Here is a 57,671-nt window from a genome sequence, read left to right on the forward strand (position 1 = left end):
ATAGCCACCGACCGGCCAGGCTTACTCGCTCATGTAAGTCGTATTTTCACCCGCCTGGGCATACTATTGCACGGTGCAAAAATTGCTACCGCAGGCGAGCGAGTTGAGGATACCTTCTATGTCTCAAGTCACAGCAGTAATCATTTGACACTTCGAGAAAAAGAGCGATTGAAGGAACTGCTGATGAAAGAGTTAGCTTAATCATATTAACGCATTGAGCAATCATCTGAAGAACGGGGCTGTTGCCTTGGGTCTGGCTGTTCCAGGGCAACTCGTGCTGAAGTACTGAACAGGTGATTCCGATTAAGCGTCAGCATACCCTCAGAGGATGGACTTGAAGAAGATGTGCTTGAAGAAGATATGGAAGACATGTTAGATAAAGTGAAGGACGAAGAGGTGCTGGTGGAGGTCAAGGGGCTTAGCACTCGCAGCAAACTCTCATGCTGTGCTTTGAGATTATTCAGATTTTCCATCACTTGCCTAAGGCTGCTTCTGATTTTTTTATTCTCACGTTTTAACTCATCCATTTCTTTATCAAGTTTTCTTTTTTCCGCAGGTTTGGGAGCGAATAACTTTGAGTATTCCTCTCCTAAAGAGTCTTTGAAGCCCTGAAGAATAGACCAGGTAGAAGTGGGTGCCAATTCCGCCTCATTTAGCGTGGGAAGTGTATGGGATGATGACTCCGATTCTGGTAAAAGCGACGGCTTACATCTTTCCAGCATGCTCTTGAAATACACAACTCTCCAGCGCTGGCTTACCAGACGCTTAACCTGGTAGTATTTTTCGCCCTTATCATTAAAATACGTATCCTTCACCTCACCTTTCTTCACTGACTCTCTGGGTTCATAGGAAATGCCCTTTTCAGCTTTTATAAATTGATTAATGAGAATTATAGCAATTCGATCATTGACCATTTCTCCTGGCTTAACCTGCGTATTTGCGTTGGCCAATAAAGTGCTTGCGTCATCTTCAGTATAGTTTTTTCTCAAAGCTGCAAAAAATTTACCCATTTTATCTGAAAGATCTTTTTTAATATAAATATCTAATGTTTCAACTGGCTCTGATGTGAAGGGCATATGACATCCAATGGTGAATAATTTTGCATAATCGGGTAAATATACCACAGGATGGAGTTATTTTGATCATATTATTCAAAAAATTTATGTTTCGCCTTTTTATACCAATCGATGGAATCGCTTCTGATTAAGCGCATTCTTAGTTTGATCTGGTTAATTGATTTAGACAGTTTAACTGTCATAATAGTTCTAATCCATAAGCATCACTTAGCTTGTCACAAGGATAATATGAATCATCAGGGATTGAGTAAATGGCAATTGACTGCCATCATTATTGGAAATGTACTAGAGTGGTATGATTTTGTAGTTTTCTCTTTTATGCTGGTTTTTATATCCAGGCTATTTTTCCCTTCTCAGGATCCGCTAAGCGCCCTTCTTTCTACCACAGCGACATTTGGCATCAGCTTTTGCCTGCGCCCGCTCGGAGGCGTTATTTTTGGATTATTTGCTGATCGCTACGGCTCGAAATCAGCGATGCTGGTGATTATCGGTTTAATGGCTTTCGCGACATTTCTAATCGTCTGTACCCCCACTTATCGAGATATTGGCATTTACGCGACTTATATCTTAATTATTGCCCGTATGCTGCAAGGTCTGGCAACCAGTGGCGAGTTTGGAACAGCAATCAATCTTCTTATCCGGATGGCTCCAGAAAAAGAGCGTTACTTTTATTCCTCCTGGCAGATGTTTGGTCAACTGCTGGCGCTGGCAATGGGAACAGTTGTCGGCTTATTGATGACTGTATATTTCACAACAGAAACTATCGAAAACTGGGCCTGGCGTTTACCCTTTTTGCTTGGCTTACTGATTATGCCAGTAGGAATATTATTAAGAAAAACGTTCAAACATTCTGCGAGCTCCCTTATCGAAAAGAATGCTTTAAATCCAAAATTTTGTGATCTGGCGCCTTTCAATGTCATCAGCGGAATGGGGTTGGTTGCCGGAGCGTCAGTTCCTCTTTATCTGATTATTAATTACATGCCCACATATGCCCATTTATATCTGCATTTTTCTCTGAATGAAGCTTATTTTTGTTGTTTTATCGGACTATGCGCAGGTTTAATCAGTGTCTTTTTTGGAGGTAAGCTGGCTGATCGCATCAACCCTGTGAAACTGGCGATCTTGTCCTTGTCAGGTCAATTGATACTGGCATTTCCTCTTTATAGTTATCTGATGCTTGCTCATCAGACCGCATTATTTGCGCTGATTCAAATCATCATGACTGCTCTCATGGGATTTTACCTGGCGAGTTTTGCACCAATGATTGCTGATTTATTTCCTGAATTTATACAAACAACAGGGATTTCTGTCAGCTATAACTTCAGCGTAATGCTATTTGGCGGTTTCGCCCCTTTTATTGTTACCTGGCTGATTCAAAGCACCGGCAGTCCGCTTGCCATGCTTGCTTATTTAATGACTGGTCTCTCATTGGCTCTCATTGTTTGTTTATCAAAAGTAATGATTAAATCTCAAATGCTGGCTTTAAGCGATTCAGGCTAAATCCTTGGGCGCATATTTCTTAGGTACGTCATCCTGAGCGTAGCGAAGGATCTCAAACTGCTTAGAGCTGAGCCAGATTCAGGAGATCCTTCACTACGTTCAGGAGGACGTTGAGATGATTTTATTGAATTAAAATCAAACTCATCCACAACCTGGGGAGTTACATTTTTCAAATTATTTTTTAAACAGTTTGCCCTTTTTATCATCTCATGATAAAAACTCTTTTTTCCGATTTATCTATTCATTTATGCGCCCTGTTTTTTTTCGTAAATCCGCAAACATCATTCTTTTGATGGGAGGACCTGCAACTGGAAAAACCACTGTGGCAAAACACTTTCCGGAGTTTCCTCATATTTCGACTGGCGATCTGTTCAGAAGACACTTACAGAATGATCATGCCAAGGGAGTGGAGTTAAAATGTCTTATGAACAAGGGCGGATTACTCCCCGATCAGATAGTATTTAAAGCACTTTTAGCACAGCCCTGTCTTTGGAAAAGCAATACAGTATTCCTCGATGGATTCCCGAGAAATCCCAGACAATTGGACTATTTCCTTAAATACTTTGGACAGCCCACCGCCCTGATTTATTTAAATGCCAAAGAAAGTACCATGGTAAAAAATCTGATGGAGCGCGGACGTCCTGATGATAATGAAGAGGCGATACAGGAAAGAATTGATTATTTTAAATCTACAACGCAACCCATGATTAATTCTTTGTTAAAGACGCGAATGAATTCCCTGATATTAGATGGAGATGCAGATCCTTTCGACTTAGTCCTGGAAAACATGAGAACATTTTTGATACAAAAAAAGCTTCACCCCGAGAAAGTTGGGCCTCAATTCGCTGTAGACAGTTTCTCGATTTAACGGAGAGTCGACTGTTTTCGTTTTCCTTTGAAGAACTGGCTGAGCAAGTCCGAGCATTCCTGCTGTAAAATGCCTTCATCAATCTTTAAATGATGGTTTAGAAAGTCCAAAGCTGGAATATTAAGCATGGTTCCGGCAGCTCCGGCTTTGAAGTCACGGCTGGCAAAAACCAGCCTGTCAATACGCGCATGAACAGCGGCCGCTGCGCACATACAACAGGGTTCGAGAGTGACATACAGTGTAGTATGATTCAAACGGTAGTTTTTCATTATCCGGGCAGCCTGACGCAGAACAACAATCTCAGCGTGTGCACAGGGATCATTATCAGTGATTACTCGATTATGACCCGATGCCAGGAGCTGACCTTCTGCCGATACCAGAACGGCTCCCACAGGCACCTCACCCGTAGTCTGGGCAAGCCTCGCCTGTTCATAGGCTTGCCACATCCAGTAACGGTCTTTATTCCCACTCAATGGTGGCTGGCGGTTTGCCGGAGATGTCATAAGTTACTCTTGAAACCCCTGCTACTTCATTGATAATACGGTTTGAAACCTTGGCAAGAAACTCCCAGGGTAAATGCGCCCAATGTGCAGTCATAAAATCAATGGTTTCCACCGCTCTCAAACAAATTACAAAATCATAACGGCGCCCATCCCCCATCACTCCTACACTTTTGACCGGTAAAAAGACAGCAAAAGCCTGGCTGACTTTGTGATACAGATTTTCGCGATGCAATTCCTCTATAAAAATAGCATCCGCTTGTCGCAAGATGTCTGCATATTCTTTTTTTATAGCACCTAATATCCGCACACCAAGCCCAGGGCCGGGAAAGGGATGACGGAAAACCATATCATGAGGCAGTCCTAATTCAAGGCCAACTTTACGTACTTCATCTTTAAAAAGCTCACGAATGGGCTCAATAAGCTTGAGATTCAGAGTTTCAGGAAGTCCACCCACATTATGATGTGATTTGATAACAACAGAAGCCCCTTTTGTTGCAGCTGATTCAATGACGTCAGGATAAATAGTACCCTGTGCAAGCCATTTCACACCTGGAATGCGGCTTGCCTCGTCATCAAATACGTCAATAAACGTACGGCCAATAATTTTTCGTTTTTTCTCAGGACAATCAACCCCTTCCAACGCCTGTAAAAACCGCTCTTCCGCATTGACAGCGATAACTCGAATGCCCATGTGTCTGGCAAACATAGCCATCACCTGCTCGGACTCGTTTAAGCGCAGCAATCCCGTATCGACAAACACACACGTCAGCTGATCACCAATCGCTTTGTGGAGTAAAGCAGCGACTACTGAAGAATCAACTCCGCCAGAAAGGCCAAGCAATACCTCATCATTGCCCACTTTTTCGCGAATCACATCAATTGATCGCTCTATAATATTACCAGGAGTCCAATCCGAACTGGCCTGACAAATTTCCAGTACAAAACGTTTTAAAATTCTTAAGCCCTGCAACGTATGGGTGACTTCCGGATGAAATTGCAGCCCATACCAGTGCCTGGATTCGTCAGCCATACCGGCAATTGGCGCATTGCTGGTCTCACAGATCACTTCAAACCCCGGAGGAAGACGGCTCACCTTATCTCCATGACTCATCCAGACATCCAGTAAGGCATCACCATTCTCTGTTGTTCTGTCCTCAATATTACTGAGCAGTTGACTATGACCATGCAAACGTAATTCAGCATAGCCATATTCACGTAGTGAAGAGGATTGAACCTCTCCCCCCAGTTGAGCTGCCATCGTTTGCATTCCATAGCAAATGCCCAATAAAGGCAGATTACAATCATAAACCCAGGAAGGCGCAGAAGGCGTTTCTACTTCAGTAACGGTAGACGGTCCACCGGAAAGAATCAGGCCACAGGCAGATAATTTCAAAAACTCATCCTGCGACAAATCATAGGGATGAATTTCACAATACACGCCTATCTCGCGAACTCGGCGGGCGATAAGCTGGGTGTACTGTGAACCAAAATCGAGGATGAGAATAGGTTGCCGTTTAATAGAACTCATTTTTTAATTATCCACCTGGTAGTTAGGTGCTTGTTTGGTTATGCTCACATTATGCACATGAGACTCCCTCATACCCGCGTTAGTCACTTCAATAAATCGGGCATTCTCATGCAAGCTTTGAATTGTCTGACATCCGGTATACCCCATGCAGGAACGCAAACCACCCATCATCTGTTGAATAATCGTTTGAACTGGCCCTTTATAGGGAACACGGCCTTCAATACCTTCAGGGACCAGTTTCTCAGCGCCCTGACTCGCATCCTGAAAATATCTGTCACTAGAGCCCTGTGCCTGAGACATTGCACCGATTGATCCCATGCCGCGATAACTTTTATAAGTTCTGCCCTGATACAGTTCAATTTCGCCAGGAGATTCTTCGGTACCTGCAAACATCCCGCCCAGCATTACTGTATCAGCCCCGGCAGCCAGTGCCTTGCAAATGTCGCCAGAGAAGCGTATTCCCCCATCGGCAATGACCGGTACAGCGCCTTTGACTCCTTCCACCACATTGGCAATAGCGGTGATCTGCGGCACACCAACACCTGTCACAATACGGGTTGTACAAATCGATCCTGGGCCAATACCTACCTTGACCGCATCCGCTCCTGCTTCAACCAAATCCCGGCCGGCATCAGCGGTTGCTATATTACCGCCAATGACCTGAATAGAAGGAAAATTCTTTTTAATCCATCGAACTCGATTTAAAACACCTTCTGAGTGTCCGTGCGCCGTATCCACAATCACTACGTCAACGCCTGCGTCGATTAAGGCTTCAATACGTTCATCAGTGCCTTCTCCAACACCAACGGCTGCACCCACTCGCAACTGCTCGGAACTGTCTTTACAAGCGAAGGGGTTTTCTTTTGCTTTTTGGATATCTTTAACGGTAATCAATCCACGTAACTGGAATGCGTTGTTCACAACCAGAAGTTTTTCCAGACGATGTCGATGCAAAAGACTTCTGATTTCTTCACGGCTTGCGCCTTCTCTTACCGTTACTAATCGCTCTTTGGGAGTCATAACGGCAGAAACCGGTAAAGACAGATTCGTTTCAAAACGAATATCTCTGCTAGTGACAATACCTATCAGCTGGTCGTTCTCAACTACTGGCACACCTGAAAAATTATGCCGGGCCATCACTTCCAGAAGCTCATGAACGGTGACGTTGGGAGTCACAGAGACAGGATCTTTCACCATCCCGCTTTCAAACTTTTTAACTTTCCTGACTTGCTCGGCCTGAGCCTGAATTGTCATATTTTTATGGATAATTCCAATGCCGCCTTCCTGTGCCATAGCAATTGCCAGACGGGCCTCGGTCACAGTATCCATTGCAGCAGAAATCAATGGGATATTGAGCTGGATATCACGAGTCAGTTGAGTTTTGAGCAGGACTTCTTTAGGCAATACAGTGGAGTGAGCGGGAACAAGGAGCACATCATCAAAGGTGAGTGCTTTTTGTAAAACTAAAAGCGCCATGTTAACTCCTAGGTGAGTTTAACCGTACATTATATCATAACTTTAGGATAATTTACAGGTTGTACGAGCAGTTTATAAATTTTTTATTGACTTTATCTATTTTTTTCTCATAAAAATCAGAGTTTGACCAGAAGCGAGGATAGGAGAAGGACTTCTCTTGGATCGCTATGAGAAGCCGCCCCTCTTCCCTCACTGCCATTAAGCTGTCTTTCCCGAGAAGACGGGGATTCCATCTCTGAGCTAGCTATAATGCCAATTGAGGAATGGATTCCGCCTTCGCGGGAAGGACATAATTTCCTTAACTTAGCGGCAGACCTCTTCCCTAGGCCTAATGAGCGTGACAACCGAACTTAATTTGGGCCTGATAAAACTTTCGTTTCTGGCCTTCAATAACATCACCTGTGCTGATTACTTCATACCAGGCAAGAGTACCGTAAGATTTGGACGCCTGCAGAATTGCATTATTAATGGCATCATCTACTCCATCGGTTGATGTACCGGTTAATTCCATAATTTGATAGGCTGCATTTTTCATTTATTCCTCCCTGAATAAATACCATAAATATCAATGAATTTAGTGTATACGAAGATTGGCAGAATGCAAAAATTCGTCTCATTAACTAATAACACAAAGATCATGATTTTCTTCTGGCAAAACACTGAAATGCTCATAATCACTGACAAAATGATACAGATTATTGGTTACAGACAAAAAAGGCGAAGAACCAATAATGCGGCGATACAATTCCTCTGTGTCAGTAGATTTATTCCCGTGCTCCTTCAACACTTTTTCAGCGTACTCTTTGTTTATTTCTCCCCAAAGTCTGAAGATTTGCTCCTGATGTTCAAGTTTGAACCCAGTCTGGAAAAAAGGATTACTGTCTACCCGGCAATTATGAAAAAGATTGCCTACCAGAAATAATAGAAACACTCTGGTCTCCAGATAATGAAGCGGTTCAGCTCCGCAAACTGAAGGAACCAGTAATTTCATTATTAAAAAAACAGGATCAAAATTTTTAGCCACAAAATAGCTATTCCAGCTGGTATAAAGATCCTGCCATAGTTTATCGATTAAAAACTCACACACCAGTTTAGGGCGGGGATTTAATTTTAACTGTGGCAATAAAGGATGACTAAAATCACGGCCGAGTTCCTCTCCCTGAGGTAAAACCATTTTTCTTGCCACATAACGATTGCTATAGTCCTGATATTCCATGTCGGCAATTAACCCGCAGCCGCTGCAGGCATTCGCATAAGCGCCCTGATGAGCATCCTCTGCTGTCGCCTCCAGGATATTGAGCGCTACATTTTTAACCGACTCATAATACTCATGATCAAATTTTTTCGGAATTATTTTTTTGTTCCACAAGGACAAGCCGTATTTTTTAATAAATTTTTTGGCTTCATTTCTAACAAATTCTGAATCTTTATTGCCATCAAGCTGGCGCAGAAAAGCACCCGCCGTCTGAGCAGGATCCACCGAAATAACCTTGATAGTTTTAAATGCTGAAGCATCCTTTCTTTTATTAAAAAATAAATAACCCAAGGGACTTCCAGGCATCGGGGTATGTCTTTGGCGCAGAATGAACTTATACACGTCTTCGTTAAAACTGCGACTGTTAGCCATTGTGGCTGCGAACGCTTCAAAAAGACACAAAAGATTAATTTGCAGTCTGATGACGGGTACTATTTTTTCAAACTCCTGCTCTGAAATCAGTTTATCTTTCTCAATTTGTTCCAGTAAATTTGCAAAAGGTTCTATATCCAGAATAATGGCAATCAGTTTATGAACCAAGGCACTGACATCAATTGCCTCTGCCTTGATGAGTTTAAGAAATGTGGAAATATTCTCATCCTCTGGTTCAAATTGATCCATTCCAAGATGTGTGAGGATCACGGAAATAATCTCTGGATTGGTTTTTAAATCAATGTTTGCAAATAGACGATTTAATAGCTGCTGAGCACGTTTTTCCGGCATTAGAAACTCCCTGTTGTCTAATGGTATGGAAATTTACTGTGACAGCATTGATGATGGGTTGTCAATTGTTTATGGAAACACCGGGTAACTACGGGTGACTTGCTACTGGCTACCCGCTTTGGAAATCGCTTTGCTTATTGCTTTCTGGATCATAATTGCATCCCTGGATTTTGGCGGAACAAGGGCGAGCAATCGCTGCCAGTATGAAATCGCGGAGCTGTAATCCTGGTTCAGATAAGCATCCATAGCCAGCATTGACAGAGCATCAGGCTGCTCTGGATTCATTTTTAACAATTTCAGGCAAAGTGTTTTGACTGAATCGTTAAATTTCCCGTCATTCATTTGAAGCTGGCTTTGCGCATAATTAACGATGGTTTTCTCATCGTTCGGCTGAAATTGATAGGCCTTCTGGAATGCCTTATTTGCCTCAGCCCATTGACTCTGGCTCGCATAAAGCCTTCCCAAAAGATACCAGCCACGAGCACTTGCCGGGCTATTATCCAGACGAGCCTTTAGTTTCTCTATTAATTCATCCGTATTTTTAATGGTTGATAAGACCTGTTTAATCTGTTGCTGATTCCGTTCCTTGCTGACAAACTCCTGCCACTCAAACCACCCGCCCCATTGCCAATAGGCCAGACTAACCAGGATAATAATTAAGGGGCTAATTAAACCAATCGTTTTTTTGAATGGTCTTAAAGAACCGGCAATCACTAAAAGCGCCAGAAGCAATATCAGGCCGAGATAAGAAACTAACCACCATTCACTCATTTACAGTTTGCCTCAGACAAGTACGCCAAAATATAAAAAATCCAATCAGGAGAAAAACTGCCGGACCAAACCATAAGACCAGCGTAATCGATTTCACTGGCGGATTAAATAATATGAAATCACCATAGCGATCTGTCAGAAAATTAATAATTTCACTATCGCTTTTTCCGTCTTTCACCATCACATATACTTGCTGGCGTAAATCTTTTGCTAAATCAGCGTGTGAATCTGCCAGATCCTGATTTTGACAGACCAGGCAACGCAACTCTTTCAATAAATGATTAAATTGCGCTTCCTGTCTTTCTGTATCCAATGGATACATGGAATTTGCATACACCACATTCACCATGAAAATAGCCAGAATGGCCGCCAGAACGGCTTTCATCATGCTTTTTTCTCCAACTCTCTGATCCGGGGTAAAAATTCGCTTGTCCAGCTTTGTTCGTCAAGGATGCCCACATGTCTGAAGCGAATAATTCCCTGTTGGTCAATCAAAAATGTTTCAGGCGCACCATAAACACCCAGATCCATGGCCAGTTTACCCTTTATATCCTCTCCCACAGCAACGTAGGGGTTTCCCCATTCTTTTAGCCATTTACGAGCATCTTCGGGATTATCTTTATAGTTAACGCCATAAATCTTCACACCTTGTTCTGCGAGGTGCATCAGAAAAAACTGCTCCATTGTGCAGGCTTCACACCAGCTCGCCCAGACATTTAACAGAACAATCTGTCCCTTAAATAACTCAGGCGCAAATGCCGGCGCTTCTTGCTGGAGTGCTGGTAAACTGAAGGAGCCCAATGATTGCCCGAGGCGGGCAGAGGGGAGTTTTTGCGGGTCAAGCGAGAGGCCTTTCCATAAAAAAGCAGCAAGTACAACAAATAACAAGAATGGAATGCCGCGAATAAATACTTTTCTCATATTGAAATCTCGGGGTTAAGGTGAACCGTCTGCTTTTTTCTCGCCTGAAAATATCGTCTGTCGGACAAGGCTAAAATACCCCCTGCCAATATAAGAAATCCCCCACCCCAAATCCAGCGTATAAAGGGCTTAAAATAGAGCCGGACGGACCAGGCCGTATCATCGAGAGGCTCTCCCAGGGCCACATAAATATCGCGAAAGACACTTACGTCGATGGCAGATTCTGTCATTGCCATTTTTCCCACATTGTAAATACGTTTTTCCGGATAAATCGTTTTTGTTTCTTTTTTTGAACTAATTCTGAACTCTGCCTGTGCTCCGTGATAATTCGGCCCGCTTAAGGACGACTCCCGTACAAATTGAATCACATAACCTGCCAGTGAGGCTTTGCTTCCTGGCGCCATGCGCACATCATCCTGAATACCGTAAGCTGTTGAAACAGCAATACCAATCACAGTAGCAGCTACGCCCAGATGAGCGAAAATCATTCCCCAGAACGCCTGAGTGATGGCCTGAATACCCCGCTGTCTTATTCTTAAAATGATTAAGAAAATGGTGCTTAAAATAATCCAAAAGGCCAGGCATAACCCCAGCAGGCAATAGCCATTAATTTCTGGAGCGAGGAATAAAAGCAGGATAAAAGGAAACAGCAGGCTACATATAACCACCGGTAACAGTTTTTTAAATGTGCTTCGCACCGCATCCTGATGCCAGCGCAAATGAATACCTAGTCCCATAACAATTAACAGAGGAATCATCAGAGGAACAAATACGGCATTAAAGTAAGGCGCACCCACAGAGAGCTTACCTAAACCGAGACCATCAACTAATAAGGGATAAACAGTACCCATAAGTACTGTCAGCATGGCGACAGCTAAAAATACATTATTAAGTAATAAAGCACTCTCTCGGGAAAAAATACTGGGGCTTCCCTGCTTCTGGAGATATTTAGCGCGCAGAGAAAAAATAAGCAGGGAGCCGCCAATAACCACTAATAAAAACCCAAGAATAAATAATCCTCTTTGCGGATCAACAGCGAAGGCATGAACTGAAGTCAAAACGCCGGAGCGGACTAAAAAAGTACCGATAAGACTCAAAGAAAAGGCGGTAATCGCTAACAGCAAGGTCCAGGCAATAAATTGTTTTCGCTGCTCACTGACTGCCAGAGAGTGCAGTAGTGCAGTACCGACCAGCCATGGCATAAACGACGCATTTTCCACCGGATCCCAAAACCACCAGCCACCCCAGCCTAATTCCCGATAGGCCCACCAGCTTCCCAGTGTGATACCTGCGGTTAAGCAGCACCATGCAGCGAGAGTCCAGGGGCGTGTCCATTTTGCCCATATTGACTCAAACTCCCCTGCCCATAAGGCGGCGATAGCAAATGCAAACGCCACCGAGAACCCAACATACCCCATATATAGCATTGGCGGGTGGAAGAGAAATCCCGGGTCCTGCAATAGAGGATTCAGATCACGGCCTTCAGTATCTAGCAACTGAAACTGGCGTAAAAAAGGATTGGAGGTAAGCAGCAGAAAGAGTAGAAAACCAATACATAACAGGGCAAGGACAATCAGAACTCGCACTCGAAATTTTGGGTCCAGCGAATTACTGGCCAGACTAACCGCTACAGTCCAGAAACTTAAGATAAGCACCCACAAGAGCATTGAGCCTTCATGCCCGCCCCATACAGCACAGAGTTTATAAAACCAGGGCAAGGAAAGGCTGGAATTGGAAAGCACGTAGGAGACCGAAAAATCGTCATTGAGAAAGCAAATTGTCAAACAGAGATAGGCAAATGCAACGAAAGCAAACAAAGCGACTACATAGTAATTTGCACTCTTAATGAGAACAGCATTGTTCCTGATAAGCCCAACAAACGGCACTGAGGCCAAAAGAACTGCAAACAGCAGCGCTAAAATGAGACTAAACAAACCGATTTCAGCAATCATTAACTTATATTTCTCTTTGTTTTAGCCAAACTTGCCTTCACTTCAGGAGGCATGTAGTTAGCATCGTGTTTAGCCAATACTTCAGTGGCTGAAAACTGACCGTTATCGAGTAATTGTCCTTTTGTTACGATTCCCTGATTTTCCCGAAACAGATCAGGCAGGATGCCTCGATAATGGACCGTAACTTTCTGGTTGAAATCGGTCAGTTCAAACTGGACAGATAAATCCTTTTCAGAACGAATCACACTTCCCACAGCAACCATGCCACCCACACGAATCACCTGTTGATGAGGGGCCTCTCCAGATGCTATCTGGCTTGGCGTATAAAACAAACTGATATTCTGCCTTAAGGCATACATCACCAGAGCAGCCGCAACTCCCAGAATAGAAGCAATAAATACTAGCCGGGTTAATTTTTTGCGACGAGCAGGATTCATGACTGATTTCTCTTTAACCAGCGCTGCAATTTTCTTCGGGTTTGTTTTCGCTGCCACTTAATGCCCAGCAAATTCATAACCAGCAGCACGCAAACCAGGCCATAGGCAGGCCAGATGTAAATGGAGTACCCCCCCATAGAAAACCAGCTAATAAATTCGTTAATCATACATTTTCTTCCAGGAGTTTTCTCACCCAATGCTGACGCTTTTCACGTATTAACAGCTCATTACCCGCTTTGTGTAAAATAACCCAGACGCAAAAGAAGGAAAATCCTGCAAGGGTCAATAACAAGGGATACAGCATTGGCAGTGCAATTTTTGGTTTAGCAAATAAGGACAATGTCGCTCCCTGATGCAGCGTGTTCCACCAGTAAACTGAATAATGAATCACGGGCAAATCAATTGCTCCGACCAATGTTAATACAGCCACCAGCCTATCACCCTGATCTTTATTTTTGAAGGTTGCGGCCGTTGCCAGTATGGCTATATACAGAACTAACAGAATAAGCTCGGAAGTCAATCGGGCATCCCATACCCACCAGGTTCCCCACATGGGTTTTCCCCATATACTGCCAGTTGCTAAAGCAATAAATGCCATACACGCACCAGTTTGTGCAGCAGCGTTTAACATCAGCCCTGCAAGCTTGATTCGCCAAACTAATAGCAACAGAGACATAAACGCCATAAAGCCATATAAGGACAATGACAGGAAGGCGGCCGGCACATGAATATAGATAATGCGAAACGCATCACCCTGCTGATAATCAGCTGGAGCAAAAATAAGTCCCCAGGCAAAACCGAGGATTAAAAAGATACAGGCAAGCCAGCCCAAAACGCCAAGCCAGCGTTGAGTCTTGTTAAAAAAGCTTTGCGGCGATGCCATTTGGTATAAAAATTTCCACATAGGGAATTTATGAATCAGAAAAAAAGCTAAATTCTATCATGCATTAATCGCTAAGGCTAATGCGAATCACAGCAGAAATTGCAAAAGGCAGAAAACTGACTGCCAGAAGAGACAGTGCAGCAAGAATTGCCAGATAAGCAGAAGCAGATGAACCCTCCAGGGCGGCCAGGCAAGCTCCACTTCCAAATATCATCACCGGAATTACCAGAGGCAGGAGAATTAAAGCCATAAAAATCCCTTTCTGTTGTAAGCGAGTGCTAAAGGCGGCAGCCAGTACACAAAGAGCAAGAATAGCAGGGGTTCCTAAAATTAAGCTTGCGGCCAGTAAAGCGGCTTCCTGATAACTAAAACTAAACAGAAATGCCAGCAAGGGGCAGAATAACAACATGGGAATAATAGAAAATAACCAGTGGACACAAAGCTTGGCTACAACAATCAGGTTAAGCGAAAAACCCGATATTAACCATTGTTCAATGATGCCATCCTCATAATCTTGCTGAAATATTCGCTCCGATGCCAGCAACAGAGACAATAGCATGGCAGTCCAGATTAAACCTGGAGCGACCTGACGCACAATTTCTTTAACAGGCGGAATAGTCAGGGGAAAGAAAATGACGATCATGAAAAAAAACAAACTGGTATTCAGTAGCCCGCGGGGCTGGCGTGAATAAATAAGTAATTCTCGCTTTAGCTGATTTTTGAATATTCTCAAAGACAGTACTCCAGATCAGGTCGTAATTGAGAAGGTAGTTGCTGATGAGAAGTCATCACGACCTGACCACCCCGCCCCAAATGCTCATTCAAACAGCCTGCCAGACAGCGCAAAGAAAACTCATCCAGAGCGGTTAATGGTTCATCCAGTAACCATAAGTTGGCTTTTGTCATTAGAATACGAAGTAGGCCGGCCCGGCGCCGCTGTCCCGCTGACAATTGAGAAACAGGTTTATCAGCGACTTCTGTCAATCTTAAGCGCGAGAAAATTTCATACAAATCCTGCTGGCTTTGCTGCTGTAAATCAAAAAGGCAATTTTCCCTGACAGTCAATAAAGGGCTTAATCCCTGCTTATGGCCTACATAGCAAATCTGCCGGTAATAGGAGGGTAAATCCTCATAAATTGATTTTCCATTGAAACAAATATCACCAGACACTGGTTGTTGTAAACCGGCTATCAAACGCAAAAGAGTCGTTTTTCCGGAACCATTAACCCCTTTCAGATGCAATAATTGACCTCGGGCGAGGGAAAAACTAACATTTTTGAATATTAACTGATCGTCATATTCAAAGCTGAGTGCAAAGACGCTAAACATACTGAATCTTGGAGGGAAATGCCTATTATAACCCAGAGTGAAGAACTTACAAATTTTCTTGCTTTATCCTTAATTATGAAGGATCTTATGACAATTTGAATTTTGAGAGTTGGTATGGAATTTCTGGCCCATTACGGGATGTTTCTTTTAAAGTGTTTAACCATTGTGATTAGTCTTTTGCTTGCTTTGGCTGGAATCATGGCGATAAGCAAAAAACCAAGGCCTAAACTGGAAATTGTCTCTCTTAATAAACAATATGAAGAAATCAGGCAGTTGATGTTTAAAAAAGTCGCTGGCAAAGCAGAGAAAGTTAAAAAGTCCAAAAAAGAAAGCAAATCAGAAAAGCCTTCCCTCTATGTTTTACAGTTTCATGGGGATATCAAAGCAACTGAAGTGGAGCAATTGCGTGATGCCATCACTGCGATTTTATCCATAGCGGGTAAGAAAGATGAAGTGTTGCTTCTGCTGGAAAGTCCAGGTGGTGCTGTGAATGGCTATGGTCTTGCAGCCTCCCAACTACTGCGCATTCGCGATAAGAATATTCCATTGACTGTCTGCATTGATAAAGTTGCCGCCAGCGGCGGATATTTAATGGCCTGCATTGCCAATAGAATAGTTGCGGCCCCTTTTTCAATTGTAGGATCCATTGGCGTGGTTTCACAAATCCCAAACTTTCATCGCTGGTTGAAAAAACACAATGTGGACGTAGAGTTAATTACTGCGGGCGAATATAAAAGAACACTGACTATTCTTGGAGAAAACACCGAAAAGGGAAGGCAAAAATTTCAGGAGGATCTTGAAAAAATACATCAGGCCTTTCGCGAATTTGTGTTGCAAAATCGCGAGGAGATTGATATCGATCAAGTATCCACAGGAGAGCACTGGCTGTCACTCGATGCCTTTAAGTTAAAACTGGTAGACGAATTGAAAACCAGCGATGAGGTAATTATTGAAAAACTGAATCACTTTAATGTGTATAAAATAATTTCTCATCACCGCCAGTCGCTAGCCAGTAAAATTCTTAAACCGGCTGCCAAAATGCTTCACCCCTGGGCGTGAGCTGAAAAACTGCCTCCGCTTAGGTTGGGCCAAGGGTTCATAGCCGTCAGGCTAAGAAGTAATGTTATCCCCTCTCCACCGCGCGCAGCGTGGGGGGAGAGGGTAGGGTGAGGGGGTTAAAAAATTTATCACGTTAGTGATTCTATTTTGTCGTGGCAATAAACCATAATCACAGAAATATGATTAATGAATCGCTACGCGACCTTGTTTATAGCCCCCTCTCCCTAACCCTCTCCCCCGCTGCGCGCGGTGGAGAGGGGATCAGATATTCTTAGCCTGACGGCTATGGGCCAAGGGTTCAACCTACATGTAGTTAACAAACCATTTGTTAATAATCTCTAAATGGAATGAATGATACTTGCACCAGTCTTCTATGATTCTGTTATCCAGATCTTTTGTTGGCCCATGCACTCCCTGAGATAAATTTTCAGACAATAACGTCAAAGCGGCAATATTATGAATATAGAACTCAGGATCAATATACTTCATGGGCGTGGGATCATTGAGAACAAAATTCACTGGTTTTTTCTGGTTAAGAACCTCCTCCTCAGTAAAGTTTGCTCCATATTCATCATACACTCCCATATTGACCAGTATTTTTCCTTTAAACCAATCATGAGGATAGGCATCCATAATCGCTTTCTTTCCTGTCGCTGTAACAATAATTTCAGCATTCTGGATCGCTTGATGTAATGTTTGCCTATCTAGCGGAGTAATCGCTTCTATCCCTAGCTGTCGGGCTGACCTGCGTTGATTTTCACAGATATCAACTGCCACAACAGCAGCTTTATTCTGAGCACAGAAATAGGCGACTCCCCTGCCAATTTTTCCAAAGCCAAAAATTAGCCATGATTTGTTTACCGTATTGATGCCAAGCAATTGTGATATCGCTGAATGGCAACTATCAGCACAGCCAAAAACAGTTTCAAGTTGCTTTGTTAAACTGTGATCAATACTGATTACTGGAAAATCCAGTTCCTGGTTGCGGTAAATTAGATCGCCTGAGCCAGTTAGCTCAATTGCGCCAATTCTCGGCTTACCCAAAGCCTGATACAGTTCAGCGCCACAATCAAAATAAAGATCAAAAGTCTCGGAACGTAACTGATTCAGATTTTCAGTATACTGAACGCCAGTCTGCTTTAAACAATCTACCGCCTCGGGATGAGCCGTCATAAATGAAGAAGGGTTTGTCACCGTCACCTCTGCGCCCCCTGCAATAAGACAGGCTATTTTTAATAGGGTATTGGGAACCAGGGGAACATGGTGCACCACTCGTAAACCTGCCAGCGGTTTTGTTACTCTCCATTCTTCAAGCTGCTGATGCATGAAAGGAGCAGCTTCTTTTGTATAAATTTTGAAATAGTTTGCAAAGGCGGGATGCATGAGCGCGGCTTAAAAATGAAATGAGGTAATGGTATTTGAAACATAAAGAGAGCACAAGTCCAACATATTTAGTGCCAAATGCAAAATGGTTGCCCGCCTGCGCGGGCATGACATTTGTTCCAAGGCAACCGTTGTACAGGACAAAATCCTGTCATGCCCGCGCAGGCGGGCAACCATCTATCAAAATAATCCGATCTCAGAGATTAAGACTTGCAACATACCTAAGCTGGGCTATGTGCATAATAACAGGGAAATTCTCGCGAAATTTATTAATTTAGATATAATTAAATTAACAGAAATTTTATAGACGAGTGGAGAATACGATGTCTGATTTTAAATCCAAGCTTCCTAACTTGCAAGAAATCACCTCTTTCGCAAGTAAGTTGTTTAAGGATGTGAAAAATAGTGTAGGCGAAATCGTTGACGAATATAAAAAACATCGGGAAGAAGCGGAAGCAGCCAATAAAACTGAAGAAACAGAAATTGTAAGCTCTAAAACAGAGACAGTCGTTACCAAAAAAACTGAAGCACCCGCTGCTGAAACTAAAAAGGAAGATAAAGAGTAATCGTCCTCCTCACTCCCCTCCTTAGCGATACTGACCAAGACCCAATAAACGCCTGCTGCGAAGCGGCAGGCATCAACCCTCCATTAAGACTGAAGCCTTTCTGGCCTGGTTAAGCCATATTTTCTCATTTTCTCCACCAGAGTGGTGCGCCGCATATTCAGATAATTTGCTGCATGAGCGACAACCCAGTCGGATTCGTTCAATGCCTGGCTAATTAAAGCCAGCTCCGTTTTCTCCAGATGTTCTTTCAGATCAATCCCGTCAGCTGTTTGTGGCTGCTCCTGGCCAAGTACAGTCAGTAAAGTTTCTCTCTCCGAGCCTATTATCCCAGATGAACGTGTGCCTGTTTTAAATCGGCTGGGTAAATCGCCCGTATCCACAATCCCGTTAGGATATAAAATACTTAAGCGCTCGATTAGATTAGCAAGTTCTCTGACATTCCCAGGCCATTGATATCGTTCCAAAACCTCAAGAGCGGCAGGTAACAGGCGCACCCCCGATTTACCCTCCCCCTCAATTCTGGCGACCAGCTCATTAATTAATAAGGGCAAATCCTCTTTTCGCGCCCGTAAAGGGGGAACATCAATTGGAAACACATTTAAGCGGTAAAATAAGTCTTCGCGAAACTTGCCCTCTTTTATTGCCTGCTCCAGATTACGATGGGTCGCTGCAAGAATTCGGACATCCACATCAATACTTTTATTACTGCCCACTCGCTCAAAGCAGCGCTCCTGCAGCACTCTTAAAAGCTTTACTTGCATGGCAAGCGGCATATCGCCTATTTCATCGAGAAACAGCGTGCCCCCATTAGCCAGTTCAAATCGTCCCTGACGAGACGTAATGGCACCGGTAAATGCGCCTTTTTCATGTCCAAACAATTCGCTTTCCAGCAATTCAGCAGGAATAGCACCGCAATTAATTGGAATGAAGGGTTTACCCGCACGTTCCGAAAGCGCATGAATATTTCTTGCGACCACTTCCTTTCCAGTGCCTGACTCTCCAAGAATAAGGACATTGGCTTCACTGTTGGCCACCTGAGCAATAAGTTTCCTCACCTGCTTTATCGATTCGCTGTTTCCAACAAGGCTGCGAAACAGCATCGGCTGGTTGGACTCTTCCCTTTTTGAGTATTGCCGCTCCAAAACAATCTGGCACTTATGCAGGGATTCCAGGATTTGATGATAGCTGAAAGGGAAATAAAGCGAGGCAATCACATTTCGAATTTTTGATACCACCTGAGATACGGGTGGATCAATTAGTATAACCGGGACCAATGGCTCCCGGGCAGCCAACTGCCTGAGACATAGCTCAAGGCTTGCTTCTGATTCAAGCCCTATTATAGCAATTTGACCATGCAAATCGTCTATCTGCATGAATGTCGAAAAATTTACAATTGAACAAGGCTTGCCGATAAAATTAAGAATGACACTGAGTTTGTCACAACGTTCCTTGTTTTCATCAATTACAAACACAGTCTCCTTACCACGCATAAATCTTATCCTTAAGTCAAAACACCTAGTGTTCAGTATTGTTAACAGTTCATCCTCTGTCAAATATATGACAAAAAAAATTAAAACCTACGAAATTTTTGACGGTTATCGATAGCAGTTGATTTCGGCAAATGCACTGCAGGTCGGCCCGAAACAGAGCTTTTGATTACCAATAGCCTTGGTTGCCTTCACACATTTCTCAATCTGGTATTTTTTGACATTGAGATAGCCCATTCGTCTGCAAAACGAATAAGCAGCACGGCGTCCGCAGCCTTTTTCTCCATCATAACACCAGGCAACCCGATAATTATTGTATCGCGGAACCACGAATCGTCGATATCGATAATGGTAAGGCTGTGCGGGTGTATGCGAAATATCGCCCACACAACGAATGGTTTTAAAACCATTACATTGCCATCCCTTGCAGCGCATGGTAGTAACCAGATAATTGGTCAAACCGATATTGTTATCTTTTATCGCCTGATCAGCACGCTTATACCCCATCATCCGGCAATACACGGTCGCCAGCTCCAAACCGCATTTTTTACCGTCCAGAGAACAGTAATTCAGACGCTCTCCATGGTACATTGGATTCCAGAAGCTGCGATGAAAAACCTGCTTCCTGGAATCTGCAGCATGACTTGTCATCGAAAAAATAATCGACAGTAAAACAGCGATTCGATATAAAATGGTCATATTTACAATCCATTACAAAAATTACCTCAATGTTAGCCTATGCGAGGCCCGTTTCTCAATACGCAGCAGCAAATTGCATGCTATAAAGCCCAAAGTATTTACTGAGTCTGGTTCTAAATGGCCGAAAATGATTTTTTACAAATCCTTAATAGCACATTCTGATACGGTCATTTCCGAGGATCTCACGTAAGGAATTCAATAAGTCGTCACTCGGTGATACACACCATTCTTTCCCAAGACTTAATAAAACGCTCGCTTTCTCCGCTTCATATAAGACCTGAACTACGCAATGCCCTTTATGATTTTTTAATATCGCTTTAAGCGCCATAATATGTTCCGCATGCTGATAATTCAGATTCACTTTAAGCGATTTTGCAAAATGATTTCGCGCCTCAGCAATAGTCAAAATCTGGCTGGCTGACATTTTTATCCCGCCGCTAAAATCATCTTTGCTGATTTCTCCTTCAATTGCCAGCATCATACCTGTTTGAATATCAGTGGCAACGGAATCAAAAACCTCAGAAAAAACAACCACATCCATCTTGCCAGACACATCTTCCACAGACAAAATAATCAGCTTTTTTCCGCGTTTGGTCAGCACACGGCGTAATCCGGTGAGTAGCACACAGATCCAGGCTTTTTTTGCATTACCCGGGTTTAATTTAAGAATTGGGGTCACTTTGCTTTGCAATTCTTCAATGTATTGCGCCGCTGGGTGACCGCTGAAATATAACCCAAGGGTTTCTTTTTCCCCATCCAGGCGCTGCATCTGACTCCACGGTCGAGCTTCCTGGTAATCCTCTCGCGAGGTGGAATCATCTATTAAAGAAAAAAGATCGGTTTGACCGCTATTTTGATTCTGCTGTGCGGCATCCGCAAGTTTTAGTGCCCTTTCAAGCGAAGCGAATAGTACGGAACGCTCCTGCCCCCATTCATCCATTGCTCCGCATTTAATAAGGGCTTCAAGGACCCGGCGATTCACTTTTCTCAGATCAAGCCGGTGGCAAAAATCAAATAGGCCCGAAAATGCTCCAGATTGCTGACGTTCCTGAACAATACAACTGATAGCAGATTCACCAACACCTTTAATAGCTCCCAGACCATATAAAATGGTGTTGTTATTGGCCACGGTAAATTTAAATTGCGAGGTGTTAACGGAAGGAGGCAATATAGTAAGCTTCATCTGGTAACATTCATTGATGAACGTCACTACCTTATCCGTATTATCCATATCAGAAGACATTACTGCCGCCATAAATGCAGCAGGAAAATGAGCTTTCAACCAGGCGGTCTGATACGCCACCAGCGCATAGGCTGCCGAGTGCGACTTATTGAATCCATAGCCAGCAAACTTTTCCATCAGGTCGAAAATATAGGTGGCAGTCGCTTCCTCAACTCCTCGACCAACCGCCCCTTCGGTAAAAATTGCCCGCTGTTTGGCCATTTCCTCAGGTTTCTTTTTTCCCATGGCACGCCGCAGCATGTCTGCAGCGCCAAGTGTATAATTTGCCAGAACCTGGGCAATCTGCATCACCTGTTCCTGATAAAGAATAACCCCGTAAGTCGGTTTCAGGATGGGTTCCAGATCAGGATGTGGATACTCTACTTTGGCACGCCCATGTTTTCGGTCGATAAAATCATCCACCATACCCGATTGCAAGGGACCAGGTCGAAACAGTGCGACCAGAGCGATAATATCTTCAAAGCAGTCCGGCTGTAGGCGATGTATAAGCTCCTTCATTCCACGAGATTCAAGCTGAAAAACAGCCGTTGTCTGGCAGGCTTTTAACAAATCAAAAGACGCCTGATCATCAGTAGGAATTAAGCCTATATCGATAGGTGGCTCATTTTGAACCGCTCTTAAGTGATTTACCGTCTGTAGCGCCCAATCGATAATTGTCAGTGTCCTCAGCCCAAGAAAGTCAAACTTTACCAACCCTGCCGCTTCCACATCATCCTTGTCAAATTGACTTACAATCTGAGAAGAGCCCTCTTCACAGTAAATCGCGGTAAAATCAGTTAAGGTGGAGGGGGCTATCACCACGCCTCCCGCATGCTTACCAGCATTTCGGGTAATACCCTCAAGCTTCATTGCCAGATCGATAAGCTCTTTGACCTCTTCTTCTTCATCATAACGACGCTTTAACTCTTCTTCATCCTGAAGCGCCTTGGAAAGCGTTATACCAATTTCAAAGGGAATTAACTTGGCAATTTTATCAACAAAACCATAGGGATGACCTAACACACGCCCGACATCCCGCACGACTGCCTTGGCAGCCATCGTACCAAAGGTAATAATTTGCGAGACACTTTGTCGACCGTATTTTTCGGCGACATACTCGATAACCCGGTCCCTGCCCTCCATGCAAAAGTCAATATCAAAGTCAGGCATGGAGACCCGCTCGGGGTTTAGGAAACGCTCAAACAGTAATTCATACAATAAGGGATCGAGATCAGTAATTTTAAGTGCGTAAGCGACCAGTGAACCGGCTCCAGAACCCCGTCCAGGGCCAACCGGTACACCATTTTGTTTAGCCCACTGAATAAAATCAGCGACGATCAGAAAATAGCCAGGAAATCCCATTCGATTAATAACGTCAAGCTCCACCTGCAAACGCTGATCATAGACCTCTCGCTTGGCCAGCAACACTTCAGGTGTTTCATTGCGAAAAATCTGTTGCAATCGCTCTTCCAGACCCTCTCGCGATAATCTCGATAAATAGTCCGCTTCACTGGAACCATCAGGTATTGGAAAATTGGGCAGATAATTTTGACCAAGTTCAAGCTTAACCGTACAGCGTTTTGCTATTTCAACACTATTCGCCAGAGCCTGGGGCAAATCAGCAAATAACTGGACCATTTCATCTGCAGAGCGCAGATATTGCTTATCGTTGTATTCCTGGCTTCGTCTGGGATCGGCCAAAGTGTAACCTTGATGGATACACACCCGGGCCTCATGCGCATGGTAGTCATTCTGGGAAATGAAACGAACATCATTGGTCGCTACGAGAGGAATTCCGAGGCTTTGCGACATCTCAACGATAGCTTCATTATAAAAGCTTTCATCCTTTCTACCCGTACGCTGAATTTCCAGATAAAAACGCCCGGGAAACAGTTGGTTGAAGTGATGAGCCAGAGTATAAGCCTGATCCATATCACCGCTTATCAGTGCCTTGCCTATTATGCCGGATCGACCGCCAGAAAGTGCGATGAGCCCTTCGGCGTGCTCTGCCAGCCATTCATAATGGACACGGGGCTGCCCCTGATGCTGGCCGAATTGATAGGCTCTGGATACGAGACAGGTTAAATTACGATAACCAAGGTCATTCTGACAGAGTAATACCAGGGAGGAAGTGGCTTCCGGTTTATCAGCATAATGACAAGTCAGATCGCTTCCGAGAATGGGCTTAACACCGGCATCCACTGCTGTTTTGAACAATTTTACGGCAGCAAACAAATTGCAATGATCAGTAACAGCCACCGCGTTCATGCCCCGTTCACTCACCGATTTAATCAAAGGCTTGATTCTGACCAAACCATCAATCATCGAAAATTCAGAATGAACGCGTAAATGGACAAACGAGGATTTCATAACACCGACTCTTATCACTGGATAGTCAGCACTGTACCCAAGTCGCCCTGATACAGCAAGGTTTTTGTCTATTGTTGTTGTTCCTGCCAGCGTATTATTGCCATATATTTGTTATTTACACCCAATTTCTTATTGGCATTCTGCAGATGAAAATTAACTGTCCTTCTTGAAACCTCGAGGATTTTAGCAATTGCTTCCAGTCTCAATCCCTGTGATGTTAATTCAAGACACTGCATTTCACGTTGGGTGAGTGGCACATCTTTCACGGCTTCATGCGCCATAAAATGCCTGAGCTGCTGAAAATAAACCGCAGCAATGATCATCCATTCGTATTGCTTTTCCTGCCAGTTCGCAAGTCCATTTTCTTTTTGTTTCTGATGCAAAACCAGAACAACAAAATCACCCTGAGGGCCATAGACCGGGATACTTAATCCTACATCAAGGCCATAATCAAGCGACTCCTGACGTATCCGTTGTTCACGCTTGTTTTTGGCGCTGGCTAATTGCTCACTGACATTCCAGAACACCGGCAGCAGAGATTTTTCCGAATATTCAAGGGTTCTGTCAATATCCGCATAGCCTTGTTCCAGATAATATTGATGCCAGATTTTTAATGCAGGGCTCACCCAGTCATAGATTAGGCGGCTTCCTGTTTTGGTATGGCGATGATAGTAGGTGATAGCAAAACTGTGAATATTCTGCGTGTTAAAATAATCAAAAAGCAATGAATTCAGATCGTCCAGTGAGTGAGCGCTCGCAAATATCTGACAAGTCCGATGCATTTTCATCCCTATACCTGTCAAAAAAGACAGGAAGCCACGCATGTTTATTTATTATACATTAGTATCAACTGAAACACACTTCCGAGGTTATCATGCTTAAGATAATACCTGTTGTTTTGTTACTGCCAGGCATTAGTTATGCCGCTTCGATGACTAACAGCATCGCCGGTGTCGGGCCTGGTGGATCAGTCAAACCCTATATTTGTATTCAGAATGAAGGCGGAACCGTCACCCTCCCCCTCGCTCCAGGACAATCCGGGGATGCCAATGCGGCATCCGGCAATCAATACTATGCGGGAGCTACACTCCGCTTTGGGGGTTGCTCAAGCGATAATACTTATCTCGGCTATATAGGATTTAATATCAATAACTCAGGTAACAATGCCATCAGTGCCTATACTCCGCCTGAAGGTGTTCATATTACCTATAAAGACCGCCAGATTGATAGCCGCGGAGTGGTTACAGGAGCTATCGATTACACCCCTATCGACTCGAATATGAATCTACCCAACCCAAAAGAAAATAGCTACTGGCAGTTTGCGGGGATTAATTTATCGGGTCTTGAATTTGGAAAAACTATTGATCCGGTGGTCGTTCCTAATCTTTCAGAAAAAGATTCCACCACAACAAATTCGGATTTGAAAGATACTGAAACCTTTATTAAAGCAGGAGTAAATACGGTAAGAGTACCAATCAGTTGGGGCTATGTGCAATTGGATGGGGCCGGCAAAGGCGGTATAAACAAATCCTATTATGATAATTATCTTCGCCCTTTGCTACAAAGCTTAAGCCATGCAAAAGTAAATACCATCATAGACTTGCACGCCTATATGCGTTACTCAAAATTTGGTGAGCAATATTCTGGTTGCGGTGCCGATGGTCCTTGTCCGGATGGAACCTTAGTTCTTGATCCCAAAGCATATGAATCCGTGTGGGGACAATTAGTTGATCTGATTCAGCAAGACAGTCAGATTGACAAAAATTACATAATGCTGGATTTAGTGAATGAGCCAGTGGGCATTCCGGATGATAAGGTATTTACTATTCAGGCTGATTTAATCAAATACCTGCGTAATAAAGGGTTCCAGGGTTATATTCTGGTTGAAGGCAACAGCTGGACCGGGCTGCACTCGTGGACGACTTATCAGTGGACTGGAAGTGATGGGCAAACCTACTCCAATGCCACATTGTTTACCCGTGAAAATTTTGCTGAAGCCGGCATTACCGATCTTTCAAAGATACTGATTAATGTCCATCAATATCTGGATAGTGATTATAGCGGTACACATAATGACTGTCTGCAGGATTTAACAACCAAGGGCCCAAATGCCTTTAATCTTGATGAGTTTGTTGATTACTTACAGGAGAATAAACTAAAGGCGATTGTTACAGAATTTGGCACTGGAACCAACGCCGGCAGTTGTAGTGCTCCCCTGCAACAATTCATGCAATATCTGCAGGAAAATAGCGCCAAGGGTAAAGACTATGGCTTTGCAGGTTGGACCGTCTGGTCTACCGGCCATGGTTGGGGGGGCTATAATCTGCGTGTTAAACCGGATTCTTATCAATTCAATGTAATGAAAAACTTTCTCTGATAATCAGGACAAAATCAGAAAACACCTTCAACCCCCTGGATTTTAACTTGAAACCCAGGGGATTTGTCATTAACGCCTGTTTCCGAGATCCTGTTGGCGGCGTCTCGCCAATAGCCCCAGCACAACAGCCACAATAAGGCCAATCAGCATCCAGCCGAATAGGGCTGTTCCAAGACCGTTGTGAAAAAAAAGACTGGCCAGTAAGCCTCCTAATAAAAAACCACTTAGACCGCTGCGAAAGCGGCTGGTCTTATTCGTTACTGGTGGTTTTTTGGCAGATACATTTCTCGAGAAAAGCGTTTTACTTCGATAGGAACCAAATCCTTTTCCACCACCGAATCGCTTTGCTGAGGCTTCGCTGACAACCAGTCCGAAAGACAGGAAAACCAATAAGCTCATAAGAATAATTTTTTTCATAGAGTACACCTTGTTATAACCGCGAGGCTCTTTATACCTTGGCGGAAGAACTTGTTCAAGCGGTTGTGAACATTCAATAACCAATTTGAGTCTATTGAGCTGTTTCACTTCCCTTAACGGCCTGAAAAATTTGTTTTGCCAGTTTGGGCAGGCGGACTTTATTCGTATTGGTCAATAATATAATTGATATCTTGTCATCAATATGGCGAATCATAAAGCTGCTATATCCGCGGATAGCCCCATCTTTTTGAGCAACCAGTTTATTATTTCGATAGGAGACTTGCCATCCCAAAGACCAGAACAATCCATTTCGACCGCTGGGCTGTCCATTTTTCAGAGTGACTGGCCGCCACATTTGCTGGTAGGTTTGAGGGCTTAGAATTTTGCCTGCACTCATTGCCATATCCCATTTTGCCATGTCTTCAATGCTCGAGACTATTCCCCCCGATCCCCACATCTGCTGCCAGGGTTTACGATTCGGTGCAGGAACATACTGCCCATTAACAAAATGATACCCATTAGCCAATCCAGGGGGATTTAGTGTTGCAGGAAAGCCGGTTTGATTTAAATCCAGGGGATTAAATATTATAGTTTGAAGATAGCTGGCAAGGCTTTGTCCGCTGACACGTTCTATCACCCTTCCTAAAACAATAAAACCAAAATTGTTATAGCGAGTATTTGTACCCGGTGCAAACTGCATTGGCCGCCTGGCCAGCTGCTGCCAGACCCGTTGCCAGGGTAAATGCGGTCCCTGGTGCTGAGGAATACCGCTGGTATGCGACAGAAGCTCGCGGATAGTCACCGCACGCCAGGCAGCGGGAGCTTTGGGGAGGTATTTTAAAATGGAATCATCAAGCCCTACTTTGCCTTCCTGAACTAATTTCATTATCGCAAAGGCAGTGTATACCTTGGAAATGGAACCTATCGCAAATAAACTCTTAGTGGAAACAGGCCTTGAAGGGTTCAACTGCGCATTACCGTATCCTTTGATCAATAAAGGTTGACCATTTTCCACTATCGCGAGAGCAAGGCCTGGAATATGGTTTTGCTGCATGGCAGTCTGGACTATGCTATCTATTCGTACTTCCATTGCAGAGAGCGCGAAAAGAGGGGGCGAGAGAGTAAACAATAATAAGATAAAAGTTCGTACATAGCTCATGAACTCGTTGTCCTTGATGAGATATTCGATAAAGTTACTATCCCACCCAGGGCTTTTTTTAGCAAGCAAGTTACAAATTACTGGCAATATTTTGTCCTTCTTAAGCCTTCCTTAATTAATATCCCGTATAATTTTCGCATTTGACAATTAAGGTAAGCTTATGCCCGCATGGAATTTCGATTCAACTGATATTGATGAAATTGCTGTTTTCGATTTTGACCAAACCATTACCAGGCATCATACTTTTCACCCTAAGGCTCGGGCTCAACTCAAACCAGCGGCCAATATCAAGACAGGCATACTCGATTATTTCAAGTTTACTGATAAGAGACTATCTGCAATCGCTACTTATCATGATGATCCAGAGTATGTAAAACGCTACATAGAATATGCACTCGAAAAGCCCTTAACACTGGCCGAGAGCTTTGATTTTGAACACACGAAGCTTTCAGTATACATGGCGGATGGGTTAACGCATCCAATTGTGATTTCGAGTCTTCAACCTATAAACTTCGATACCCACTTGGGCGCTGTGATGCCTGAGGGAAAAAATACTCAAATACTGAATATTCTGTCTTACTTGAAAGTTTTTCATGGGCTTAATTACTCAAACACTCATCTTGAATTTTATGATGATACCTACGAAAACATTTTCGCCGCTACAAACCCTTCCTCCAAGGTTAATCTGCTCGATAAAGTGAGCCATATCAGCACGCATTATGTAATTCGCAATGCGCCTGATTTTAGATTGGGTACCCCAAGAGATGTACACGCTGAAGTAAAAGTTAATCCTCACAGCAGTGATAATCTCAAATTACTTGCAAAAGAAGCATTAGATGAGTATTTAAACTATACTAATCGCTTCTGGTCAAAAATCTCTATTTTTCACCGCCACGGACCCGAAGGGCAAAAGCGAGCGCTTGATTTTTTTGATAAATTATTTACCCAAAAAGAGGAAGACACTGCAGGGTTCCTATTGAACTTTCTGGAAAATAATAACAAAAATGGCAATACTTACCCGCATTCCTTCCGTACTCTTCTATTGAAAACTATGAGTAAACAGGGTTTGCACTGGGAAAATGAAAGCGACTTTATAAATAATTTAACCGAATTAAAAACCAGTTTATCTCTACCACCGATGACTGCCGTTGCCACAGCCTAACCAATCCTGAGTAGCGCGGCTTCTCTGTAAGGCGCGCTCAACTCTCTGTTTTTTTAAATTCAGACCGATTACTGAGCAACACTGCATTGCAACTTTAATCCTATACAGGCAAAATGACAAACTAAGCAAAAACTCTCTGGTTATCATGCAGGATCGCAAAATGGCTTATGGATGTGTTCACCCTATTAACAGCTGGCTCACTCGCTCTATTCTCGCTTTTCTAATTGCTTCCAATTCCGCCTTCGCCGATGAACCGGTTAGCTCTTGCTCTGGCCCAACCGCTTTCCTGAATCTCATTGACCGACCTAATTATGCAGACAGCTCCTGCACTGTTCCCTGGAAGTCAGTCATTATTGAATCCGGTTATCAATATCAGCGTCTTACAGATAGTGATGGCACACTACAGACTTACCCTAACATGGAGACACGTTTCGGTTTACCGGGAAACAATGAACTCTATGTACTTTGGCCAACCTATAATCAGCAATCCTTTTCGCCCCGCTATGGCAATAGCGAAACCATGGCCGGGCTAAAACATATGTTGATTAACAATAATAAATGGGTCATTGCGGTGGAAGCTGAACTATTTTTCCCCGATGGCAGCGCGGCTTATGGAAGCAAGTCGGCAGGCGGAGGCGCCAACGCCATTCTGACTTATACTATTAATCCCAAGTGGAGTGTTACTACAATGCTTGGCGTCAGCAGCTTAACAGAATCGCGCTTTAATGGCGGTGAACGCTATAACAACTTTATTCCGGATTTTGTGCTCAGTTATTCATTAAGTGATCGCCTGAGCGCCTATGGTGAAGTCTATGGTGAAACCAAAACAGGTCCTGGTGAACATAGTGGATTCAATGCCGATGCGGGTATTCTGTTTCTGGTAACCCCATCCATTATTATCGATATCAACGCTGGCCAGCGAATAAGCGGCTATCCCGGCTCTTTTGAAAATTACTTCGGAGCAGGGATTTCCTTTATGATTTAATTGCTCTAGGAAAAATATGGAACAAAAAACTCAGGTACTTATTACAGGTGCAGGTCCAGTTGGCTTAAGTACCGCCATCGGCCTTGCCAGGCAAGGCATCAAATCAGTTGTTATTGAAAAGCATCCAGGCACCACCAATCATCCCAAGGCAAGAGGGGTTAATACCCGAACAATGGAAATTTTTCGATTGTGGGGTCTGGAGTCACAACTGCGTCAACACCAGCTTCCTGCCGAAGCCCATCGATTTATCTGGCTTGAGTCATTGCAGGGCAAAGAATTAACCCGGGTCAATGCAAAACCAAGACCTTCCTCCTACAGTCCCACAGAAGTCGCTGTTATATCACAGGACAGGGTTGAAGAGGCCCTGCTCGCCGCCGCGCAAAGCTACCCGCAGATTCAGTGCTGCTTCAATACAAAAATGATTGGTTTTGAGCAGGATGAATCCGGTGTAAAAACAACTGTTCTTGATACGGTCTCTCAAAAACAATATCTCATTGAATCAGAATATATGGTTGCCGCCGATGGTGCCAATTCCAGCACCCGGCCGCTATTGGGCATCGATATGCAGGGTAAGGATAATCTGGGAGAATTTTGCAACATTTATTGCGAAATGGATCTATCAAAATACTTAAACGACAGGCCCAGTGTCGGATTCATGTTTACCCGAAAAGATATTATGGGCACCTCCCTGCTCTCCAAGGATGGCTCGAAACGGTGGCTGGTTGGTGTGCGCTATGATCACATTCCTGAATTGACCAGGGAAAGTTTTACCGATCAATTCTGCATTGAACTGATTGAAAACCTCGTGGATGATAAATCTATCCAGATCAAGCTGATTAATAAAGCGTTCTGGACTATGGCTGCCTTGATTGCTGAAAATTACCGTAAAGGGAGAATCATCCTGGCCGGCGATGCCGCCCACCGTTTGCCGCCTACGGGAGGACTGGGGATGAATACTGGTGTGCAGGATGCACATAATCTCGCCTGGAAGCTTGCTGCTGTTATTAAAGGTTATGGTACTACTTCCCTGCTTGACACATATTATGAGGAGCGCGCTCCAATTGCTCAGAATAATATTGCCTGGAGCACAAAAAACGCAATGCGCTTCACCCGCATTTTTGAAGCCATCTATAATGAAGACTATGAAACCATGTCAGCGGCCCTGGAAGAACAAAATGAGCACTTGAATCAGGTAGGACTGGATATCGGGTTTCGCTATGAAAGCGGTGCGATGATTGCGGAAAACAGCCCCCCTCCATCACCCAATACCTCCGATTATCAGCCCTCCACCTACCCAGGAAGCAGAGCACCTCATTATCCTCTTGAAAAAAATGGGGTTACCATTTCTACTCTTGACTTATTCGATCATCATTTTGTATTACTTAGCGCCGACTCAAACCAAGAATGGTACAAGGCTGTTAGTGCCATTAACAATAAATATCCAATAAAGAGTTATCGCATTGGCGAGAAAGGAGAGCTTCAAGATCCCCAGGGAGACTGGCTTAAAGTCTATGAACTGACTCAATCAGGTGCTGTTTTGGTGCGGCCAGATGGTCACATCGCCTGGCGTACAATCGAAAAACTAACTGATCCACAAAATAAACTGGAACAAATCTTGAATGAGATATTAACAGGCAGTTAATTTAGAGGATTTACTATGAAACGCAGCAGGATGGTTTGTTTTGTCGTAATGCTATCAGCTCTTATCGGTAGTGTCTCTCTTTTAAGTGCTTGCAACAACAGCACTTCGGATAAGTACCCGCATCCGGTGGATGAAGATTATGGCGGTGGCGGTACGGGTGGAATGGGAGGCTTCGGAGGACATGGAGGTCATTAACTGACATCCATACATTCACTATTAAGGCTGCATTATGCAGCCTTAAGGGCAGTTCAAAAATTATTTAACTCGCCAGGGCATCAGTTGCTGTAACATACTCATATCCCAAATCGCGGGCTACTGCTTCATGTGTGATCATTCCTTTATGAACATTTAATCCATTCAATAAATGACCATCGCTTAACAGCGCCAGCTTGACACCTTTGGTTACCAGACTGATTACAAAGGGGAGCGTTGCATTATTTAGTGCAAAGGTAGATGTTCGCGGAACAGCACCAGGCATGTTAGCCACACAATAATGCACGACATTTTCAATCACATAAGTTGGCTCATGATGCGTAGTCGGTCGACTGGTTTCAAAACAACCGCCCTGATCGATGGCTACGTCAACGACCACAGAACCGGGTCGCATCGCTTTTAACATCGAGCGCGTCACTAATTTGGGGGCAGCAGCACCTGGAACCAGAACCGCTCCGATAACCAGATCAGCGTTCGTAACATACTGCTCCAAAGCTTCAGCAGTGGCATAAATGGTATTCAATTTGGCGCCAAACTGAAAATCAAGTTCACGCAAACGAGTTAATGATTTATCAAGAACCGTTACTCTGGCCTCCATTCCCATTGCCATTCGGACTGCATTGGTTCCTACCACTCCGCCGCCTATTACCAGAACATTTGCAGGAGCGACACCTGGAACGCCGCCTAAAAGAACCCCGCTTCCTCCCTGCGCCATCTCCAGACAATGAGCGCCAGCCTGAATAGACATGCGCCCTGCGACCTGAGACATAGGAGTCAACAAAGGCAAGCCACCGTCATTTTGCGTCACCGTTTCATAGGCAATTGCAGTCGCGCCTGATTCTTTCAGCAGGCGAGTCTGCTGTGGATCCGGGGCCAGATGAAGATAGGTAAAAAGGGTTTGTCCTTCTCGAAGACGATGGCACTCCACTGGTTGAGGCTCTTTTACTTTAACGATTAACTCAGCCCGCTCAAATACTTCATCAGCAGTTGCCAGGATCTCAGCTCCAGCGGCACGATACTGATCATCAGTAATTCCAATACCAAGGCCAGCTCCTTTTTCTACAAAAACGGTGCTTCCTACTCGCGTAATTTCTCGAACGCTGGCAGGAACCAATCCCACGCGATTCTCCTGCGGTTTGATTTCTTTTGGAACACCGACAAACATATTCACCCCCCGATTATTGTTTTAACTGCTCGATAAGCTGAGGCACCAGCTCGAATAAATCACCGACCAATCCATAAGTGGCTATTTGAAAAATAGGAGCATCCTCATCTTTATTGATTGCGACAATTACTTTAGAGTCTTTCATTCCAGCCAAATGCTGAACTGCTCCTGAAATGCCAATCGCAAAATATAAATCCGGGGCGACTACTTTGCCAGTTTGCCCCACCTGATAGTCGTTAGGAACAAATCCGGCATCAACAGCTGCTCTCGACGCGCCCACTGCAGCCCCCAGAACATCGGCCAGCTCCTCAATCAATTTAAATTTTTCAGCATTCTGCAAACCGCGCCCGCCCGATACGATGATTTTTGCACTTCCCAATTCAGGCCGTTCTGACTTACTTAGCTGATGGCTTACAAAATGGCAGTTCTCTTCTGCAATCACTGTGCTGATGCGTTCAATACAGCAGGCTGTTTGCTTCTCCTGAATACTGTCAAACGCTGTGGTACGAATAGTTAATACTTTCCTCGCATCAAGAACTTTCACCGTTTCTATCGCGTTTCCTGCGTAAATCGGGTGCTGGAACTCGTCTGAAGAAATAATACGGCTGACATCCGAAACCTGAGCCACATCAAGCAAGGCCGCAACCCGTGGCAGTATATTTTTTCCAAAGGTTGTAGACGCAGCAAGAATGGCTGTGAATGATTCAGCAAGGCTTGCCACTAGCTGACTTGTATTTTCTGCCAGCTGATGGGCATAGCATGGATTATCCACTAAAAGAACGGAATGAACACCCGCCACAGCAGCTGCCTGCTCGGCAACAGCTTGACAATTATGGCCCATCACCAGAAACACCGGCTTATCATCGAGCTGAAGTGCGGCTGCCAAAGTATTCAGGGACGCAGGGTGCAATTGTTTATTGTCATGTTCCGCAATGACTAGAACGCTCATAATCTCTCCCTGAATTAAAGCACTTTGGCTTCATGTTTTAATTTATCTATCAAACTACTGACCGAGTCGAGTTTGACACCAGCGCTTCTCGCAGAGGGAGCAGTAACCGACACCACTTTAACATGCTCTTTAAGTTCAAGATTCAGACTGCTCAGATCGATGATATCAAGCGGTTTCTTCTTGGATTTCATGATATTAGGAAGGCTGGCATAACGAGGTTCATTAAGACGTAAATCTGTACTAACTACAGCGGGCAATTGCATTTGCAAGGTTTCCAGACCACCATCAATTTCCCGGGTCACAGTGATGGTATTATTTTCAATATTCAAAGAAGAGGCAAATGTAGCCTGAGACCAGTTTAACAAGGCGGCAAGCATTTGCGGCGTCTGGTTATTATCCCCGTCAATAGATTGCTTACCCATTAATATCAGACCTGGCTTTTCCTGATGAACTATCGACGACAAAATTTTTGCGATATTCAGGCTGCAAAAAGTCTGATCGGTTTTGACCAGAATAGCCCGATCAGCTCCCAGAGCCAGACCATGCCTTAAGGTTTCCTGAGAGGCGTCGCTGCCAATTGAGATAATGACCACTTCAGAGCCTAAGTTTTTCTCTTTCAGACGAAGCGCTTCTTCTACAGCAATTTCGTCAAAAGGGTTCATGGACATCTTGATATTTTGTGTTTCTACCCCCTGATTATCGGCTCTAACACGGATTTTTACATAGGGGTCAATCACACGCTTCACTGCAACCAAAATTTTCATAGATCCTCACTGGATTCACTCATTATCAGTTTACGAGTATTTTCAAACTGCTTTTATTTTTATCCTGAATCAAGCCCTACATCTTGCCAGAGAACGAGTACATAATTCAAGGCTAGTTTTCAGTAAGCCTGTTCAGCTCTTAGGACAATAATGCCGAATTAACTAGACAGCAGTAATTTCCTCCAGAAACTGGTGAAAGCTTTCTCCAATTTCCGGATGGCGCAATCCAAACTCAACACTTGCCTGCATATATCCCAATTTGGATCCACAATCATAGCGTTTACCGTCAAATTGATAAGCCAGTACTTTTTCGCAGTCAAGCAATCGCTTAATCCCATCAGTAAGCTGAATTTCTCCGCGCTCGTCTGGCGGTGTTTCCCGTAAGGCGGTAAAAATTGCCGGAGTAAAAATATAACGCCCTACTGCTGCCAGATTTGAAGGGGCTGTTTTGGCTGCCGGTTTTTCAATCATCCCGGTCACTTCGGAAAAACGCTCCTGCGGATTTACAAGACTAACTACACCGTATTGATGTACATCATGCCAGGGAACGGATTGAACAGCCAGAATCGATTTTCTCTCTTTCATAAAAAAATCGACCATCGACAATAAACAGGGAAAACGCAGATCGTCAATCAAATCATCTGCCAATAATATTGAAAAGGGATCCTCACCAATCACATGCTCTGCACAGAGAATCGCATGCCCAAGGCCCATCGGTTGATTTTGCCGGACATAGGTAAACTGAATCCCTTCAGGGGAAACATTGCGTACCAGCTCCAGAAAGCTTTCTTTTCGTTGCTCTAAAAGCCGGCTTTCGAGCTCGAATTGTTTATCAAAATGATCCTCAATAGCTCTTTTAGTAGAGCTGGTGATGAAAATCATATGGTTGAACCCGGCTCGAGCAGCCTCTTCTACCGCATATTGAATCAGCGGCTTATCTACAACCGGCAACATCTCCTTTGGAGTAGCCTTGGTAGCAGGTAAAAAACGGGAGCCTAGTCCTGCAACAGGAAACACCGCCTTTTTTATTGGCATCGCTTATCACCTAATCGTTATATCCAATAACAACAGGACGTCCTACAGAATAATACATCTGCAAATTGGCTTCTTTGACTGCTTTTAAGTCGAAGCAATTACGTCCATCAAAAACTGCCGCTCGTCCAATAGATCGTTTCATCGCAGAAAGAGAATAAGACTGGAATTCAGACCATTCAGTGGCAATTATTAAAGCATCTAAACCTGCAAGTACTTCTTCGGCAGATTTTGCCCATACGATATTATGCTCGCCCTGAAAAAGCAACTGGGCAGCATCTGTAGCTACAGGATCGTAGGCCACCACTAAAGCATCCTCCCGAAGAACTGACTGAATAGCAATTAAACTACTGGCTTCTCTTAAATCATCTGTATCCGGTTTAAATGATAATCCCCAGAACCCCAGCTTTAAACCGCTTAAGTTTTGGTTAAAATGACTCATCAAGTTCTTAAAAACCCAGTTTTTCTGTTGATTGTTCACTTCGTCTATCGCAAGCAGCAAAGAGGGATTCAATTGCAGGTCGACAGCACATTGGGCAAGAGCTCTGACATCCTTTGGAAAACAGGAACCGCCATAGCCTATTCCGGCATTCAGAAAGTGAGGACCAATGCGTTCATCCAGCGCCATGCCCCGGCGTACCTCCTCGATGTCAGCCCCGCTAGCCTCTGCGATTTGGCTAATCTGGTTGATAAAGCTTATTCGGGCAGCCAGCATGGCATTGGCAGAATACTTGGTCAACTCGGCAGAAGAGCGGCTCATTGCCAGAAACGGTATCCCTTTGTTGATCAATGGCTGATAGACTTCCTGCAGGCAGGCGATGGAAGACGACTCTCCGCCTGCGATAATGCGGTCGGCATTTAAAAAGTCAAACACAGCAGAGCCTTCCCGCAAAAACTCAGGATTAGATGCCAGATGCACCGAAATATCCTTGTTCAATAGTGCTAATTCTTCCTTAACAAGATTTTCCAGAAGCTCCCCGGTTCCTACGGGAACAGTGGATTTACAAATAATAAAACTATCTCTTTCAGCCAGTTGAGCTATTTTTCGGACAACCTCTTTGACCTGAGATAAATCAGCCCGACCATCCTCTAATCCCGGTGTGCCTACGGCAATAAAATGAACATTCGTGAAATAAACTGCCTCTTCAAGCTCTGAATCAAATCGCAGCCTGCCTGCACCGCTTTGTTCAGAAAGCAACTGAGGCAAATTTTTTTCATGAATAGGACAATGCCCTGATTGTAAGGATTTAATTCGGTTATGATTTACATCCACGCATAAAACATTATGTCCCAGACTAGCGAAACAGGCAGAGGAAACCAGACCCACATAACCTGCTCCATATACAGCTATTTTCATAATTACTCTCACTTCCTTTAAACACAGGTTAAAGCGCTTGGCTCGCACTCATTACCTTCAAACAGTCCAGGTTCCTCCTGGGGCGGCTTGTTTACAGTTCTAAGTGTTGCGAGCGCCTTGGTAACCGCACGGGCAGCTTCTGTTCCTGTGGCACATATATCTTTGTTGTAAGACAGTTTTCTTAGCCGGTCTTCGATATTTTTTAACTTTATTTCGAGCGAATTATTTGAAGCGTCTTCTTGTTGGAAAACTTTTAAAAGCTCCTTCATTTTCATGCTTTTTGTATGCCCATAGCGAAGACTGGCGGCAGTTTGTTTTGATTGCTGATAAATATATTCTTCAAGAGGAATCGCAATCAGTTTAATCTCAAACTCACTAAAGTAATGCCCCCATAAGCCAATCTCTGCTGACAGATCTAAATCGCTTATCGCTGCAGAAGGCATGATGCTGTTAAATATTCTTTTCTGAGTCTCCAGGCTTAATACCAGCCCCACCTTAAAAATCAGATAAATCAGATTGGTGCCCTGAGCCATTGCTGTTACAGCCAGCTTTGAAAATATCTCAATGAAATAATGGGTCTGTTTTCCAATTGCCTGAACAATATCGATTTGTGATTTCTGAAGCCAGTCAGAGCCTTTCCAGATTACATAAACTGTTGCGAATAATAGCGCAAACTCCTCAATATATAAACCTGCACAAAGTGCGGTAGTGACCAGAGGTAACTTGTCGATAGTGGTTTGGAACCAGTTTTCTGGCAATTCCCGGGCATTGCTATGATAATCCTGAATTGAACCAAACATTGAGATGAGGCTATTGAGTAAAGCACTCTGCAATACATTATCAGAAGTTTCCTTATCTTTGTGTAACTTGCTGATGAGCTGATCAAGGCTGGATACCTCCACATATTGCGAAGGCTTATAATTAAGATTTTTTTGCAGGATAAGATGACTTTGAGCGAGCAGATAACGGCATAATCCCTTTTCATAGGTTGTATCTGTGATTTGCTGTTCAAGCCAGGCTATACGTCCCTGACTTCTGTTAGCTTCTATCAACTTATCGAGTTCCGCATAAGTCTGTTCAAGCTTGTCCGGCTGCCCCGCGAATTGTCCCAGCAATTGCGAAAAACAGGTCATCAGCGTCAGCTTGATTTTTCTTTGCTGGTAGTCATTCAGCTCAATACGATTGGTATCATAATAATCCACAATGGAACTTAATTTTCTCTCTAACTCTTCTATTGTCATCCCTGTCTCCGTATGTACTTCGTGCATTGAATCAAGCGTTATCTTTTAAGCAAAATAGTGTTAGGATACAAAAATTGTAACTCTCCAGGTACGCCATCCTGAGCCAGATTCAGGAGATCCTTCACTGCGTTCAGGATGACGTTGAGACGATTTGATTAAATTAAATCAAACTTACCCACAACCTGGGGAGTTACCAAAAACTTATCATAAGGCACAGTAAAATTCTGGTCTCCTGCTAACACTCATTACTGCATTTTTATGGATATGAATCAACTAACTGCCTCAAAAAAAAACAAGTTCTTATCGACCGCAGGGCTGCTCGGCTTTTGCCTCATTATTATTTTTATACGACTTTTTTTAAGAGGCAGCTTACTTGAAATTGATGAAGCGGAACAAATTGTCCTGGCGCAGCATTTTTCCTGGGGTTATCTTAATCAACCGCCCTTGTATAATTGGCTGCAATACAGTCTGTTTCACTTGTTTGGCGCAAATCTTTTCAGTTTAATAGCCTTGAAATCAGTACTGCTTTTTGGCTGTTTGTTTTATTATCATCGCATTTGCCAGTTACATTGTAAAAATTCTTTATTGGCCTGGTGCGCTACGGTTTCCTGGGCTTTAATTCCCGCAATCAGTCTGGATTTGCTGAAGGACAATACGCACTCAGTACTGGCTTTGTTAATGGCTTGCATCAGCTGGTATATAGTTTTTAAACCGCAAAGCCTGTCCAGCTTTGGTGACTATTGCATCCTGGGCTTAGTCATGGGCTGTGGCCTGCTTTCCAAATACAATTATTTATTCTTTCTTTTACCCCTGCTTCTTACGATTTTATCCATTGAGGAAATTCGTTCCCGAGTAAAGCCCGCTTATTTATTTCTATCCTTTTCATTGGCGTTACTGATTGCAAGTCCCTATCTGATATGGCTTTATCATTTTGCCAGTATTGGCCTGCATGCCAGCTATAAGCTGGTCTCGCAAGACAAATCGGTCATTCACGGGGCGCTTGAAGTTCTTAAAGGCAGTTTACTATTCATTCTGCCCGTTTACATAATTAGCCAGATCTTTTTTCCGCAATCGTTTCCCTTCCGACCTAAAACGCTGGAAAGCCGCATTGTTAATGTTTATTTCATCTATGCGCTGGCGTGTCTGATCATCCTGGTACTGGCATTTGGGATCAAAAATTTTGAAACACGATGGCTTATCCCGATATTTTTTATAGTACCAGTTCTTTTTTTTAGCCCAATTAAAGAAAATCAGTTTAATCCGAAACGTTTTGCTCGCTACATGGTATGCTGTCTTCTTCTGCAAGGCTTTTTTATTTCAGCACTGGTCTATCGGGCACATTTTGGAAATCAGCGCAACCTGCGTTTCCCTTTCACAGAGCTGGTTCATGTGCTGAAACAATCAGACAGCTCCTTCAATTATATTCTTTCCGATTCATTCTGGTTACTTGGAAATCTGTACACACAAACCGGAACTGATTTTCGTTTTATTGATACTCTGACACCGTTCCAGTATCCGAAAGGCCACTTGTTTTTAACCTGGATGGGAGCGAAAACCCCATCCTGGGTTCGAGATCTATTTCCAAATCAGGAAATTGTGGTTCACCCGATATACTCCACAACCCGCCCGCCGGAGATTCTTGGCGGCTGGAGCGAGTATAATGGCCCTATGCCATTGGTTGCCTTGGTCTGAGCTTTATCATATTTATTGAATTTTTACCCAACTTATCTCATAATATGCAAATAATTTATTTATTTTACAATTACTATGACAGCCTATTTAAATAATCTTCTAAACAAAAGATCCTGCCAGAATTCCACTCATCCAGCTATCGTATCCTTAAAAGAGATTTGCAAAGATAGCCAAAAATTAACACTTGCCGATTATCAAAAAATAATTACACAGTTTATCAAATCGCCCGCAACTGACACTGATAGCGTCAATATTGAAAAATTCATTTTTTCAGCCTACGAATTAGAATGCTATCATCGCCAGCTTCAGGCGCAGTGTAAGCCCTCTGTTGAGTCGGCTAAAAAAACAAGTCCGACACTTTTTGGAAGAGAAATTACCTCAATTTCTCCCCATCGCCTCGAGATTTTGAATCTACTCATTAAATTAAATATATTAGATGACAAACTATTTGAAGCCGTAAGTTCTTATCCACGTGCTCAGGTTCAAAACCTTTATACTCAGTTCAAGTCTATTAAAAGCCAGGATGATTTTTGGAGCGTTCATAATGAATGGAGCGCTGAAAATAAATCCGAAGAAGTTGTTGCCGAAAATGCAACATCTACTGTGATACCGCCGAATTAAACTGCTTATTCAGCGACCACATAAAATTCGCAGGCCTCTCGCGCACTGGTACAAACATAGCCGGTATAGATATCTATCCAGTTTGGATCAACGCGCGGAGGCAGTTTAACGATGGTTTGTCTCCAGATTGAATAATCTCCAGCTGAATTACGATAAGTGCAGCTCACCCCCCTGCCAAAACCGGCTACCAGAATGTTGGCCTTAACAAACTGAGTGCCGGGTTCTCCGTAAGGAGGATTCGCTGAAAAGGGATTCTTAAGCCAGGGATAGGGAGGTTCTCCCCATTGAAGAGAGCTATTATCAGGATCAGGACAAACGCTTGCGTAAGCGTTGAGAGTGAGCGCTAAAAGCCATAGAAATAGCTTTAATTTCATTTTTTATTCTCCCTGAATAATTCGCTCGCATGTAATTATCTGATTATTTTTCCAATTTTGTCAATGAGAACTTGAATCCCTATGATCATTTTGTATAACAGAAAATCTTATTGATCCCATTTTAAACCACTGCTAGAATGCATTGTCATTGCCCAATTTGTCAAGTGAATGTCTTTTGGAGCCTGTGTCATTACATACTCCCATCGTATACCTCAGTTTTTTTAGGTGACTTAAATGAAACGCAAATTTGATTCCAGCCAGTCCTCATCGCAATCAGAAACCAATGTACTGAGGCGAGCTATAATTCCTCCTTCAAAACCAGAGGATGCTTTGCAAAACATTTCCCGTCTAGTCATCTCAATTAATACTTTAGGAAAAGAAAAAAATAAAAGTGGCGCATTCAATCAGACACTGACAAGCCTTCTTGAAGAATTTGTTGAAATAATCCGAGAGCAATTTGAAGATTTGAAAGACTGGATAGATCTTGCATACCAATATTCTCCCAATGTAAATGAGCTTGAAATCGAATTTGCGCATGTCGTTAAATTTTTGGGAGTCTATTTAAAAGAAAGCTCCCCCGCCTCTGTTTTGTCTGCCCATTCGTTGAATCAGTTGCTCCATCTGTTAACTTTTAACTGGAACGTTTCAAAAACGCTTTGTTTGCATGGATTGTCGAATCTGGCCAAAACCAGTCGAATAAAAGGCAAACTATCCACTGAATTATTAGAAACCATTTTATTAAGCCCTTCACGAGGTCCTCTATGGGAACAACACCATGCCTCCCTGCTTTTCAGTTTGAGTATACTGATTGAGCATGACGCACTGGATAGAGAAATCAATATTGAAAATATTACACCCTTTCTAAACCGGTTCAAACCATTTCGCCTTGAGGCTAATGACTATAGAAACATTCTTTGCTTTTATAAATCTGTCAATAAGAGAAGACCATTAAATCCCACAATTATTCACTCTACAATTACCAGCTGTGTAAATAATATTTCCTTACAATTTAACGATGCTCTACTGGATATTTTTACGTCCTTTGCTGAGCTCCTTAATAAGGAGTCGGTAGCAGGGATGACCGCAATTAAAGCAGATTTTATTCATGAAATTCTTGAAAGGATAATTGCATCTTCAAATACCGGAATACTTGCCAATCAGATTTCTCGTCTTTATCTCCAATTTGCCAGACTGGCTAAAGTGGGTGCCATTGAAGGCATGCTTTCGCTTGAGCTATTTGAGAAGATTCTGAGCCAGCTAGAGTTGGATAAACTGCCTGCTGATATACTACTCCGCTATTTCTCTGCGCTACAATTGCTGCAGCAGGCAGGCAAAACCTCTCGTCCGGTGTCGGATGCTTTAATTAACAAGTTCCTCAATTCAGCAGCTGAAAAAGCATCTCAGGTTCCAGGGGCAGATATTCAATGTCTTGCTATTGCAAAAAGTTTAATCAAAAGCCCTGAGCTTATTGAACAAAATAAAACCCCAATTCAAAAATTATTGCACAGCAACCTTAGCAGGGTGGGTACAAATCCCGAAAAAATAATAACGCTTCTTCAAGCCATCAGCTTTCTCAGAAATCATCGTTTCTTTGACAATGATCTATCAGCATTGCTCAGCAAAATACGGATTGCCTATTCCGTCTTTCCAGAGGATTTAAAAATCCAGTTGAATGAGATTATGCAGCATTTAAAAGATTCACCTCACTGGTTGCAGAGTATTCGACAAGCAGTGGGGCTTGAACAACGGCCTGTATCAGCTGTTCATGCAGCAAGCGCTATACCCTCTATGCGCTTCCCGTCAGCAGGATTGAATAAAGGACCTGCTATTGTACAAAAAAACACCACAACACCAGGGCCAATCAATAACCCACAGCCTCTTGGGAACGTCAGGCCTATACCAGCTTCCCTTCAGGCTTCAGCTCGCATAACAACAGGAAATGAACCTCGCGGTATTAATCGAACAGCCTCTCATCCTTCTCGAAATAGCCTCGCTCAATCTAAATCTGGAACCAGCTCAACCCGGACAAGCACCGACAAACCCGCCTCCTGGCAAAATGCCTGCCAATCCAATCGGATATTCTCGGCTATTGCGGATGATGATGTTGAAAGACTCAAAGCAATCCTCGGTATCAATGATTCTGTACAAGGACCAATCAAACGGACTTCCAAAAAACAGAAAGAAGCGACAAAATCGGCTTCAAAAAAACCTCGGCTGGCATTCTTACTTAAACGCTCAGAGGAAGATAAGCCATTAACTGAGACTGAACGTGAAGTTTTTAGCTTTTTCAGGACAGTTAGTAAAGATGCCCTGATTAAGTTGATTCAAACCAGTAATTCGGTTTTCTTTTTTCATTTGTTAAAAGCCTGTACACACCACAACCGCTATTTTCTCATTCAGAAAGGTTTTTTTGATGGGGTTTTCTACCATCTACCGATACCCCAACTTAATAATTTCATCACTCACCTGGAGGCAAGTGAAATTTATCGTGACGAGAAATCGATTATGCACGTTTTCAAGCAACTCAATGAGCGTGGACTAAAAAATCCTGGAGAGGCAAGCTCATTGAAGGCATTGAAACTTGAATTTTTGACCAGAGCAAAGAAATTTCATATCGACTCAGGTCATCCTCACCTTGTCGAAAGACTTAAAACATCGATCAGAAGAATCGAACAACAGCAAATCAATCTCACTCCAGTCAGCCCATCGAACATGGCACAGACGGTCAGTACTAACCCCAGTAGCCGAGTCACTTCCTTTGCAAGATCCACCTCCGGAAGTCGCTCTCTTTTTACAGTCAATGCCTCTTATCTTTATGACAGCGAAGATATGCTCGCGATTTTGAGAGCCAGATTAGAGACGTTTAACTTTGCCACCGTCATTGGAGTCAGTCAGATTAATGACCATGTGCAGGGAAATCGAATAAAGGATCAGCTTGGGTTAATACTGGCCGAAAACGCTGCTTTAAATGCATCGCATAAAATTGTTCTGGTTCTTCCCATTCAAGTGGGCAATCACTGGGTTGGACTTCTTCTTAGCTTAACGGGTCGGAAAGTGGATTCAGCCCTGTATCTGGACAGCCTCGGGAGGCAGCCAACTGAAAACAGACAAAGAGTAATCCTGAAAGAATTGACTGAAGCGGGATTAAATACTGCCGGAATAAAATTAGACTATGCCGAACAGGCGATTCAGCAACCAGTGGCAGATTACACCAGCTGCGGTCCCTGTTTAGTAGAGAACTTCCATAATGCTTTATCCCGACAATGGTCTGAGACCAGTCGAATGGAGCATGGTCAAATGCTGGAACTACGTCGCAATCATGCAAGCTGCTTATTGGATAAAAGACCGGACTACTACCCTGTGTTTCGGAATAAGCATAAGAATAATGGTGCTAGCTTTCCAAGTATCCAGCAGCAACTCAGCACACATGGCGTTATTGAGGCTGAAAATACCAAGTCTTCTCTGACTGGCAGCCGCTAGCGATACTATGCAGGTTGTGCCCGCCTAACTCCACCTAGGTACTGCGGCTTTTCACCTAGGAATCCGTCTTTGCGAGCATTAGCGAAGCAATCCAGATCCTGTCTTTGTTCAGGCTTCGATCTGGATTGCTTCACTTCGTTCGCAAAGACGACAAATTTGTTGTGTGGTTCTATTGAAATATTTTTCAAGAAGCATTGTTTCCATAGATTTCTTTGTTATAATCAGTCTCGCGTGCCGGGGTGGCGGAATTGGTAGACGCGCCGGATTCAAAATCCGGTGGTGGTGACACCGTGTGGGTTCGAGTCCCACCCTCGGTACCAAACATCAGATTTTCCTCTTATAAAGACTTCAAGACAGTTTCTTAACCATTGATGCCCCTTTCTGGAACCACAGATTGAAAGAGGCATTCTTGCTGACTATGGCTTCGCCATCTCCGAACTCAAACGCTCGTCATCATACACTACAAAACAATGGTTTGATTCATCACAATTTAAAGAGACCGTATTTCCGGGATTAACTGGAGAGGCAATCACCCCATTTTCACAAGTTATTTCAAACACCCCGCCCTGGCCTATTGCAGGATTGAGTTTAATACGGAATTTACCAGAACCTATAGTGGATACATCTGCCATCACCAAGTGTGTACAGCCATTATAGGTAGAGCAATCTGCTGCATTTTTGAGAGTATAAATGCCCTGCCAATGCCCTGGAATTTTGCTGCAATTATCATTCGGCTCCGCACCGAAGCTTAGGGAAAGCGGAAATGAACAAAAGAGAAGAGCCAAACTAAACTTATTCATTATTCATCCTTGTAATAGTTAAAGACCGCATTAATGAGCAATACTTAAATCGCTGACTGTTTTCCCATTTTCCAATCGGGTCTGATCTCTGATTAACAGTAAAAACGGGATAAAACCCAAGGCAAAAATAAAGGAAAATTTATAGAGCCCAACCCACCCTGCCTGCATTTGCAATAAAGCGGCTATGGGCCCTGAAAAGGTTCTCGGCAATGTGGATAGAGCAACAAGAAGTGAAAACTGAGTCGCCGTATATTGGCGATTCACCAGACGCATAAACAATGCGACCAGTGCTGTAGAGCCCATGCCTGCGGCGAAATTGTCCAGTACAACAGCCGTTGCAAATAAGGCCAGATTTTTTCCGACTACAGCCAGGGCAAGAAATAATAAATTCGTCAGTGCCTGTATAATACCAAAGGCTAATAAAGCCTGATATAAAGGCCAGCGCAACAGAATAAAGCCTGCAGCTAATCCACCCAGTAAAATCGAACTGATTCCCAGCATTTTATTAATATAGCCTATGGTATCCAGCGAAAATCCCAAGCCCTGGATCAGGAATGGCATGACAATGCCGCTTGTTGTGGTGGTGAAAGCTTCACCCAGCTTATAAAATAAAATGAATAGAATTAAGGGAATAATGCCCCGGCGATGCCATAGTTCTTTCAAAGGCTCGAGAAATGATTGAACAAAAGTCGGTTGACTACTTATTGATTGCGATGGTTCTGGACTCCATAATGTGGCAGCTATGCCAACCAGCATGAGCAATCCCATAATTCGGTAAGTTAAGCTCCAACCGAGGTGACTCGCCATAACCAGTGCCAATCCACCGGCAATTAATAAAGCAAGACGATATCCAAAAACAGCCAGTGATGCGCCGAGTGCATGCTCACTTTCTCGCAAATATTCAGTTCGGTGCGCATCAATCGCTATATCCTGCGTCGCTGAGAAAATGGCTATGAGGAATGCAAGCAAAGCCATCAACTGCGGCGATTGACTGGGTTGGCACCAGGCCATTAAATTAAATGCGGCTAATAACAATATTTGTGTTAACAAAATCCAGCTGCGGCGTTTTCCAAGGAAACACAGCGAATAGCGATCCAGCAAGGGCCCCCATATAATGCGGTAAACGTAAGGCAAACCAACCAGACTTAATAATCCAGTGGCTAGCACAGACATTCCTGTATCAGCAAACCAGGCTTGCAAGGTGCTGGTGATTAATGCCAAAGGGAGACCGGAAGAAAACCCTAGCAGGAAAATAATGAACAGGCGTTTATTCATCCTGGTGTGACACTCTTAGAAAAGTGATACCGCGGACAGGCCGCGGTACTTGGACAACTCTGCCTAAAACAACTTAAGCGGCGGCCTTTTTTACGGAAATCAAATGAATTTTGAAAATCAAGGTTTCATTTGGGCCAATAGGACCACCCACACTACGTGGACCATAAGCCAGACTCGAAGGAATGTAGATTTCCCAGGTAGAACCAGCAGGCATTAACTGTAACGCTTCAGTCCATCCTGGAATTACTTGAGAAACTTTGAAGGTAGCGGGTTTGCCAGACTTATCGGTGCTGTCAAATACCTGACCGTCAATTGTCTTACCAGTGTACTCAACCGTCACGGTATCATCTTTAGCCGGTTTAGCACCGCTTCCAGTTTCAATCACTTTGTATTGAAGTCCGCTGGGTAAACTGACAACGCCTTCTTTAGTTTTATTCTGACTTAAAAAAGCTTCACCTTTGGATTTATTCTCTTCAGATTTTTTGCTGAATTCGGCATTTCGCTTGGACATCAGATCTTTTTGAAATTTGTTCAGCACTTCTTTCATCTGATCGTCTGTCAGCATCAGTTGGCTGCCTGCCATACCATCCTGTAAGCCTTTTGCCATTGCTGCGGGATTAACTTCAATTCCTTGCTTTTTGAAATTTTTACCCAAATCAGCACCAATACTGTAGGATAATTTATCCATGTCAGTAGATAGAGTCACATCGGATGCAGCAATAGCGGTGGACATAGCCAAACTCATGGTAGCTGCAGCGACCAGTTTCATCTTCATAAACAATCCCCTTTTATTCTTGGACAAGAATCAAATTCAAAGCTTATTGACCATTCGTTTTATGTCTCAAAACAAACATCAACAACACCTGGTTAAAATGCCCATTCATTCTGCCTAAGTTTTCATGAAATTTCCAGTCAATGAAAAATATTTACCTTAGAGTAGCTTACCTATTGTTTGCTGCACAATTTCCTTCTAAACTTGCCATAATTGCACCATCTTAGGTAAATAGAATGAGTATCAGCCTCTTTGACTTATTTTCCATTGGAATTGGTCCGTCCAGTTCCCATACTGTCGGCCCAATGTCCGCCGCTAATGAATTTCTCAAGCTACTTGATGAAAAGAAGTTGTTTGGTGACACTGAGCGTGTTCTTATTGAACTCTATGGCTCTCTGGCCCTGACAGGCAAAGGTCATGGCACGGATAAAGCCATTTTAAATGGACTGGAAGGGAAAACTCCTGATGGTGTCGTGCCGGAAACAATGGTTCCGCGCATGCGTGAGATTATTAGCTCTCAACGGCTTAATCTGGCGGGAGTCAAGGAAGTTAATTTTAACGATACCAGTGATTTCCTTTTTCTACAGAAAGAATTACTGCCCCGACACAGTAATGGAATGCGTTTTACAGCCTTTGGAACTGAGGGCGCTGTGCTTTGCAGTCAGGTTTATTATTCAATCGGTGGAGGCTTCATCAGCACTGAAGAAGAGTTTGATAATACAAGCTCTGATGTAACCCCGGTTCCCTACCCCTTTGATAATGCTTTTGAGTTGTTAGCTCTTTGCCGGGAAAATCATTTGTCGATTGCCGAACTTATGATGGTGAATGAGCTTACCTGGCGTGACAAACATGCGGTTCACGCAGGTATCCTTGCAATTGCCAAGGTTATGAATGAGTGTATAGAAAATGGCTGCCGCCATCCCGGGGTTCTCCCGGGAGGGTTACAGTTAAAGCGTCGGGCACCAGAGCTTTACCAGAAGTTAATTAAACACCAGGGCGTTCCCAGTGTGTTTGAGCAGTCGGACATTATGAACCGTCTTAATCTTTATGCGATGGCGGTTAATGAAGAAAATGCCGCTGGCGGCCGTATTGTTACCGCCCCTACGAATGGTGCAGCGGGGATTATACCAGCGGTATTGCGTTATTTTCAGGAAGCACACACAAAATTAAGTAAGGAAGATATTTATACTTATTTTCTGACCGCAGCAGCGGTCGGCATCCTTTACAAAAAAGGAGCATCCATCTCTGGGGCCGAGGTAGGATGTCAGGGCGAAGTGGGAGTTGCGTCTTCTATGGCGGCCGCAGGTATTACCGCAGTATTAGGTGGCACCCTGGAACAAATTGAAAATGCGGCTGAAATCGCGATGGAGCACCACCTGGGAATGACCTGCGATCCCGTTCTCGGTCTGGTCCAGATTCCTTGTATTGAACGCAACGCAATGGGAGCTGTAAAAGCAGTTAATGCGTCCCGCATGGCCTTAATTGGTGATGGCCAGCATCAGATCTCACTCGATAAGGTTATCAAAACCATGAAACAAACCGGTATGGATATGCAAACTATCTATAAGGAAACCTCAATGGGCGGTTTGGCTGTAAGCCTTCCTGAGTGCTAAGTTTTGACCAGTTAGTCATTCCAGCTTAAGGTTTGCAGCCTTAAGGCTGGAAGATTTAAATAACTAGGCTCTCAATTTTAAACGTAAATGGTAAGTCTTTCTGAAAAAAAGAATCTGAGACGGCATATCCAACAACCATTGCTAACTCCTGGTTAATATACATTAAAGGAATTCTATCCCTTTGCCACTGGGGGATTCCCCATTCCTGAAATAATTTTTTAAGCGTTTTGGATTGGCCATGAATTTTCACTCGTTCACCGCCTTGGCGAAATCTGATTTCTATGACATCGCCTTCCAATACACGAACCCCGCTGTTAAAAGGCTCAGCAGCAATTGAGATAGAATCAATAACCAGCGGTTCAGGAAAGTTATCCCAGGGAAGTCCTGATAATTTTTCCGTCGGTTTATTTATCATTAAATAGAGCGCCTTCCTGTAGCGCCGCAGGGCAACCTCTCCCCAGCTGACTATCGGAGTCGCATCGTCTCGGCTAAATAATAGCTCAGAACCAATTCGATTAAATGTCAGAGCATCCGGCATAAGGACCTGATTTTGTCTAAGCCAATAGCGAATGATATTATTCAGTCGTTCGCTATTAAGACAGAGAAGATCGGCACAGTCCAGCACTTGAGACGGCTTGTTAAGCTTCGGGCAATCACTCAAAGCTAATTGATCGAGCAAGTCTTGAGCATGCTGACAATGTCTGGCCGTGCGAACTAAATTATCATCTACCCCAGGCCATCGTTCTCTGATTAAAGGCAAAAGACTATGGCGCAGATAATTTCTTGAAAAATGCGTTTCCTGATTGCTTTCATCATCCACCCAGCTCAGCTTGTGATTTATCGCATAACGCTCAATCTGCGCTCGCGTATAATCCAGTAAAGGCCTGAACAGTAATCCCTTGCCCAAAGAACGCCAGGCTGGCATGGCAGACAACCCCTCAATGCCTGCCCCACGAAATAATTGCAAAAGAAGCGTCTCTGCCTGATCATCGCGGTGATGCCCGAGCAAAAGGCAAGTTTTACTCTCTGATAATGCGGAAAACAGTTCATAGCGTTTTTCCCGAGCAGTTTTCTCAATATTCGATGAGTTATTCAAATGCACATGATTAACAATCAATGGAATATCATGCCGCCTGCAGAATTGTTCGCAATGCAGCTTCCACGTATCGGCATTGGGACTTAATCCATGATGAACATGAACAGCGGTTAACTTTGCTTTAAGTTGAGGAATTTTTGCTAAAGCATAGAGTAATACGGTTGAATCCAGCCCGCCGCTGAACCCTGCATAGAGCTTGTCAAAGGATTCAAGCAGTGAGCTGATGAAATCGAAATCCAGGCTAATCACAGGCTCCCATCGCCATGAATTTGTTGTAACGCTCCTCCAGAAGGGTTTTAAGAGGCATTTTTTTCAAGTGTTCGAGTTCTTCAACCAGAATACTCTTAAGCCGGCCTGTCATCGCCTCGAGATTACGATGAGCTCCCCCCAGTGGTTCTTTGATAACCTGATCAATTAAACCCAGTTCATAAATGCGCTCAGCGGTGATTCCCATTGCCCTGGCTGCTTCACTGGCTTTAGCCGCATCTTTCCACAGGATGGATGCACAGCCCTCTGGTGAAATTACCGAATAAATACCAAATTGCAGCATTAGCACCCGATCGCCCACACCAATTGCCAGGGCGCCGCCAGAACCCGCTTCACCCGTCACTGTACAAATAACAGGCGTTTTCAGCTTCGCCATTTCTAAAAGATTTCTGGCAATCGCTTCTGACTGGTTGCGCTCCTCTGCTCCAATACCCGGGTAAGCACCTGCAGTATCAATAAATGTGAAAATAGGCAGATTAAATTTTTCGGCCATTTTCATCAGCCGCAAGGCCTTACGATATTCCTCAGGGCGTGCCATTCCGAAATTACGATACACCTTCTCCTTGGTTCGCTTTCCTTTCTGGTGGCCTAATACCATAACTGGCTCACCATTTAAACGAGCCAGGCCGCCTATAATTGCTGGGGCGCAGGAATAATGACGGTCTCCATGAAGCTCCTGAAAGTCAGTAAAAATATGTTCAATATAATCTGTAGTTTGCGGTCTGAGAGGATGTCTGGCCAGCTGAGCGATTTGCCAGGGCTCCAGATTAGAGAAAATGCCCGCCATTAACTCTTCACACTTGCTTTCAAGGCGCGTGATTTCTTCGCTTAAATTGATTTCAGTATCACCGACCATGCGCAGTGCCTGAATCTTTTGGTTCAATTCTTCGATGGGCTGCTCGAAATCCAAAAATTGTCGACTCATTAATTACTCGTTGGCGAATTAAAAGGCATGCGTTATGATAACCCTAATTGCTTCCAGACGCTACCCATTGAATCATCTGAATGAGTGAATTCCAGATTAAACCGATGTCATTAAAGGATTGTTCTCTTCAGGAATCCAGAATAGATATCTGGGAATTTCCTCTGTCCAGCTATCCAGAAAATAGCTTACAGCTTTTAGACGACACGGAGCTTGAACGAGCGAGGCGCTTTCTGTTTGAGAAACACCGCCGACGCTTCATTGCCTCTCACGCAGCGCTGCGCCTTATTCTAGCCCGCTATCTGCAAATCCCTGCAGGACAAATCGAGTTTATAAAGGGGACTCATGGAAAACCGGCAGTCAAACATTTCACAGAAATTGAGTTTAACCTCAGTCATTCGGGTGAAATCGGATTATTGGGAATAGGCAGCAAACACCCATTGGGAATTGATATTGAACAATTCTCTGCCCGCTCATTAAAGGGATTGGCTAATTACGCATTTTCCCCCGAAGAGGTTCAGGAACTTAATCGGGTACCAAAGTTACTGCAAGTCCTTACTTTCTTTAAAATATGGGCTAAAAAAGAAGCATTTATCAAGGCGTCGGGTCTTGGACTCCATTACCCTACTCAGAGTTTCTCTGTTCCTGTATTTAAAGATCATGCTGAAATTTTCGATTCGCTGCATCAGAAAAACTGGCTGATGAACTCCTTCTTGCCTCATACGGGTTATGCTGCTGCGCTTTGCTATGAACCAGCCATTGTAACACTGCGCGGACAAAAATTGAAAAAACTGGAATGGCTATTAAATGAGAAGTTCTGATATAAAAATGTTTACTTCCTTACAGCGGCAAATTCTGCATTTGCTTGCCGATGGAACTTGTCAAAGCGGCGAATATCTGGCCAGGCAGTTTGGTGTATCAAGAACGGCCATCTGGAAACAAATCCATCAGTTGACTCTATCAGGACTCCCAATTGAATCAATTCCAAAACAGGGATATCGCTTGCTAAAGCCTTTTATTCCCCTTGATAAAGAAAAAATTTTAAGTCAGCTTCCCGGACATTTAAAAAATGAAACCACTGTCTATCAATTTAGTGAAATTGACTCAAGCAATCGCTTTTTAAAAGATCTGCCGATACAAAAAAATCTGACTATTTGCTGTACTGAAAAACAAACACAGGGACGCGGGCGTTTCGGACGCACCTGGGCCTCCCCTTTTGGAGAGAATATTTATTTATCGGTTCGCTGGGAAATGTACGAATCGCTTTCTCGCTTATCAGGCTTAAGTCTCGCTGTCAGTCTCGGAGTAGTTCGTGCACTGCATAATGCCGGTGTTCATAATGAGATACAGATAAAATGGCCGAATGATTTAATATGGCAAGACAAAAAACTCGGTGGCATCCTTATTGAAATGATTGCTGAATCTCACAGCAGCGCATCGGTTATCATCGGTATTGGAATTAATGTGAATACAGACCCCAAAGAGAGTAATTTATCAGATAATCCCTGGTGCTCTCTTCTGGAAACAGGCGGTCAATATTGGGACAGAAACCGATTGATTGCAGAAATCGTAGGCACTTTGGATCAGGATATTGAGCGCTTTTTAAAAAATGGGTTTTCAAGCTTTTTGCCCTTATGGAATCAACACGATTATTTGCTTGGTAAAACCATCACTGTGCAGCAATTCAATTCACGGATTAGCGGGGAAGCCTGCGGCATTGATTCTTATGGGCAATTGTGTCTTCGCGACAATGAAGGTCTGGTACATTATTTATCGTCTGGGGATACGAGCTTGAGTGGGTTTTAAGAGGGGTTTGTCCCGAGCTACTCTATTCACTCGGGAACGGATGACTGCGAGGAAATCCGGTTTTATACAGCTTCTTCACTACTATCGGTTGACTCTTTTTCTTGCTGGATGCGTAAATAAATTTCTTCACGATGAACGGAAACATCTTTAGGAGCATTGATTCCCAGTCTGACCTGGTTACCTTTCACGCCAAGAACAGTGATATTTACATCATCACCAATGATTAGAGTTTCACCAATACGGCGAGTTAATATTAACATGCTTTAAATCTCCCTAATTTGTATATTCCCACCCGTTCCATAGAAAGCACTCTTCCATGTGGGCTTCGTAATATACAGTTTGTACAAAAAACAATCTTATATTGTCTGGATAAGTTTATACCAGAATTCTTAACGAAATATTAAGAAACTAAAATTTTATAAATTAATTACCGCCCCCGCTCAGCAGGAACAGAATTATTCTGAAATCCGGGTGGGCAATTCCAGAAAAGACTATTTCTCTTTCTAATTATATGACAAATAAACAAAAAAATCTTTGGCAGAGACAGAAACGGGTAATTAACAAGCTGACTTTGCTGAACCAATTCTTGAAGACTTCCCCGCGTTAAACAAAAAAGCCAGAAAAATTAGTGGCAAATAAGCAATGAGGCAGCAAATAAATCCACTCACCCAGTTGAAACATGAAATGAATGCCCAGGGTAACAGCCAGGTTATATTAATGACCGTTACCCCTAAGGTCACAGGGCAATGGCCGCCATAATGCCTCGAAGCATGCTGATAAGCATGGGTACAGTGGGCTTCCCAGACACGTTCTCCGCTTAGCGCTCGCTGAATCAGAGTGATCGTTGAGTCTACAACAAATACCCCAAGCAGAATTAACCAGCTCCAGAAAAGTGATGGAGACAAAAATGCGGCATGAATGCTAAAGGCCCCGAGCACTATTCCCAGAAACCCGCTTCCTACATCCCCCATAAAAATACGGGCCGGCGGAAAATTCCAGATTAAAAAACCGGATACGGTGGCTGCAAGCCCGATAAGCGGCAAAATTTCTGATGAATAGCCCAGAAGCCAGTACAAAGAAGCAGCCGCTATACAGGCGAAAATAGTTTCTGAAGCAGCCAAACCATCAATACCATCCATAAAATTAAACAGATTTAATACCCAGGCCAGATAAAATACTCCGATGCCATTCAAAATCCAGCCAGAGGAAATTAACCAGCTGCCAATCTGGATTGAAGGAAAACTGCCACAACAATACAAAACGAAGGCACTAGCCAGAAAATGACCTGAAAAACGTATTTTTGGCGATAAATGCCTTCTATCATCAATAAATCCCAATAAAGCCACAAATAATCCTGCTCCGGAAGTTGCGATGGCAAAAGGTATCGAAACCAGACTAGTCTGAGAGAGGAAGGCAATGAGGCTGGTAAATATTAATACAAAAGCCAGACCCCCGCCTCTTGGAGTCGGGTTTTTATGCGAGCTTCTATCATTGGGAATATCCAGGAGCTGCACTGTCAAAGCATATCTTCTTATGGCACGCGTTAACAGAAATGACGCGAAAAATGCCATGCACATAACGAATACAATCATAAAAACCCCGCTAATGTATCGACAAGCCAGGCTAAGCCGTTGAAATATTAACTCGCTTGCCATAAACTACTGAAAAAAAAGCACTCTGATGGAATGGAAAGCATGACGCACTTAACTCAAATGGATAGCTGGAACGCGCTAAAATCACATAGTACACAGTTACAATCACATTCAATTCTTGACATCAAACAAAGTCTCAGAACAAGCAGGGCTTCTCTTAATTATTCAGCATGCAAACTCGATATCGATTTTACAAATCAGAAAATTATACCAGAAACTCTAAGCTTATTAATTGAATTAGCAGAAGAACGTGAATTACCGAAGAAAGTTCAGGCGCTTTTTAATGGAGCCTGTGTAAATTTCACTGAAAACCGCCCCGCATTACACACCGCACTTCGGCAAATGGATAATAAACCTTTAGTCATTAATGGAAAAGATGTAATGACTGAAATATTTGCCGCAAGAGCGCAGATGGATGAAATTGCTGAAAAAATACGTAATGGTAATTGGCTGGGTTTCACGGGAAAACCGATTACAGACATTGTCAATATTGGTATTGGCGGTTCAGATTTGGGTCCCAGGCTTTGTATTTCAGTCCTTGATTGCTGGCGCCATCCGGATTTAAATTTCCACTTTGTTACCAGCGTTGACCCTTATGATTTTAACTACACGGTTAAATCCCTGGACCCCGAAACTACCCTGTTCTTAATTTCCTCTAAATCATTTACCACACGGGAAACACTGCAGAACGCCAAAAAAGCCGTAAGCTGGCTTGGCTTAAATGAGCTCAATGAGCGGCATTTTATAGCGATAACTGCCAATGGCGAAGCGGCACGCAGGATGGGATTCAAAACGGTGCTGCCTATATGGGATTGGGTTGGCGGAAGATACTCTCTGTGCTCCGCGATAAATCTAATAACGATGATTGCAATTGGCTATGAAAATTTTTCCCAGATTCTTCTGGGGGCTCACCATATGGATCAGCATTATCAGCAAAGTGAATTGTCTCAAAATATTCCGGCTTTATTGGGGCTCATTGGAGTGTGGAATAATAATTTTCTCGCGACCCATAATTTTTTGATGCTGACCTACGCTCAACAGTTGGAACACTTTGTTCCTTATATTCAACAGCTGGATATGGAAAGCAATGGAAAATCCACTGATAGTAAGGGAGAGTTTGTTAATTACGCCACCGGACCTATGGTCTGGGGTGGGCTTGGAAACCAGGCTCAACATAGCTATTTTCAACTGCTATGCCAGGGAACTCATCAGATTGCAGGCGATTGCATAGGTGTGAAGTCGTATAACGAAGAAACCATCAATCATTTTCTCTATGAAAAACTGCGAATTCTTAGTGATGGAATTCCCAATAATCAGCATCTGAATAAAATGATTAACGGCAATATTCCTCTTAACCTGATTACTTTAGACGAAGTGAGTCCTTATACTTTAGGCGCTCTTATCTCTCTGTACGAACATAAAATTTACACTCAGAGCGTCATTTGGGATATTAATCCCTTTGATCAGCCTGGAGTGGAAAGTGCCAAACAGACGTTTAGCAGGAATAAAGAATTGGCAAAAGAGATCTCTATTTTATAATTCGACTTCTCCTTGTGAGATAGAATGGCAGAATGCCTGACAGATCATCAGGCTCTGACATCTCAATAATTTGAATAATGTGATAAAAAACAATAAAGAATTGTCGCCAAGCGGGTAAGTTTGGCGATATACTGTCCGAACGTCAATTTAATGGGTATCTACATGTCCTTGAAGGCCATGTATAATCAAATTTCAGGTCATTACGCTACTGCTGACAAATTTGGCTCACTCAGCCTCAGTCATCACGAAGCGATTGCGCAGATAAAAAAAGCACACTTGGGCCAACGGCCTCATTACAAAGTTTTGGACCTTGGAGTCGGAAACGGCGCTTTTCTTAAGCAACTAAAGCAATATATGCCTGAAGCTGATTTCACAGGAATTGATATTTCCTCTGAAATGCTCAAAGAAGCCAGTCAAACTCTGGACTTAACGGCTATTGAAGGAAGCGCTACTGAAGCCAGTCGTTTTTTGCCGCAGCACTCACAGGATCTCGTTCTGGCTCATTTCGTGAACGCCTACATTCCCATTCATACTTTATTCAATGAAGCAAATCAGTTAACACGAGCTAATGGCCATTTTTCACTGATTACCACCACTTATGAGTCATTTCCTATCGCTCAGCAGCAACTCGCTCAATTTATTGCAGAAGATAGTCTGATTAGTACCGTCGTGGGACATTATTATAAAGCAATGGTAAAAAACACTACGGTCGCTTCCGGGCTTGATGAATTGAAGCATGTTTTCGATCAGCATCATTTCAAAATTGAGCAACACAAACGCCTCGCCATTCCTATTACATTAAATAATATTGATGAACTGGCAACCTTTGGTATTGAAGGAACCTGGTTTTTAAACAGCATCTCTATCCGCATGCTGCCCAAGAACTTTCTTATCCAGCGTTTAAAGCGCCTGTTTAGCAAAATATTCACCTTTCCCTATCATGACACCCATATTATTGATGTGATTTTGGCAAAAAAATAACCCTTCGCCAGAGCCAAAATCATGCATGAATACATTTACGCCTGCGTGGAAATGACCGACTTGAAATTAGATTTATCATCAAAGGCATACTCTTATTCCGTATCCCTACGTGCCTCGGCTTACCCGAGGCATCCAGTTCTGAAGAGCGTTCTTAAACCAGATAGTCAGCCTGAGGGATATACTCAACATTTCTAACCGACTCGATAAACCTGGCCGGTTTGTAAACCTTCCACACTTTTACTGTAAGCTAAAGCAGCTTCTGCGCTGCTGACTGATTTATAACCTCTGAAATAAGGTCCATAGGCTCCCA

The 57,671-nt window shown here is 43.4% G+C and carries 55 protein-coding genes and 1 tRNA gene (2 of these 56 running past the window's edge); 19 read left to right on the forward strand and 37 right to left on the reverse strand.

The genetic code is table 11. The features are described from left to right. Positions 1–201, forward strand: the 3' end of a protein-coding gene (gene glnD, locus E1O89_RS04610) for a [protein-PII] uridylyltransferase (protein WP_133139149.1). Its footprint begins 2,373 nt before the window's first position; only the last 201 of its 2,574 coding nucleotides appear in the window; its start codon lies off the left edge, out of view; it ends in the stop codon at positions 199–201. A 5-nt stretch (positions 202–206) separates the two neighbouring features. Here the strand turns inward: glnD and E1O89_RS04615 are convergent, their stop codons facing one another. After that, positions 207–1,076 carry a hypothetical protein gene (locus E1O89_RS04615; RefSeq protein WP_133139150.1) on the reverse strand — a complete coding sequence of 290 codons (870 nt, stop codon included), beginning with the start codon at positions 1,074–1,076 and terminating at the stop codon, positions 207–209. Between the two features lie 228 nt (positions 1,077–1,304). Here E1O89_RS04615 and E1O89_RS04620 point away from each other — a divergent pair, with 228 nt between their 5' ends. Both E1O89_RS04620 and E1O89_RS04625 read left to right on the forward strand, forming a co-directional pair. Next, positions 1,305–2,576, forward strand: a complete 1,272-nt coding sequence (locus E1O89_RS04620; protein ID WP_165483058.1) for an MFS transporter — start codon at positions 1,305–1,307, stop codon at positions 2,574–2,576. A 292-nt stretch (positions 2,577–2,868) separates the two neighbouring features. Beyond that, complete coding sequence (locus E1O89_RS04625) at positions 2,869–3,444, forward strand: nucleoside monophosphate kinase (RefSeq protein ID WP_262337408.1); 576 nt, start codon at positions 2,869–2,871, stop codon at positions 3,442–3,444. On the opposite strand, the gene tadA is transcribed toward E1O89_RS04625, so the two are convergent. The 14 genes from tadA to ccmA all read right to left on the reverse strand — a co-directional run bounded on the left by tadA (position 3,441) and on the right by ccmA (position 15,222). After that, on the reverse strand, positions 3,441–3,947 hold the full coding sequence (gene tadA, locus E1O89_RS04630; RefSeq protein WP_262337400.1) for a tRNA adenosine(34) deaminase TadA: 507 nt from the start codon (positions 3,945–3,947) through the stop codon (positions 3,441–3,443). The genes E1O89_RS04625 and tadA overlap by 4 nt on opposite strands. Beyond that, complete coding sequence (guaA, locus tag E1O89_RS04635) at positions 3,904–5,475, reverse strand: glutamine-hydrolyzing GMP synthase (RefSeq protein WP_133139153.1); 1,572 nt, start codon at positions 5,473–5,475, stop codon at positions 3,904–3,906. Before guaA ends, tadA begins: the two co-directional genes overlap by 44 nt. A 3-nt stretch (positions 5,476–5,478) precedes the next feature. Continuing rightward, positions 5,479–6,951 (reverse strand): IMP dehydrogenase, encoded by a 1,473-nt coding sequence (guaB, locus tag E1O89_RS04640; protein ID WP_058506716.1) that lies wholly within the window; start codon positions 6,949–6,951, stop codon positions 5,479–5,481. Positions 6,952–7,279: 328 nt separating this feature from the next. Continuing rightward, positions 7,280–7,486, reverse strand: a complete 207-nt coding sequence (locus E1O89_RS04645) for a dodecin family protein (protein ID WP_112217986.1) — start codon at positions 7,484–7,486, stop codon at positions 7,280–7,282. A gap of 81 nt (positions 7,487–7,567) precedes the next feature. Then, entirely contained in the window at positions 7,568–8,929 is a 1,362-nt protein-coding gene (locus E1O89_RS04650; RefSeq protein ID WP_133139154.1) for a hypothetical protein, read from the reverse strand. A 102-nt stretch (positions 8,930–9,031) separates the two neighbouring features. Continuing rightward, positions 9,032–9,700 carry a tetratricopeptide repeat protein gene (locus E1O89_RS04655; RefSeq protein WP_133139155.1) on the reverse strand — a complete coding sequence of 223 codons (669 nt, stop codon included), beginning with the start codon at positions 9,698–9,700 and terminating at the stop codon, positions 9,032–9,034. Further along, complete coding sequence (locus tag E1O89_RS04660) at positions 9,693–10,088, reverse strand: cytochrome c-type biogenesis protein CcmH (RefSeq protein ID WP_410054758.1); 396 nt, start codon at positions 10,086–10,088, stop codon at positions 9,693–9,695. The genes E1O89_RS04655 and E1O89_RS04660 overlap by 8 nt, the downstream gene beginning before the upstream one ends. Continuing rightward, positions 10,085–10,621, reverse strand: coding sequence for a DsbE family thiol:disulfide interchange protein (locus E1O89_RS04665; protein ID WP_112217989.1), 537 nt, complete (start codon positions 10,619–10,621; stop codon positions 10,085–10,087). Before E1O89_RS04665 ends, E1O89_RS04660 begins: the two co-directional genes overlap by 4 nt. Continuing rightward, positions 10,618–12,573 carry a heme lyase CcmF/NrfE family subunit gene (locus E1O89_RS04670; RefSeq protein WP_133139156.1) on the reverse strand — a complete coding sequence of 652 codons (1,956 nt, stop codon included), beginning with the start codon at positions 12,571–12,573 and terminating at the stop codon, positions 10,618–10,620. Before E1O89_RS04670 ends, E1O89_RS04665 begins: the two co-directional genes overlap by 4 nt. Next, entirely contained in the window at positions 12,573–13,010 is a 438-nt protein-coding gene (gene ccmE / locus E1O89_RS04675) for a cytochrome c maturation protein CcmE (RefSeq protein ID WP_133139157.1), read from the reverse strand. The genes E1O89_RS04670 and ccmE overlap by 1 nt, the downstream gene beginning before the upstream one ends. Beyond that, positions 13,007–13,177: a heme exporter protein CcmD gene (gene ccmD / locus E1O89_RS04680; RefSeq protein WP_255665307.1), complete on the reverse strand. Its 171-nt coding sequence runs from the start codon at positions 13,175–13,177 to the stop codon at positions 13,007–13,009. Before ccmD ends, ccmE begins: the two co-directional genes overlap by 4 nt. After that, positions 13,174–13,932, reverse strand: coding sequence for a heme ABC transporter permease CcmC (gene ccmC / locus E1O89_RS04685; protein WP_112217992.1), 759 nt, complete (start codon positions 13,930–13,932; stop codon positions 13,174–13,176). The genes ccmD and ccmC overlap by 4 nt, the downstream gene beginning before the upstream one ends. Positions 13,933–13,957: 25 nt before the next feature. Further along, entirely contained in the window at positions 13,958–14,626 is a 669-nt protein-coding gene (gene ccmB, locus E1O89_RS04690) for a heme exporter protein CcmB (RefSeq protein WP_262337401.1), read from the reverse strand. Continuing rightward, complete coding sequence (gene ccmA / locus E1O89_RS04695) at positions 14,623–15,222, reverse strand: cytochrome c biogenesis heme-transporting ATPase CcmA (protein WP_133139159.1); 600 nt, start codon at positions 15,220–15,222, stop codon at positions 14,623–14,625. The genes ccmB and ccmA overlap by 4 nt, the downstream gene beginning before the upstream one ends. A gap of 114 nt (positions 15,223–15,336) precedes the next feature. On the opposite strand from ccmA, the gene sohB reads away from it, so the two are divergent. Next, complete coding sequence (gene sohB, locus E1O89_RS04700; RefSeq protein ID WP_133139160.1) at positions 15,337–16,281, forward strand: protease SohB; 945 nt, start codon at positions 15,337–15,339, stop codon at positions 16,279–16,281. 303 nt (positions 16,282–16,584) lie between these two features. On the opposite strand, the gene E1O89_RS04705 is transcribed toward sohB, so the two are convergent. Then, the gene (locus E1O89_RS04705; protein WP_133139161.1) at positions 16,585–17,664 is read right to left on the reverse strand and encodes an NAD-binding protein; all 1,080 of its coding nucleotides are present in this window, start codon (positions 17,662–17,664) and stop codon (positions 16,585–16,587) included. 323 nt (positions 17,665–17,987) lie between these two features. On the opposite strand from E1O89_RS04705, the gene E1O89_RS04710 reads away from it, so the two are divergent. Next, on the forward strand, positions 17,988–18,230 hold the full coding sequence (locus E1O89_RS04710) for a hypothetical protein (protein ID WP_133139162.1): 243 nt from the start codon (positions 17,988–17,990) through the stop codon (positions 18,228–18,230). Positions 18,231–18,313: 83 nt separating this feature from the next. Here the strand turns inward: E1O89_RS04710 and E1O89_RS04715 are convergent, their stop codons facing one another. The 4 genes from E1O89_RS04715 to E1O89_RS04730 all read right to left on the reverse strand — a co-directional run bounded on the left by E1O89_RS04715 (position 18,314) and on the right by E1O89_RS04730 (position 24,796). Then, positions 18,314–19,720 (reverse strand): sigma-54 interaction domain-containing protein, encoded by a 1,407-nt coding sequence (locus E1O89_RS04715; protein WP_112217998.1) that lies wholly within the window; start codon positions 19,718–19,720, stop codon positions 18,314–18,316. A 105-nt stretch (positions 19,721–19,825) separates the two neighbouring features. Next, the gene (locus E1O89_RS04720) at positions 19,826–20,416 is read right to left on the reverse strand and encodes a hypothetical protein (RefSeq protein ID WP_112217999.1); all 591 of its coding nucleotides are present in this window, start codon (positions 20,414–20,416) and stop codon (positions 19,826–19,828) included. A 145-nt stretch (positions 20,417–20,561) separates the two neighbouring features. Beyond that, the gene (gene dnaE, locus E1O89_RS04725; protein ID WP_133139163.1) at positions 20,562–24,008 is read right to left on the reverse strand and encodes a DNA polymerase III subunit alpha; all 3,447 of its coding nucleotides are present in this window, start codon (positions 24,006–24,008) and stop codon (positions 20,562–20,564) included. A 68-nt stretch (positions 24,009–24,076) separates the two neighbouring features. After that, complete coding sequence (locus E1O89_RS04730) at positions 24,077–24,796, reverse strand: helix-turn-helix transcriptional regulator (protein WP_262337402.1); 720 nt, start codon at positions 24,794–24,796, stop codon at positions 24,077–24,079. A gap of 86 nt (positions 24,797–24,882) precedes the next feature. Here E1O89_RS04730 and E1O89_RS04735 point away from each other — a divergent pair, with 86 nt between their 5' ends. Further along, positions 24,883–26,385 carry a glycoside hydrolase family 5 protein gene (locus E1O89_RS04735; RefSeq protein WP_133139164.1) on the forward strand — a complete coding sequence of 501 codons (1,503 nt, stop codon included), beginning with the start codon at positions 24,883–24,885 and terminating at the stop codon, positions 26,383–26,385. 69 nt (positions 26,386–26,454) lie between these two features. Here E1O89_RS04735 and E1O89_RS04740 read toward each other — a convergent pair whose 3' ends face one another. Both E1O89_RS04740 and E1O89_RS04745 read right to left on the reverse strand, forming a co-directional pair. Further along, positions 26,455–26,802, reverse strand: a complete 348-nt coding sequence (locus tag E1O89_RS04740; protein WP_133139165.1) for a hypothetical protein — start codon at positions 26,800–26,802, stop codon at positions 26,455–26,457. Between the two features lie 91 nt (positions 26,803–26,893). Beyond that, positions 26,894–27,961: a serine hydrolase domain-containing protein gene (locus E1O89_RS04745; protein ID WP_133139166.1), complete on the reverse strand. Its 1,068-nt coding sequence runs from the start codon at positions 27,959–27,961 to the stop codon at positions 26,894–26,896. A 160-nt stretch (positions 27,962–28,121) separates the two neighbouring features. On the opposite strand from E1O89_RS04745, the gene E1O89_RS04750 reads away from it, so the two are divergent. The 4 genes from E1O89_RS04750 to E1O89_RS04765 all read left to right on the forward strand — a co-directional run bounded on the left by E1O89_RS04750 (position 28,122) and on the right by E1O89_RS04765 (position 31,945). Beyond that, positions 28,122–29,123 (forward strand): hypothetical protein, encoded by a 1,002-nt coding sequence (locus tag E1O89_RS04750; RefSeq protein ID WP_133139167.1) that lies wholly within the window; start codon positions 28,122–28,124, stop codon positions 29,121–29,123. A gap of 160 nt (positions 29,124–29,283) precedes the next feature. Further along, positions 29,284–30,108: a transporter gene (locus tag E1O89_RS04755; RefSeq protein ID WP_165483060.1), complete on the forward strand. Its 825-nt coding sequence runs from the start codon at positions 29,284–29,286 to the stop codon at positions 30,106–30,108. 16 nt (positions 30,109–30,124) lie between these two features. Further along, positions 30,125–31,750 (forward strand): FAD-dependent monooxygenase, encoded by a 1,626-nt coding sequence (locus tag E1O89_RS04760; protein WP_133139169.1) that lies wholly within the window; start codon positions 30,125–30,127, stop codon positions 31,748–31,750. A gap of 15 nt (positions 31,751–31,765) precedes the next feature. Then, positions 31,766–31,945 (forward strand): hypothetical protein, encoded by a 180-nt coding sequence (locus E1O89_RS04765; protein WP_133139170.1) that lies wholly within the window; start codon positions 31,766–31,768, stop codon positions 31,943–31,945. A gap of 64 nt (positions 31,946–32,009) precedes the next feature. Here the strand turns inward: E1O89_RS04765 and ald are convergent, their stop codons facing one another. The 6 genes from ald to E1O89_RS04795 all read right to left on the reverse strand — a co-directional run bounded on the left by ald (position 32,010) and on the right by E1O89_RS04795 (position 38,471). Then, complete coding sequence (gene ald / locus E1O89_RS04770) at positions 32,010–33,128, reverse strand: alanine dehydrogenase (protein ID WP_058506739.1); 1,119 nt, start codon at positions 33,126–33,128, stop codon at positions 32,010–32,012. Positions 33,129–33,141: 13 nt separating this feature from the next. Then, complete coding sequence (locus tag E1O89_RS04775; protein WP_133139171.1) at positions 33,142–34,077, reverse strand: electron transfer flavoprotein subunit alpha/FixB family protein; 936 nt, start codon at positions 34,075–34,077, stop codon at positions 33,142–33,144. A gap of 14 nt (positions 34,078–34,091) precedes the next feature. Next, the gene (locus E1O89_RS04780) at positions 34,092–34,841 is read right to left on the reverse strand and encodes an electron transfer flavoprotein subunit beta/FixA family protein (RefSeq protein WP_133139172.1); all 750 of its coding nucleotides are present in this window, start codon (positions 34,839–34,841) and stop codon (positions 34,092–34,094) included. A gap of 162 nt (positions 34,842–35,003) precedes the next feature. Next, on the reverse strand, positions 35,004–35,876 hold the full coding sequence (gene galU, locus E1O89_RS04785; RefSeq protein WP_133139173.1) for a UTP--glucose-1-phosphate uridylyltransferase GalU: 873 nt from the start codon (positions 35,874–35,876) through the stop codon (positions 35,004–35,006). Positions 35,877–35,886: 10 nt separating this feature from the next. Then, on the reverse strand, positions 35,887–37,230 hold the full coding sequence (locus E1O89_RS04790; RefSeq protein ID WP_133139174.1) for a UDP-glucose dehydrogenase family protein: 1,344 nt from the start codon (positions 37,228–37,230) through the stop codon (positions 35,887–35,889). A 17-nt stretch (positions 37,231–37,247) separates the two neighbouring features. After that, entirely contained in the window at positions 37,248–38,471 is a 1,224-nt protein-coding gene (locus E1O89_RS04795) for a hypothetical protein (RefSeq protein WP_133139175.1), read from the reverse strand. A 264-nt stretch (positions 38,472–38,735) separates the two neighbouring features. On the opposite strand from E1O89_RS04795, the gene E1O89_RS04800 reads away from it, so the two are divergent. Then, positions 38,736–40,163, forward strand: coding sequence for a glycosyltransferase family 39 protein (locus E1O89_RS04800; RefSeq protein ID WP_165483061.1), 1,428 nt, complete (start codon positions 38,736–38,738; stop codon positions 40,161–40,163). Between the two features lie 75 nt (positions 40,164–40,238). Next, the gene (locus E1O89_RS04805; RefSeq protein WP_133139177.1) at positions 40,239–40,784 is read left to right on the forward strand and encodes a hypothetical protein; all 546 of its coding nucleotides are present in this window, start codon (positions 40,239–40,241) and stop codon (positions 40,782–40,784) included. A 5-nt stretch (positions 40,785–40,789) separates the two neighbouring features. Here the strand turns inward: E1O89_RS04805 and E1O89_RS04810 are convergent, their stop codons facing one another. Further along, complete coding sequence (locus tag E1O89_RS04810; protein WP_133139178.1) at positions 40,790–41,158, reverse strand: DUF3757 domain-containing protein; 369 nt, start codon at positions 41,156–41,158, stop codon at positions 40,790–40,792. 234 nt (positions 41,159–41,392) lie between these two features. Between E1O89_RS04810 and E1O89_RS04815 the strand changes: the two genes are divergently transcribed. Both E1O89_RS04815 and E1O89_RS04820 read left to right on the forward strand, forming a co-directional pair. Continuing rightward, a complete protein-coding gene (locus tag E1O89_RS04815) occupies positions 41,393–44,638 on the forward strand; it encodes a hypothetical protein (RefSeq protein WP_133139179.1) in 3,246 nt (1,081 codons plus the stop codon). Positions 44,639–44,871: 233 nt separating this feature from the next. Beyond that, positions 44,872–44,958, forward strand: a tRNA-Leu gene (locus E1O89_RS04820). A gap of 96 nt (positions 44,959–45,054) precedes the next feature. Here E1O89_RS04820 and E1O89_RS04825 read toward each other — a convergent pair. From E1O89_RS04825 to E1O89_RS04835, 3 genes are all read right to left on the reverse strand, one after another. Further along, positions 45,055–45,438 (reverse strand): hypothetical protein, encoded by a 384-nt coding sequence (locus E1O89_RS04825; RefSeq protein WP_133139180.1) that lies wholly within the window; start codon positions 45,436–45,438, stop codon positions 45,055–45,057. 30 nt (positions 45,439–45,468) lie between these two features. Then, positions 45,469–46,713, reverse strand: a complete 1,245-nt coding sequence (locus E1O89_RS04830; protein WP_133139181.1) for an AmpG family muropeptide MFS transporter — start codon at positions 46,711–46,713, stop codon at positions 45,469–45,471. Positions 46,714–46,786: 73 nt separating this feature from the next. Continuing rightward, complete coding sequence (locus tag E1O89_RS04835; protein WP_165483062.1) at positions 46,787–47,488, reverse strand: FKBP-type peptidyl-prolyl cis-trans isomerase; 702 nt, start codon at positions 47,486–47,488, stop codon at positions 46,787–46,789. 233 nt (positions 47,489–47,721) lie between these two features. On the opposite strand from E1O89_RS04835, the gene E1O89_RS04840 reads away from it, so the two are divergent. Next, positions 47,722–49,098, forward strand: a complete 1,377-nt coding sequence (locus E1O89_RS04840) for an L-serine ammonia-lyase (RefSeq protein WP_133139182.1) — start codon at positions 47,722–47,724, stop codon at positions 49,096–49,098. Between the two features lie 55 nt (positions 49,099–49,153). Here E1O89_RS04840 and tilS read toward each other — a convergent pair whose 3' ends face one another. Next, positions 49,154–50,443, reverse strand: a complete 1,290-nt coding sequence (gene tilS, locus E1O89_RS04845; protein ID WP_133139183.1) for a tRNA lysidine(34) synthetase TilS — start codon at positions 50,441–50,443, stop codon at positions 49,154–49,156. Beyond that, positions 50,436–51,386, reverse strand: a complete 951-nt coding sequence (locus E1O89_RS04850; protein ID WP_112218021.1) for an acetyl-CoA carboxylase carboxyltransferase subunit alpha — start codon at positions 51,384–51,386, stop codon at positions 50,436–50,438. Before E1O89_RS04850 ends, tilS begins: the two co-directional genes overlap by 8 nt. An 80-nt stretch (positions 51,387–51,466) precedes the next feature. Between E1O89_RS04850 and E1O89_RS04855 the strand changes: the two genes are divergently transcribed. Both E1O89_RS04855 and E1O89_RS04860 read left to right on the forward strand, forming a co-directional pair. Then, a complete protein-coding gene (locus E1O89_RS04855; RefSeq protein ID WP_133139184.1) occupies positions 51,467–52,204 on the forward strand; it encodes a 4'-phosphopantetheinyl transferase family protein in 738 nt (245 codons plus the stop codon). Then, positions 52,191–53,189: a biotin--[acetyl-CoA-carboxylase] ligase gene (locus E1O89_RS04860; protein WP_262337404.1), complete on the forward strand. Its 999-nt coding sequence runs from the start codon at positions 52,191–52,193 to the stop codon at positions 53,187–53,189. The genes E1O89_RS04855 and E1O89_RS04860 overlap by 14 nt, the downstream gene beginning before the upstream one ends. A gap of 62 nt (positions 53,190–53,251) precedes the next feature. On the opposite strand, the gene csrA is transcribed toward E1O89_RS04860, so the two are convergent. Next, positions 53,252–53,449, reverse strand: a complete 198-nt coding sequence (gene csrA / locus E1O89_RS04865; protein ID WP_058506756.1) for a carbon storage regulator CsrA — start codon at positions 53,447–53,449, stop codon at positions 53,252–53,254. A 297-nt stretch (positions 53,450–53,746) separates the two neighbouring features. Further along, a complete protein-coding gene (locus E1O89_RS04870) occupies positions 53,747–54,844 on the reverse strand; it encodes an MraY family glycosyltransferase (RefSeq protein WP_222845424.1) in 1,098 nt (365 codons plus the stop codon). A 39-nt stretch (positions 54,845–54,883) separates the two neighbouring features. On the opposite strand from E1O89_RS04870, the gene E1O89_RS04875 reads away from it, so the two are divergent. Continuing rightward, positions 54,884–56,380, forward strand: coding sequence for a glucose-6-phosphate isomerase (locus E1O89_RS04875; protein WP_133139185.1), 1,497 nt, complete (start codon positions 54,884–54,886; stop codon positions 56,378–56,380). A 162-nt stretch (positions 56,381–56,542) separates the two neighbouring features. Next, complete coding sequence (locus tag E1O89_RS04880; RefSeq protein WP_058506759.1) at positions 56,543–57,361, forward strand: class I SAM-dependent methyltransferase; 819 nt, start codon at positions 56,543–56,545, stop codon at positions 57,359–57,361. 191 nt (positions 57,362–57,552) lie between these two features. Here the strand turns inward: E1O89_RS04880 and E1O89_RS04885 are convergent, their stop codons facing one another. Further along, positions 57,553–57,671: the 3' end of a short chain dehydrogenase gene (locus E1O89_RS04885; RefSeq protein ID WP_133139186.1), read on the reverse strand. The gene runs 481 nt beyond the window's last position; only the last 119 of its 600 coding nucleotides appear in the window; its start codon lies beyond the right edge, outside the window; the stop codon is at positions 57,553–57,555.

The sequence above is a fragment of the Legionella genomosp. 1 genome (genome assembly GCF_900640215.1).
Taxonomy (GTDB): Bacteria; Pseudomonadota; Gammaproteobacteria; order Legionellales; family Legionellaceae; genus Legionella_C; species Legionella_C quinlivanii_A.

Excerpts from the sequence above, each read along its gene's own strand:
- E1O89_RS04650 (WP_133139154.1), bottom strand. The coding sequence starts at position 8,929 with ATGCCGGAAAAACGTGCTCAGCAGCTATTAAATCGTCTATTTGCAAAC.
- E1O89_RS04795 (WP_133139175.1), bottom strand. The coding sequence starts at position 38,471 with ATGACAATAGAAGAGTTAGAGAGAAAATTAAGTTCCATTGTGGATTAT.
- E1O89_RS04825 (WP_133139180.1), bottom strand. The coding sequence starts at position 45,438 with ATGAATAAGTTTAGTTTGGCTCTTCTCTTTTGTTCATTTCCGCTTTCC.
- E1O89_RS04755 (WP_165483060.1), top strand. The coding sequence starts at position 29,284 with ATGGCTTATGGATGTGTTCACCCTATTAACAGCTGGCTCACTCGCTCT.
- E1O89_RS04850 (WP_112218021.1), bottom strand. The coding sequence starts at position 51,386 with ATGAGTCGACAATTTTTGGATTTCGAGCAGCCCATCGAAGAATTGAAC.
- E1O89_RS04740 (WP_133139165.1), bottom strand. The coding sequence starts at position 26,802 with ATGAAAAAAATTATTCTTATGAGCTTATTGGTTTTCCTGTCTTTCGGA.
- E1O89_RS04745 (WP_133139166.1), bottom strand. The coding sequence starts at position 27,961 with ATGAGCTATGTACGAACTTTTATCTTATTATTGTTTACTCTCTCGCCC.
- E1O89_RS04615 (WP_133139150.1), bottom strand. The coding sequence starts at position 1,076 with ATGCCCTTCACATCAGAGCCAGTTGAAACATTAGATATTTATATTAAA.
- E1O89_RS04805 (WP_133139177.1), top strand. The coding sequence starts at position 40,239 with ATGACAGCCTATTTAAATAATCTTCTAAACAAAAGATCCTGCCAGAAT.
- E1O89_RS04660 (WP_410054758.1), bottom strand. The coding sequence starts at position 10,088 with ATGATGAAAGCCGTTCTGGCGGCCATTCTGGCTATTTTCATGGTGAAT.
- E1O89_RS04870 (WP_222845424.1), bottom strand. The coding sequence starts at position 54,844 with ATGGCAAGCGAGTTAATATTTCAACGGCTTAGCCTGGCTTGTCGATAC.
- E1O89_RS04790 (WP_133139174.1), bottom strand. The coding sequence starts at position 37,230 with ATGAAAATAGCTGTATATGGAGCAGGTTATGTGGGTCTGGTTTCCTCT.
- E1O89_RS04780 (WP_133139172.1), bottom strand. The coding sequence starts at position 34,841 with ATGAAAATTTTGGTTGCAGTGAAGCGTGTGATTGACCCCTATGTAAAA.
- E1O89_RS04800 (WP_165483061.1), top strand. The coding sequence starts at position 38,736 with ATGAATCAACTAACTGCCTCAAAAAAAAACAAGTTCTTATCGACCGCA.
- E1O89_RS04760 (WP_133139169.1), top strand. The coding sequence starts at position 30,125 with ATGGAACAAAAAACTCAGGTACTTATTACAGGTGCAGGTCCAGTTGGC.
- ccmE (WP_133139157.1), bottom strand. The coding sequence starts at position 13,010 with ATGAATCCTGCTCGTCGCAAAAAATTAACCCGGCTAGTATTTATTGCT.
- E1O89_RS04710 (WP_133139162.1), top strand. The coding sequence starts at position 17,988 with ATGTCTGATTTTAAATCCAAGCTTCCTAACTTGCAAGAAATCACCTCT.
- E1O89_RS04620 (WP_165483058.1), top strand. The coding sequence starts at position 1,305 with ATGAATCATCAGGGATTGAGTAAATGGCAATTGACTGCCATCATTATT.
- E1O89_RS04735 (WP_133139164.1), top strand. The coding sequence starts at position 24,883 with ATGCTTAAGATAATACCTGTTGTTTTGTTACTGCCAGGCATTAGTTAT.
- E1O89_RS04625 (WP_262337408.1), top strand. The coding sequence starts at position 2,869 with ATGGGAGGACCTGCAACTGGAAAAACCACTGTGGCAAAACACTTTCCG.
- galU (WP_133139173.1), bottom strand. The coding sequence starts at position 35,876 with ATGCCAATAAAAAAGGCGGTGTTTCCTGTTGCAGGACTAGGCTCCCGT.
- E1O89_RS04855 (WP_133139184.1), top strand. The coding sequence starts at position 51,467 with ATGAGTGAATTCCAGATTAAACCGATGTCATTAAAGGATTGTTCTCTT.
- E1O89_RS04645 (WP_112217986.1), bottom strand. The coding sequence starts at position 7,486 with ATGAAAAATGCAGCCTATCAAATTATGGAATTAACCGGTACATCAACC.
- ald (WP_058506739.1), bottom strand. The coding sequence starts at position 33,128 with ATGTTTGTCGGTGTTCCAAAAGAAATCAAACCGCAGGAGAATCGCGTG.
- E1O89_RS04720 (WP_112217999.1), bottom strand. The coding sequence starts at position 20,416 with ATGACCATTTTATATCGAATCGCTGTTTTACTGTCGATTATTTTTTCG.
- E1O89_RS04840 (WP_133139182.1), top strand. The coding sequence starts at position 47,722 with ATGAGTATCAGCCTCTTTGACTTATTTTCCATTGGAATTGGTCCGTCC.
- E1O89_RS04715 (WP_112217998.1), bottom strand. The coding sequence starts at position 19,720 with ATGCGTGGTAAGGAGACTGTGTTTGTAATTGATGAAAACAAGGAACGT.
- E1O89_RS04775 (WP_133139171.1), bottom strand. The coding sequence starts at position 34,077 with ATGAGCGTTCTAGTCATTGCGGAACATGACAATAAACAATTGCACCCT.
- E1O89_RS04835 (WP_165483062.1), bottom strand. The coding sequence starts at position 47,488 with ATGAAGATGAAACTGGTCGCTGCAGCTACCATGAGTTTGGCTATGTCC.
- E1O89_RS04670 (WP_133139156.1), bottom strand. The coding sequence starts at position 12,573 with ATGATTGCTGAAATCGGTTTGTTTAGTCTCATTTTAGCGCTGCTGTTT.
- ccmA (WP_133139159.1), bottom strand. The coding sequence starts at position 15,222 with ATGTTTAGCGTCTTTGCACTCAGCTTTGAATATGACGATCAGTTAATA.
- sohB (WP_133139160.1), top strand. The coding sequence starts at position 15,337 with ATGGAATTTCTGGCCCATTACGGGATGTTTCTTTTAAAGTGTTTAACC.
- E1O89_RS04750 (WP_133139167.1), top strand. The coding sequence starts at position 28,122 with ATGCCCGCATGGAATTTCGATTCAACTGATATTGATGAAATTGCTGTT.
- csrA (WP_058506756.1), bottom strand. The coding sequence starts at position 53,449 with ATGTTAATATTAACTCGCCGTATTGGTGAAACTCTAATCATTGGTGAT.
- E1O89_RS04830 (WP_133139181.1), bottom strand. The coding sequence starts at position 46,713 with ATGAATAAACGCCTGTTCATTATTTTCCTGCTAGGGTTTTCTTCCGGT.
- guaA (WP_133139153.1), bottom strand. The coding sequence starts at position 5,475 with ATGAGTTCTATTAAACGGCAACCTATTCTCATCCTCGATTTTGGTTCA.
- E1O89_RS04655 (WP_133139155.1), bottom strand. The coding sequence starts at position 9,700 with ATGAGTGAATGGTGGTTAGTTTCTTATCTCGGCCTGATATTGCTTCTG.
- guaB (WP_058506716.1), bottom strand. The coding sequence starts at position 6,951 with ATGGCGCTTTTAGTTTTACAAAAAGCACTCACCTTTGATGATGTGCTC.
- E1O89_RS04705 (WP_133139161.1), bottom strand. The coding sequence starts at position 17,664 with ATGCATCCCGCCTTTGCAAACTATTTCAAAATTTATACAAAAGAAGCT.
- E1O89_RS04765 (WP_133139170.1), top strand. The coding sequence starts at position 31,766 with ATGAAACGCAGCAGGATGGTTTGTTTTGTCGTAATGCTATCAGCTCTT.
- dnaE (WP_133139163.1), bottom strand. The coding sequence starts at position 24,008 with ATGAAATCCTCGTTTGTCCATTTACGCGTTCATTCTGAATTTTCGATG.
- tadA (WP_262337400.1), bottom strand. The coding sequence starts at position 3,947 with ATGACATCTCCGGCAAACCGCCAGCCACCATTGAGTGGGAATAAAGAC.
- E1O89_RS04730 (WP_262337402.1), bottom strand. The coding sequence starts at position 24,796 with ATGAAAATGCATCGGACTTGTCAGATATTTGCGAGCGCTCACTCACTG.
- E1O89_RS04810 (WP_133139178.1), bottom strand. The coding sequence starts at position 41,158 with ATGAAATTAAAGCTATTTCTATGGCTTTTAGCGCTCACTCTCAACGCT.
- E1O89_RS04815 (WP_133139179.1), top strand. The coding sequence starts at position 41,393 with ATGAAACGCAAATTTGATTCCAGCCAGTCCTCATCGCAATCAGAAACC.
- E1O89_RS04880 (WP_058506759.1), top strand. The coding sequence starts at position 56,543 with ATGTCCTTGAAGGCCATGTATAATCAAATTTCAGGTCATTACGCTACT.
- E1O89_RS04665 (WP_112217989.1), bottom strand. The coding sequence starts at position 10,621 with ATGAGAAAAGTATTTATTCGCGGCATTCCATTCTTGTTATTTGTTGTA.
- ccmD (WP_255665307.1), bottom strand. The coding sequence starts at position 13,177 with ATGATTAACGAATTTATTAGCTGGTTTTCTATGGGGGGGTACTCCATT.
- E1O89_RS04875 (WP_133139185.1), top strand. The coding sequence starts at position 54,884 with ATGACGCACTTAACTCAAATGGATAGCTGGAACGCGCTAAAATCACAT.
- E1O89_RS04860 (WP_262337404.1), top strand. The coding sequence starts at position 52,191 with ATGAGAAGTTCTGATATAAAAATGTTTACTTCCTTACAGCGGCAAATT.